43 protein-coding genes and 5 pseudogenes (1 of these 48 only partly in view) are annotated in these 50,702 nt (G+C 60.9%); 30 read left to right on the plus strand and 18 right to left on the minus strand.

The window, feature by feature from the left end; translation table 11 throughout:
- From GFM02_RS29325 to GFM02_RS29350, 6 genes are all read left to right on the plus strand, one after another.
- Positions 1-360, plus strand: the 3' portion of a protein-coding gene (locus GFM02_RS29325) for an ABC transporter ATP-binding protein (RefSeq protein ID WP_205930516.1). 699 nt of this gene lie to the left of the window's left edge; 360 of the gene's 1,059 nt are visible here — the last part of the coding sequence; the start codon falls outside the window, past its left edge; it ends in the stop codon at positions 358-360.
- Positions 360-1,193: a 5-deoxy-glucuronate isomerase gene (locus GFM02_RS29330; RefSeq protein ID WP_168323585.1), complete on the plus strand. Its 834-nt coding sequence runs from the start codon at positions 360-362 to the stop codon at positions 1,191-1,193. Before GFM02_RS29325 ends, GFM02_RS29330 begins: the two co-directional genes overlap by 1 nt.
- 69 nt (positions 1,194-1,262) lie before the next feature.
- Entirely contained in the window at positions 1,263-3,125 is a 1,863-nt protein-coding gene (locus GFM02_RS29335) for a GH39 family glycosyl hydrolase (protein ID WP_168323586.1), read from the plus strand.
- A 32-nt stretch (positions 3,126-3,157) separates the two neighbouring features.
- On the plus strand, positions 3,158-3,976 hold the full coding sequence (locus tag GFM02_RS29340) for a sugar phosphate isomerase/epimerase family protein (protein WP_168323587.1): 819 nt from the start codon (positions 3,158-3,160) through the stop codon (positions 3,974-3,976).
- 4 nt (positions 3,977-3,980) lie between these two features.
- On the plus strand, positions 3,981-4,997 hold the full coding sequence (locus GFM02_RS29345) for a hydroxyacid dehydrogenase (protein ID WP_168323588.1): 1,017 nt from the start codon (positions 3,981-3,983) through the stop codon (positions 4,995-4,997).
- The gene (locus GFM02_RS29350) at positions 4,994-6,415 is read left to right on the plus strand and encodes a mandelate racemase (RefSeq protein WP_168323589.1); all 1,422 of its coding nucleotides are present in this window, start codon (positions 4,994-4,996) and stop codon (positions 6,413-6,415) included. The genes GFM02_RS29345 and GFM02_RS29350 overlap by 4 nt, the downstream gene beginning before the upstream one ends.
- Positions 6,416-7,001: 586 nt before the next feature.
- Here GFM02_RS29350 and GFM02_RS29355 read toward each other — a convergent pair.
- A complete protein-coding gene (locus tag GFM02_RS29355) occupies positions 7,002-10,151 on the minus strand; it encodes an efflux RND transporter permease subunit (RefSeq protein WP_168323590.1) in 3,150 nt (1,049 codons plus the stop codon).
- Complete coding sequence (locus GFM02_RS29360) at positions 10,151-11,251, minus strand: efflux RND transporter periplasmic adaptor subunit (protein ID WP_205930517.1); 1,101 nt, start codon at positions 11,249-11,251, stop codon at positions 10,151-10,153. Before GFM02_RS29360 ends, GFM02_RS29355 begins: the two co-directional genes overlap by 1 nt.
- Before the next feature lie 208 nt (positions 11,252-11,459).
- Between GFM02_RS29360 and GFM02_RS29365 the strand changes: the two genes are divergently transcribed.
- The 5 genes from GFM02_RS29365 to GFM02_RS29385 all read left to right on the plus strand — a co-directional run bounded on the left by GFM02_RS29365 (position 11,460) and on the right by GFM02_RS29385 (position 15,904).
- Complete coding sequence (locus tag GFM02_RS29365; RefSeq protein WP_168323592.1) at positions 11,460-12,146, plus strand: response regulator; 687 nt, start codon at positions 11,460-11,462, stop codon at positions 12,144-12,146.
- Positions 12,147-12,148: 2 nt separating this feature from the next.
- Positions 12,149-13,438, plus strand: a complete 1,290-nt coding sequence (locus tag GFM02_RS29370; protein WP_168323593.1) for a HAMP domain-containing sensor histidine kinase — start codon at positions 12,149-12,151, stop codon at positions 13,436-13,438.
- Between the two features lie 102 nt (positions 13,439-13,540).
- Positions 13,541-14,995, plus strand: a complete 1,455-nt coding sequence (locus tag GFM02_RS29375) for an efflux transporter outer membrane subunit (RefSeq protein WP_168323594.1) — start codon at positions 13,541-13,543, stop codon at positions 14,993-14,995.
- Positions 14,996-15,168: 173 nt separating this feature from the next.
- Complete coding sequence (locus GFM02_RS35260; protein ID WP_246792433.1) at positions 15,169-15,345, plus strand: hypothetical protein; 177 nt, start codon at positions 15,169-15,171, stop codon at positions 15,343-15,345.
- 325 nt (positions 15,346-15,670) lie between these two features.
- Entirely contained in the window at positions 15,671-15,904 is a 234-nt protein-coding gene (locus tag GFM02_RS29385) for a BA14K family protein (protein WP_246792464.1), read from the plus strand.
- A gap of 36 nt (positions 15,905-15,940) precedes the next feature.
- Here GFM02_RS29385 and GFM02_RS29390 read toward each other — a convergent pair whose 3' ends face one another.
- From GFM02_RS29390 to GFM02_RS29410, 5 genes are read right to left on the minus strand one after another with little or no spacing between them, the layout of a single operon-like run.
- Positions 15,941-16,777, minus strand: coding sequence for an HpcH/HpaI aldolase/citrate lyase family protein (locus GFM02_RS29390; protein ID WP_168323596.1), 837 nt, complete (start codon positions 16,775-16,777; stop codon positions 15,941-15,943).
- Complete coding sequence (locus GFM02_RS29395) at positions 16,774-17,226, minus strand: MaoC family dehydratase (protein WP_168323597.1); 453 nt, start codon at positions 17,224-17,226, stop codon at positions 16,774-16,776. Before GFM02_RS29395 ends, GFM02_RS29390 begins: the two co-directional genes overlap by 4 nt.
- Positions 17,226-19,091 carry an acetyl/propionyl/methylcrotonyl-CoA carboxylase subunit alpha gene (locus GFM02_RS29400; RefSeq protein ID WP_168323598.1) on the minus strand — a complete coding sequence of 622 codons (1,866 nt, stop codon included), beginning with the start codon at positions 19,089-19,091 and terminating at the stop codon, positions 17,226-17,228. Before GFM02_RS29400 ends, GFM02_RS29395 begins: the two co-directional genes overlap by 1 nt.
- A gap of 7 nt (positions 19,092-19,098) precedes the next feature.
- Positions 19,099-20,709, minus strand: coding sequence for a carboxyl transferase domain-containing protein (locus GFM02_RS29405; protein WP_168323599.1), 1,611 nt, complete (start codon positions 20,707-20,709; stop codon positions 19,099-19,101).
- Complete coding sequence (locus tag GFM02_RS29410) at positions 20,706-21,851, minus strand: isovaleryl-CoA dehydrogenase (RefSeq protein ID WP_168323600.1); 1,146 nt, start codon at positions 21,849-21,851, stop codon at positions 20,706-20,708. The genes GFM02_RS29405 and GFM02_RS29410 overlap by 4 nt, the downstream gene beginning before the upstream one ends.
- Positions 21,852-22,018: 167 nt before the next feature.
- Between GFM02_RS29410 and GFM02_RS29415 the strand changes: the two genes are divergently transcribed.
- Positions 22,019-22,279, plus strand: a complete 261-nt coding sequence (locus tag GFM02_RS29415) for a type II toxin-antitoxin system Phd/YefM family antitoxin (RefSeq protein WP_011654326.1) — start codon at positions 22,019-22,021, stop codon at positions 22,277-22,279.
- Positions 22,269-22,689, plus strand: a pseudogene (locus GFM02_RS35265) (hypothetical protein). Before GFM02_RS29415 ends, GFM02_RS35265 begins: the two are co-directional and overlap by 11 nt.
- Here GFM02_RS35265 and GFM02_RS29425 read toward each other — a convergent pair.
- Complete coding sequence (locus GFM02_RS29425; RefSeq protein ID WP_168323602.1) at positions 22,663-23,748, minus strand: AraC family transcriptional regulator; 1,086 nt, start codon at positions 23,746-23,748, stop codon at positions 22,663-22,665. The pseudogene GFM02_RS35265 and the gene GFM02_RS29425 sit on opposite strands and share 27 nt — an antisense overlap.
- A gap of 81 nt (positions 23,749-23,829) precedes the next feature.
- On the opposite strand from GFM02_RS29425, the gene GFM02_RS29430 reads away from it, so the two are divergent.
- From GFM02_RS29430 to lpdA, 7 genes are all read left to right on the plus strand, one after another.
- Complete coding sequence (locus tag GFM02_RS29430; RefSeq protein WP_168323603.1) at positions 23,830-24,597, plus strand: 3-hydroxyacyl-CoA dehydrogenase; 768 nt, start codon at positions 23,830-23,832, stop codon at positions 24,595-24,597.
- Between the two features lie 23 nt (positions 24,598-24,620).
- A complete protein-coding gene (locus tag GFM02_RS29435; RefSeq protein ID WP_168323604.1) occupies positions 24,621-25,829 on the plus strand; it encodes an acetyl-CoA C-acyltransferase in 1,209 nt (402 codons plus the stop codon).
- Complete coding sequence (locus GFM02_RS29440) at positions 25,826-26,953, plus strand: acyl-CoA dehydrogenase family protein (protein ID WP_168323605.1); 1,128 nt, start codon at positions 25,826-25,828, stop codon at positions 26,951-26,953. The genes GFM02_RS29435 and GFM02_RS29440 overlap by 4 nt, the downstream gene beginning before the upstream one ends.
- A gap of 64 nt (positions 26,954-27,017) precedes the next feature.
- A complete protein-coding gene (locus tag GFM02_RS29445; protein ID WP_128449449.1) occupies positions 27,018-28,250 on the plus strand; it encodes a thiamine pyrophosphate-dependent enzyme in 1,233 nt (410 codons plus the stop codon).
- Between the two features lies 1 nt (position 28,251).
- On the plus strand, positions 28,252-29,265 hold the full coding sequence (locus GFM02_RS29450) for an alpha-ketoacid dehydrogenase subunit beta (RefSeq protein ID WP_020047939.1): 1,014 nt from the start codon (positions 28,252-28,254) through the stop codon (positions 29,263-29,265).
- A 3-nt stretch (positions 29,266-29,268) separates the two neighbouring features.
- A complete protein-coding gene (locus GFM02_RS29455; protein WP_168323606.1) occupies positions 29,269-30,516 on the plus strand; it encodes a dihydrolipoamide acetyltransferase family protein in 1,248 nt (415 codons plus the stop codon).
- Positions 30,517-30,521: 5 nt separating this feature from the next.
- Positions 30,522-31,919, plus strand: coding sequence for a dihydrolipoyl dehydrogenase (gene lpdA / locus GFM02_RS29460; RefSeq protein WP_168323607.1), 1,398 nt, complete (start codon positions 30,522-30,524; stop codon positions 31,917-31,919).
- A 127-nt stretch (positions 31,920-32,046) separates the two neighbouring features.
- On the opposite strand, the pseudogene GFM02_RS35775 reads toward lpdA, so the two are convergent.
- Positions 32,047-32,187 (minus strand): annotated as a pseudogene (locus tag GFM02_RS35775) (nucleotidyltransferase); the annotation flags it as partial.
- On the opposite strand from GFM02_RS35775, the pseudogene GFM02_RS29465 reads away from it, so the two are divergent.
- Positions 32,188-32,412, plus strand: a pseudogene (locus GFM02_RS29465) (hypothetical protein); the annotation flags it as partial. It abuts the pseudogene before it with no gap.
- Between the two features lie 361 nt (positions 32,413-32,773).
- Here GFM02_RS29465 and GFM02_RS29470 read toward each other — a convergent pair.
- The 3 genes from GFM02_RS29470 to GFM02_RS29480 all read right to left on the minus strand — a co-directional run bounded on the left by GFM02_RS29470 (position 32,774) and on the right by GFM02_RS29480 (position 36,010).
- Positions 32,774-33,553, minus strand: coding sequence for a sulfite exporter TauE/SafE family protein (locus tag GFM02_RS29470; RefSeq protein ID WP_168323608.1), 780 nt, complete (start codon positions 33,551-33,553; stop codon positions 32,774-32,776).
- Between the two features lie 86 nt (positions 33,554-33,639).
- Positions 33,640-34,518: an MBL fold metallo-hydrolase gene (locus tag GFM02_RS29475; protein WP_168323609.1), complete on the minus strand. Its 879-nt coding sequence runs from the start codon at positions 34,516-34,518 to the stop codon at positions 33,640-33,642.
- Entirely contained in the window at positions 34,511-36,010 is a 1,500-nt protein-coding gene (locus GFM02_RS29480) for an aminotransferase class V-fold PLP-dependent enzyme (RefSeq protein ID WP_168323610.1), read from the minus strand. Before GFM02_RS29480 ends, GFM02_RS29475 begins: the two co-directional genes overlap by 8 nt.
- 96 nt (positions 36,011-36,106) lie before the next feature.
- Between GFM02_RS29480 and GFM02_RS29485 the strand changes: the two genes are divergently transcribed.
- The 3 genes from GFM02_RS29485 (at position 36,107) to GFM02_RS29500 (ending at position 39,282) form a co-directional block, all read left to right on the plus strand.
- Positions 36,107-36,589: an Lrp/AsnC family transcriptional regulator gene (locus tag GFM02_RS29485; protein WP_168323611.1), complete on the plus strand. Its 483-nt coding sequence runs from the start codon at positions 36,107-36,109 to the stop codon at positions 36,587-36,589.
- A 927-nt stretch (positions 36,590-37,516) separates the two neighbouring features.
- On the plus strand, positions 37,517-38,185 hold the full coding sequence (locus GFM02_RS29495; RefSeq protein ID WP_246792439.1) for a N5-glutamine methyltransferase family protein: 669 nt from the start codon (positions 37,517-37,519) through the stop codon (positions 38,183-38,185).
- Positions 38,186-38,238: 53 nt separating this feature from the next.
- A complete protein-coding gene (locus GFM02_RS29500; RefSeq protein WP_246792449.1) occupies positions 38,239-39,282 on the plus strand; it encodes a hypothetical protein in 1,044 nt (347 codons plus the stop codon).
- A gap of 10 nt (positions 39,283-39,292) precedes the next feature.
- Here GFM02_RS29500 and nadE read toward each other — a convergent pair whose 3' ends face one another.
- The 4 genes from nadE to asnB are packed head-to-tail and all read right to left on the minus strand — an operon-like array spanning position 39,293 to position 44,061.
- On the minus strand, positions 39,293-40,258 hold the full coding sequence (nadE, locus tag GFM02_RS29505; protein WP_168323614.1) for an NAD(+) synthase: 966 nt from the start codon (positions 40,256-40,258) through the stop codon (positions 39,293-39,295).
- 29 nt (positions 40,259-40,287) lie between these two features.
- Entirely contained in the window at positions 40,288-41,838 is a 1,551-nt protein-coding gene (locus GFM02_RS29510) for a class I adenylate-forming enzyme family protein (protein WP_168323615.1), read from the minus strand.
- 12 nt (positions 41,839-41,850) lie between these two features.
- Positions 41,851-42,114 (minus strand): acyl carrier protein, encoded by a 264-nt coding sequence (locus tag GFM02_RS29515; protein ID WP_168323616.1) that lies wholly within the window; start codon positions 42,112-42,114, stop codon positions 41,851-41,853.
- 24 nt (positions 42,115-42,138) lie between these two features.
- Complete coding sequence (gene asnB / locus GFM02_RS29520) at positions 42,139-44,061, minus strand: asparagine synthase (glutamine-hydrolyzing) (protein ID WP_168323617.1); 1,923 nt, start codon at positions 44,059-44,061, stop codon at positions 42,139-42,141.
- Between the two features lie 646 nt (positions 44,062-44,707).
- Here asnB and GFM02_RS29525 point away from each other — a divergent pair.
- A pseudogene (locus GFM02_RS29525) lies at positions 44,708-44,872 on the plus strand (transcriptional regulator); the annotation flags it as partial.
- A gap of 130 nt (positions 44,873-45,002) precedes the next feature.
- Here the strand turns inward: GFM02_RS29525 and GFM02_RS29530 are convergent.
- Both GFM02_RS29530 and GFM02_RS29535 read right to left on the minus strand, forming a co-directional pair.
- On the minus strand, positions 45,003-45,329 hold the full coding sequence (locus tag GFM02_RS29530; RefSeq protein WP_080830938.1) for an XRE family transcriptional regulator: 327 nt from the start codon (positions 45,327-45,329) through the stop codon (positions 45,003-45,005).
- Positions 45,326-45,799: a type II toxin-antitoxin system RelE/ParE family toxin gene (locus GFM02_RS29535; protein WP_348644000.1), complete on the minus strand. Its 474-nt coding sequence runs from the start codon at positions 45,797-45,799 to the stop codon at positions 45,326-45,328. The genes GFM02_RS29530 and GFM02_RS29535 overlap by 4 nt, the downstream gene beginning before the upstream one ends.
- Before the next feature lie 427 nt (positions 45,800-46,226).
- Between GFM02_RS29535 and GFM02_RS29540 the strand changes: the two genes are divergently transcribed.
- From GFM02_RS29540 to GFM02_RS29555, 5 genes and pseudogenes are all read left to right on the plus strand, one after another.
- Complete coding sequence (locus GFM02_RS29540; RefSeq protein ID WP_025419229.1) at positions 46,227-46,403, plus strand: hypothetical protein; 177 nt, start codon at positions 46,227-46,229, stop codon at positions 46,401-46,403.
- Between the two features lie 1,074 nt (positions 46,404-47,477).
- A complete protein-coding gene (locus tag GFM02_RS29545) occupies positions 47,478-48,461 on the plus strand; it encodes a DapH/DapD/GlmU-related protein (protein ID WP_149634170.1) in 984 nt (327 codons plus the stop codon).
- A gap of 140 nt (positions 48,462-48,601) precedes the next feature.
- Positions 48,602-49,794, plus strand: a pseudogene (locus tag GFM02_RS29550) (IS110 family transposase).
- Entirely contained in the window at positions 49,772-50,053 is a 282-nt protein-coding gene (locus GFM02_RS34850) for a hypothetical protein (RefSeq protein WP_205930519.1), read from the plus strand. The pseudogene GFM02_RS29550 and the gene GFM02_RS34850 overlap by 23 nt, the downstream one beginning before the upstream one ends.
- Positions 49,962-50,498, plus strand: a complete 537-nt coding sequence (locus GFM02_RS29555) for an HAD-IA family hydrolase (protein ID WP_205930520.1) — start codon at positions 49,962-49,964, stop codon at positions 50,496-50,498. Before GFM02_RS34850 ends, GFM02_RS29555 begins: the two co-directional genes overlap by 92 nt.
- Positions 50,499-50,702: the final 204 nt, after the last annotated feature.

Genomic DNA, 50,702 nt, shown 5'->3' on the forward strand with positions numbered 1-50,702 from the left:
TCGGACAATATCGCCGTCATGTATGTCGGTCGGGTCGTCGAAAAGGCGCCGACGGAGCAGATCTTCTCGCGCCCGCTCCATCCCTACACCGAAGCGCTCCTCTCGGCGGTGCCGATCGCCGATCCGCGGATGCGCCGCCACGGCCAGCGCATCCGGCTGGCGGGCGAGGTTGCTGACCCCGCCCATCCGCCTCCCGGCTGCGCATTTCATCCGCGTTGCCGCTACGCCACCGAGCTCTGCAAGCAGGAGGTGCCGGGCTTACGCACCGTCACGGCCGATGGGCATGCAGTGGCCTGTCATTACGCCGAATCCCTGACGCTTAATCCCTTTGCCGACCGTATCGTTCCGGAGTTCAATTGATGCCCGAATTCATTCCACGCTCCGAGCAGCGTCCCATTGTGGATACCTCCTCCACGACGCTCGATCTCATCTACTTCGATCTCGTCACGCTCGCCTCCAACGAGCAGGACATCCGGCGGCTGCCCGCGCACGAAAGCCTCTACGTCGTGCTGTCGGGTCAGGTGGATATCGAGGTCGATGACATCATGTTCGAAGCGGTGGGCCGGCGAGCCGATATCTGGGGAGGCGATGCGGACTCGGTTTACGCGCCCGTCGGCGCCAATGTCCGGATATCGGCTCGTGGCGCGGCGGCGGAAGTCGCCATCGCCGGCGGCCTTTGCGACAGGCGCTACGCCGCGTTTCGCATCACGCCGGATGAGGTCGACGCGGTCAATGTCGGCTCGTCGGACACGCATAGCGAGCGGCGGATCGTCCATCTGCTCGGCCAACGGCAGAACGGGCGCTGCGGCAACCTGCTGGTGAGCGAACTCTATGCCGGCGAGGGATGCTGGTCCGGCTACCCCCCCCACAAGCACGATACCGAAGACGGCGATGTCGAGACCCGGCACGAAGAACTCTATCATTACCGCTTCCAGCCCGAGACCGGCTTCGGCAGCCAGATCACTTATGACGAAGACGGTCCGGTCAAGATCCTCATGACCCGCAACGGCGACACTGTCCTGGTCGACCGGGGTTACCACCCGACGGTCACCTCGCCGGGGCACCGGGGCTATATCTTTACCATTCTTGTCGGCAAGCACCGCCGGGGGCTGATCCAGCGCTTCGATCCCGCCCATCAGCATCTGACCAAAACCATCCCCGGCATCGATGCGATGCGCGACAAGTTCAAATAATCCGGCTCCTGGCCTCGTGCGCCAATAGTGCGGCGCACTGCCAAACTTCCGCCCAAGGAGAGACGACCCATGCGTGAACGTACGCGAATAAACGTTGATGCCAGTGAAGCGGTACGCCCGTTCAACCGGTTCTGGCGCGGCACCGGCTTTTCGCCGGCCGAGCTGCTGCTCGAGCCCGAGATGCGGCAGATGCTCGCCTATATCGGCGGCCTGCCGAATGAGGGCATCCGGTTCCTGCGGGTGCATTACCTTTACAATCTGCTGAGCGCGAAGGGCGAGGGCAGCTATGACTGGTCCCTGCTCGATCGCGCGCTCGACGTGATGATCGAGCACCGGCTGAAGCCGTTCTTCGAGCTGATGGGTAACCCGTCGGGTCTGTTCACCGATTATGAGGACATGGATCAGGTCAGGCGCTGGCGGGACCTTGTGACGGCGACGGTCGACCGCTATGGCGCGCGCTACGGCATGGACGAATTGCGCACATGGTACTTCGAAACGACGAACGAGGCCGACTCCGGCTGGTGGACCTACGGGATCAAGGGTTACACCAACTACTACGACGCCTGCGTCGCCGGCCTCGATGCCATCGATGCCAGCCTGCCGATGGGCGGACCCGGAACCGCCCGCACGCTGTCGCCGATCTTTCGCGCCCTCATGGCCCACTGCGACAGCGGCACGAGTTGCCTGACCGGTGACGGCCCGCCGCGCCTCGATTACATCTCGATCCACGAAAAGGGCGTCAACGGCAGCAAGGAAGACCTGACCCCGAAAACCAACGGTATCGTCGACCGCACGCTTCTCGTCGTCGACTACCTCAAGGAGCATCACCCGCGCCTGGCGGGCCTGCCCATCGTCAACGATGAATGCGATCCGCAGCTCGGCTGGAGCGATCACCATAGCTGGCACGGCAAGGCTTATTACGCCGGGATCATCGCCCGCATCATCGAACAGCACGACCGGCGCATCATCGCCCCGAAAGCGGCGAATTTCAGCTTTCTCAGCAATGACCACGCCTTTATCGGCGGCTGGAGCCAGCGCACGATCTTTGCCTATTTCGGTTCGCGCAATTTCACCAAGGCGCAGTGGGAGCACAAGACCAATCTGGATATGCTGGTGACGGACGTCGACAGGGCGCCGCCCTTCGACATCATCAAGAAGCCCGGCCTGACATCGATGGAACTGCTGGCAACGCTTGGCGATACCGTTTGCAAGGTGACCGCCGAACCACCGCTTGCTCCCGACCAGGATGGCCTGGCGATCCTGCCGACGCGGCTGCCGGGCGGCGGTGTTTCCATCAGCCTCATCCATAGCGTCGATGCCATCAACCGCTCGGGCCGGACCGCCGTCCGTCTCGAGGTGAGCGGTTTGGTTCCCGGCCGCCACGCGCTTTGCCTGCTGCGCATCGACGAGGAATTCACCAATCCGATGGAGGTCTGGGAAGCCCAGCGCGACGAAAGCAACCCGCGTGGGCTTTTCGAGCCGGTCGGCGCACCGCCCGCACCGACCGAGGCGCAGTTTGCCGAAATGCGCCGGGCGCAGGAGCCCGCCCTGCTGCATCCGATCAGCGTCGTCGAGTGCGACGAAGGCCGGATCAGCGTCGACCTGGATGTGCCATTGCCGTCGCTGACGCAGGTGCTTGTCGTTCCCGATATCGGCGCCCCCCCGGCAGCACCTGCCGGCCTTGTCGTCGAACGCTACCTTGGTCTTGGTGGTCGGGAGGAGCGCATGCTGTTTTGGGCTGCCGGCGATGCCGGGCCGACCATCTTCTACGATGTGCTGATCAGCACCGATGGGGGGACTTTTGAAAAGGTCAGTCCGGCGCCGCTGATCTCGACGGCATTCCTGCACATGTCGCCGCCGCAGGGCGTGCGGTATGCGGTGCGCGCCCGCGATGCATTCGGTCGCCTCAGCGCGCTTTGTCTCTCCCGCTGATGAAAAGCGCCTTTCTGTCTGGGATCTGATCCATGGATATCGCCTATTTCACCAAGACCCTGGAGGGCCTGCCGCTCGAGAAGGCGGCCGAGATCACGGCCGGTTTGGGGTTCGACTGTGCCGATCTCCTCATTCGCGATGGCCATGCTGTTTCCCCTGACAGGCCGGAGGAGATCGTCAATGCGGTAAAGCTCTTTGCCACGGCCGGCCTGCGCACCCCGATGGCGACCATCGATTCCACCCGGCCCGACGATGCCGCATCCCGGCTTCTCGCTTGTTGCGGCGAGGCCGGCATCGGGCAGGTCCGGCTTGGCTTCTGGCGCTACGACCCGTCGCGGCGCTGGCGGGTCCAGGTCGATGAGGCGCGGCGCGATCTCGACGGCTTCGAGCGCCTGGCCGAACGCTTCGGCATCAAGCTGACGATCCAGCTTCACGGCGGCACCTTGCACAGCTCGGGCGCGCTCGCCGTGCAATTGCTGGCCGGGCGCAATCCGATCCGGATCGGCGCCTATCCCGATCCGGCCAATCAGATCATTCGGGAGGGAAGCGAAGACTGGCGTCTGACCCTCGATATCCTCGATCCGTGGTTCTGCTGCATGGGCGTCAAGAACAGCGGTTGGTCGCCCGGCGCTTACGGAGCTCAGGGCCAGCGCGCCTGGCATTCGGACTGGTACGGGCTCGACGAAGGCATGGTGCCCTGGAACGAAATCGTTCCGCATCTGGTCGCCACCGGATTTGCCGGCGTGCTGTCGATGCATTCCCAATACCGCGTCTCCCGAGAGCAGGCGCTCGACAAGGTCCGCGTCGATCTTGCCCATCTCAGGCGCTTGGTCGCCGCAGCGAAAGAGTAGAACCATGATTGAACAGGCTCCCGTTATCGCCGTATTGCTGACCGAAAAGACCCGCCGGATGATGCTTGATGATGTGGCGATTGCCCAGTTGAACGCCCTTGGCGAAGTGCGCTGGCCGACCGGCGCCACGATCGACGCTGCCGATGTCGACCAGCTGCTGCAAGGGGCTACGGCATGCCTCACCGGATGGGGCACGCCGCCCTTGGATGCCGCCGCGTGCCAGCGCCATCCACAACTCGCCCTTGTCGCCCATTCGGCTGGCAGCGTCCGCACACTGGTCCCGGCGCGTCTGTTCGACGATGGCATTCGCGTCACCCATGCCGCCTCGAAAATTGCCGCTTCGGTTGCCGAGTTCGTCGTCGCCGAAGCGCTGCTCGCCATGCGCGGCATTCACCGGCTGCATCATCAATTGCGCAACGGTGGCGAGTGGCTCGACGTCCGCGCGGCCGTGCCGCAGAGATTGCTTGGCGCCAGAACGGTCGGCATCGTCGGCGCCGGATATGTCGGTCGGGCGGTCATGCGGCTGCTCGTTCCCTTCGGCTGCCGCGTACTGGTTGTCGATCCCTTTCTCCACGATAGCGAGGCTGCGGCACTCGGCGTTTTCAGAGCCGGGCTGAACGATATGCTGGCCCAGGCAGATGTGGTCTCTCTGCATGCGCCCGTCCTGCCCGAAACGCGCCGCATGATCGGCGCCCCCGAACTGGCGCTGATGCGCCCCGGTACGCTATTCATCAACACGGCGCGCGCGCAGCTGGTCGATGAGGCGGCGCTGCTCGCCGAGATCCGCTCCGGCCGTATCGAAGCGGCTCTTGATGTCTTCGATAACGAGCCGCTGCCTCAGGACAGTCCCTTTCGCGACCCTGCACTGGCCAATGTCACCATTTCGCCGCATGCCGCCGGCCACACAAACGAGGCGCATCTCGCCCAGGGGCAGGCCATGGTGGACGAGATCGGCCGGCTGCTTCGCCGGGAACCGCTCCAGCACGAAGTGTCGCGCGCCATGCTCGACCGGATGGCATGATCGTGGACAGAAACATTGGAGGCTCCGTGACGGCGCCGCGAATCAGAGTGATCGAGATCGACGCTTTCGAGCGCGATATCAGCCTGCGCCTGCCGTTCCGCTTTGGTGCGTCAACCCTCGAAAAGGCGCCGCAAGCCTTCCTCAGGGTCCGCGTCGAGGATGAAGAGGGACGAACCGCCCTTGGTGCGGCCGCGGAGATGATGGTGCCGAAATGGTTCGACAAAAGTCCGGCCTTCACGCCGGCGCAAAATGTCGATCAGTTGCGCACCTCGATCCGCACCGCTGCGGCTGCTTCGCTCGAACCGTCTGCGCCGACGACGTTGTTTGCCGCTGCCCAACGGAACGAGGCGGAAACCGTAAGACGGCTGCCAGGAAATTCATTGGCCGCCTGTTTCGGCCCTTCGCTCATCGCCCGCGCTGCGCTCGATGCCTATTGCCGCCTTGCCGGCATTTCCTTCTTCGAGGCGGTGCGGGGCAACCTCATCGGCATCGGCGGCCCGATGCTGCCCGACGATATCGACGCGGATGCCGCGTTGGCGATGCTTTCCGATCTTCGTCCTGCCGGCTCGATCTCGGCCCGGCATACGATCGGGCTTGTCGATCCGATCAGCGAGGGCGATATCCTCCATCCCGTCGGTGACGGCCTGCCGGAAAGCCTCGAGGCGGTGATAACACGCTATGGCAACCGCTGGTTCAAGATCAAGCTTTCGGGCACGATCGATGCCGATATCGACCGCCTGACGCGGATCGCCGCCGTGCTGGACCGCCTGTCCGACTATCGGGTGACGGTCGACGGCAACGAACAGTTTGGCGCCCCCGAACAGCTTGCCGCCTTGCTGGCGCAAATCGGGGCGACGCCTCGGCTGGCGAGGTTGCGTGCGGCCATTGCCTTTGTCGAACAGCCGTTCTCGCGCGCGATCACCATGGAAACGCCGCTGGGGGATCTCGCGGCGCAATTACCCTTCCTGATCGATGAGAGCGACGACGGCGATGGCGCCTTCGCCTCCGCCAGGCGGCTCGGTTATACCGGCGTCTCCTCGAAGACCTGCAAGGGCATCTACCGTTCGCTCATGAAGGCGATCCGCATCAGAACCGGAACCGTGCCGGGACTGTTCCTCTCGGGCGAGGATCTGACCTGCCAGGCGGGGCTTGCCGTGCAGCAGGATCTGGCGCTGGTCTCGCTGATCGGCCTCTCCCATGTCGAGCGCAACGGCCATCACTATGTGGCCGGCATGCAGGGTGCGCCGCAGGCGGAGAAGGCGCGTTTTGCCGCGGCCCATCCCGATCTCTACGAGCAGGGTGGCGACGGACCGCTGCTGTCGATCCGCGACGGCCGGATCGCCATCGCTTCGCTCGGGGCGGCCGGCTACGCGAGCGGCGCCTTGCCCGATTTCGAAGCCATGACGCCAATGTCATGACATCAGGCAATGTTCAGTATGAGATGGGCGTGCTGCCCTGTTGAACTGTTCGATCTGTCCGGCAAACGCGCCCCGATCACCCGCAGCATCAATCACCCCGTTCCTCCAATTGAAATGTCTTACAGCAGAGCGTCACGCTTTATTCGAACGTTTTCTGCGCGGCTTGATTGGATCCCGGGACTTAAGCAATCAGCAATTGAGATATAATTCTTTGAATCAAGCTTCAGCAACCACCGCCAAATCTCGGGAAATATGACTTTCCGCTCCGCGAAGCGGCAATGCAGAATATTTCGATGTGCCTTGGACACACGACACTCCAGATTGAACTGAGGTCGAACTCTAATAGCTGTGTGGATGTTAAGCGCGGTTAAGGAAGTGTAAAGTTTGGTAAAGGTCTTTCTGCGACGCGGGCGAGGTACGCTGTTGGCAGAGAAGATGCAGGACGCGCAGGCGGCGCGAGGCCGCCTGCGGGGGAACACGTCCCGCGGTCTCGTTCCGGGGAGGGAATTCGACCGAAGAGGTTGCCATGAAAGCCGCCGGTGCGGCGCGTATCGGGTCCGGAACCATCTGGCCAATGGCGTAGAGGTCATCTCTGCCCCTGCCCTCTCTTCGAAAGCTCGGGCTTGAAGGCGATTGCTGCGTGATCGTTGGAGGCATGCGGTTCCTCGCCGGCTTCCTGGGCTGGCCCGCGCCGGCGCACGAGGCGCTTGAGCCCCTCGTCCAGGTCGTCGACGAAGGTGAAGATGACGGGGATGACGATGAGGCTGAGCAGCGTCGACATCATCACGCCGCCGATCACCACGATCGCCATCGGCTGCCGGAAGCTCGAATCGCCACCCGTCAGGCTGAGTGCGACGGGAAGCATGCCGGCTGCCATGGCAATGGTGGTCATGACGATCGGCCGGGCGCGCTTGTGGCAGGCGTCCACGAGGGCATCGAAGCGCGACATGCCCTGGCGGCGCGACATGATCGCATATTCGATGAGAAGAATGGAATTCTTCGTCACCACGCCCATCAGCATGAGCAGCCCGATGACGGCCGCCATCGAGAAGCTGGTTCCGGTCACCACCAGCGGAACGAGCGCGCCGCCGAGCGAGAGCGGCAGAGCCATCAGAAGGGTGAGCGGCTGCAGGAAGTCGTGGAAGAGCAGGACGAGGACGGCATAAATGCAGAACACGCCGATCGCCATGGCGAGGCCGAAGCTCTGGAACAGCTCCGAGCTGCGCTGAAGTTCGCCCTGTTCGACGAGAGTGACGCCCGACGGCAGGTGCTGGAGCGCCGGCAGAGCCTGCGCTTCGCGGTTGACGTCGCCGAGGATGCGGCCGTTGAGTTCGACGGAAAGGGTGATATTGCGCATGCGATCGATGCGGTCGATCTCCGACGGGCTGCCGCCGATCCGGATATCGGCGATCGATCCGAGGTCGACATTGCCGTTCGTTCCCGCCACCCGCATATTCTTGATGTCGTCCAGACTGGTGCGGGCCTCCGGGCTGAAGCGCACGACGATCGGAACCTGGCGCTGGGGCAGGTTGAGCTTCGGCAGATCGGCGGAATATTCTCCGTCGGTTGCCACGCGCACGGCCTCGGCGACGGAACTCGACGTCACTCCGAGCGCTGCTGCGCGGGCAAAGTCGGGCGTGATCTGGATCTCGGGCGCCTGTCTGGATGCGGTCGATGTCACCGCTCCGATGCCTTGCAGCGTGCGCAGTTGCTCCTCAAGCGCTGTGCTTGCGCTGTCGAGGACGTTCGCATCGTCGCTCGCCAGCGTAATATCGAGCTTCGTGCCATTCCCACCGCTGCCGACCTCCACGCGCATGCCCGGGAGTACGGAGAGCGCTTGGCGAATGTCGTTTTCGATTTCCGACTGCTTGCGATCGCGCTCGCCGATGGGGGACAATACGGCGACGATCGTGGCGGATCCAACATCGCTCGTCGTGCCGCTGTCGGGGCCGCCGCCCGAAGATACCGAACCGACCGAGGAAAAGACACGCGTCACGTCGGTAAGCTTGCCGACGATTTCGGCGGCTTTCCTGGTGGCGGCGTCCGTCTGCTCGATGGTGGCGCCCGGCTGCAGGGTGAGCGTGATCTGGGCTCGCGCGTCGTCGGAAGCAGGCAGGAAGCCCGACTTCAAAAAGGGGATGGTGGAAAGCGAGAGTGCCACGACGATGGCGGTAACGGCGACCGTGGTCTTCCTGCGGTTCATGGCGGCTTTCACGAAAGCCATATAGGCGCGCATGATGCGGCCGTCCTTTTGCTCTGCCGGATGGGCCTTCATGAAATAGGCGGCCATCATCGGCGTCAGCAGGCGTGCGACGACGAGCGAGACGAGGACGGCGACGGCGGCGGTGATCCCGAACTGACGGAACAGAAGTCCCGGGATGCCGCTCATGAAAGCAGTCGGCAGGAAGACGGCGACCAGCGTGAAGGTGGTTGCGATGACGGCAAGCCCGATCTCGTCGGCGGCCTCGAGAGCGGCGTCGATCGGCCGCTTGCCCATCTGCAGATGGCGGGCGATGTTCTCGACTTCGACGATGGCGTCGTCGACGAGGATGCCGACCACGAGCGACAGCGCCAGCAGCGTGATCATGTTCAGGCTGAAGCCGGCCAGATACATGACGAGGAAGGTCGGTATGACCGACAGCGGCAGCGCCACGGCCGACAGGATCGTCGCTCGCCAGTCCCGAAGGAAGAGCCAGACGACGACGATCGCCAGGATCGCGCCTTCGTACAGCATGTGCATCGAACCATCGTAGTTGTCGATGATCGGCCCGAGCGTGCTGTAGGCCTCCTCGATCTGTACGTTGGAATGCGCGGCTGCGAACTGTTTCATCGCCTTGTCGACGTCATCAGCGACACCGCTGTCCGAAAACCCGTTCGAGCGCTTGATCTCGACTGCGACCACCGGTTTGCCGTCGAGATAGGCCATCGAAGAACGCTCCGCGAAGCTGTCCGTGACGGATGCGACCTCGTCGAGGCGAACCTGCTGTCCGTTGGCCAGAGGAATTCTGAGTTCCTTCAGAGCATCGACCGACGCCACGGCGCCGAGCGTGCGCAATGTCTGACGGGTGCCGCCAATCTCTCCAAGGCCACCTGATGTATCGGCCTGAACCGATTTCAATTGCGCCGACACAGTGGTGGCCGTCACGCCGAATGCGGCCATCGTTGTCGGATCGAGGTCGACGTGAACCTCGCGGTCGACACCGCCGATGCGATTGACCTGTCCCACGCCTGATACCGACAGGAGCGCCTTGGTCAGATCGTTGTCGATGAACCAGGAGAGCTCGGTTTCATTGAGGGCGGCAGACCGGATGGCATAGGTGACCAGCGCGGAATTCTGCACGGTGACTTTGGTGACGCTTGGCGTTTGCATCTGAGCCGGCAGATCGGCCTTTGCACTGTCCACAGCGTTGCGGACCTCGTTCAGGGCCGTTTCGCTGTCTTTCTCCAGTTTGAAGGACACGCTGATCGACACCGTGCCGTCGGTGATCGTCGTGGTGACGTGGTCGAGATAGCTCAGCGAGGCAAGATTGTCCTCGATCGTGCGGGCGACCTCCGTCTCGAGCTGCGCCGGTGCGGCTCCATCGAGCGTCGCGGTAATTTTGATGGTCGGGAGGTCCATATCGGGGAAGTTCTGGACCGGCAGATGCTTGAAGGCCAGCAAACCGCCGACGGCAAGCATCGCAAAGAGCAGGATTGCCGGTACGGGATTGCGGATCGAAAATGCGGAAAAGTTCATCAACCTTCTCCCGCAGTCTTCACGAGATCGTTGTCCGACAGAAACGCTCCACCCGACGTCACCACTCTCGCCGACAGATCTATGCCGGAGACGATCTCGACTTCGCCGTCATTGCGGCGGCCGGTCTCCACCCGCACCCGCCTTACCCGCTTGTCCTCGCCGGCCGCGAAGACGTAGTTTATCCCGTCCCGGAAAACGATTGCCGTCTCCGGAACCGTCAGCGCCGGCGTGGTCCTCAGTTCGATGGTGCCGGTGACGTAAAGGCCGGTGCGCGGCTGAACGTCCTGGGGAAGTGCGACATAGACGATCGCCCGGCTTGTATTGGTGTCGACCGAAGATCCGACGAGCCTTACCTTGCCCTGAATGGGACGCCCGTCCGGCCCGTCGATGTCGACGCTCAATCCTTCCGAGATGCGTGAGAGGTAGCGGGCCGAAACTTCGGCCTGCCATTCGACCCGCTGCTGGCGGACCAGGCGAAACAATTCGGTGCCCGACGAGACGACCGCGCCGAGTTCGGCCGACCGCGAGGTTATCAGGCCGTCGTCGACGGCCGTGACGGTCGTCTGGTCGAGCTTGATCTTCTGGCTGTCGAGCGCCGCCTCTTCAGACGCAAGACTTGCCGTCGCCGTCTGTTCGTCGGCGAAATATTCGACAATCTTCTCATCCGAAAGGGCGCCCGAAGAGCGAAGCTGGCGAGCCCGATCGGCATTGGCCTTCGCCTTTGTTAGGTTTGCCTTAGCGGTCACGACGGCCGCCTCCTGCTTGCGAAGGTCGGCCTGCACGCTGTCCTGCGACATCAGGACGAGGGTCTGCCCCTTCTTAACCACGGAGCCGACGTCGGCCAGGATTTCGGTTACGCGCAGACCGCTCGTCTCGGAAGCGATGATGGCTTCCTGCCAGGGCTTCAGCCAGCCGCTTGCGGGAACGGTTTCCGGCCAGTCCCGCTCAGCCGGCGTCACCAGCGAGACGGTAAGGGCGGGTGCGGCGGATTGGTCCGCCATCCCATTGCGCAGCGGAAGCAGGAGCACTGCCGTAACAAGAGCGGCAACGAATATTCTGGGCGGTTTTCTCAACGATGCGCTCCTTGTGGTCAAAGGCATGGGTGCCTTTTCCCGATCCGTGCCAATTCGATGAAGGATTGCGGCTCATGTTGAGGCAACTCGATCCTGGCTCGCGGTGATGTCATGGAAGGATAAGTAACGGGGTGAACGTTAAGTGCGGTCAAGTTAGTGTTAAGTTAGGTAAAACTCGGTCGCGCGACTGTGTTTGTGCTGTATGGCTTACCCGGATCAATGACGGACGAAGTGAATGGAGAAGGTTCTCCTCATCGACGACGATGCCGAGCTGACGACGCTTCTGCAGGAATATCTGGTCGAAGAAGGATATGAGGTCGCCACCGATACGGACGGTCGCGCCGCGATTGCCGCTGCTGCCGGCAATACGGTCGATATTATCGTGCTCGACATCATGATGCCTCGGATGAACGGGATCGAGGTTCTGCAGAGGATCAGGAAACTCAGCCAGGTCCCGGTCCTGATGCTGACCGCAAGGGGCGATGACGTCGACAGGATATCGGGCCTCAATCTGGGCGCCGACGACTATGTGCCGAAGCCATGCTCGCCGGGCGAACTTGCGGCGAGACTGCGCGCCATCCTCCGCCGGGCAGGTCAGCCTGCGGCCGGTACTTCGACCGACACGATAAGGGCGGGAAAACTCGTGATTCATCCGGGCAGCAGGATCGCCGAATGGCGCGACGAAACCTTGGAACTGACCGGCACGGAATTCAGCCTGCTCGAGGTCCTCGCTCGCAGCGCCGGCCAGCTCGTGTCGAAGCAGGACATTTCGAAGCGGGCCTTCGGCAAGCCGCTGACCCCGTTCGATCGCCGTATCGACGTCCATATCAGCAGCGTTCGCCAGAAGCTCGGACTGAGGGAGGACGGACAATCCTGGATCCAGTCCGTTCGCGGCCAGGGCTATCAACTTCTCGTGGACTGACCATGCCCCGGCTTTTCTGGAAATTCTTCTCGACGATCTGGCTGACGATGGCGGCGACAGTCGGCGCGATATTCCTGCTCGTCAATTTTCTCCAGGGGGTTCCTTTTGCGCGCGAACTGGAGGAAGAGCGGCGAGCGATCGCCCTGAACCTGACCGCAAACGTGCTCGCCAGAGATGGCGAAGATGCCGCAACGCATTTCGTGCGCACAAGCGAAGAGACGCTACCGTCTGGTCTGACGATCTCCAAAACTACGAAAGCCGATGCCTGTGCGGTTCCAAAGACCATCGATACAAGATCCGTCCAGAAGGACGGGGTTTGCTATCAGATTTCCCTGCCGGTCCAGGCGACGTTCACCTTCGACAACATTGGTCCATTCATACCGTGGCTCGCGATCCTGATTTCGAGCACGATATCGGCAGGTGCACTCGCCCGGTACCTCATTCGTCCCGTCGTGCATCTGCGCGATGGCTTGAGCGCGCTCGCCCATGGCCGCTTCGACTTCCGCATCGGTGACAAGATGGCCGGCCGAAAGGACGAGGTTACCGCGCTTGCACATGACTTCGATTCCAGCGCCGCCCGGCTTCAAGAGCTTCAGGATGCGCAGCAGCGGTTGTTCCATGATGTCTCCCACGAACTGCGTTCGCCTTTGTCCCGCCTGCAGGCCGCTGTCGGCGTCCTCCGGCAGAGCCCGGCCAAACTCGGCGTCATGCTGGATCGCATGGACCGGGAGGTCGAACGGCTGGATGCGCTGGTCGGCGAAGTTCTGACGCTTGCCAGGTTGACTGCGGGATCCAGCCGGCCGCTGAAAACGCACACTCTCGATGTCATCGAGCTGCTGAACGAAATTCTCGGCGATGCGGCATTCGAAGCCCAGGCGCGGGAGGTCTCAATCACAACCAGTGTCGAGGGCGTCTTCGCAGCCGAGGTCGAAGGTGAGCTGATCTACAGGGCGCTCGAAAACGTCGTCCGCAACGCTGTCAAATATACGGCCGAGCATTCGCACATATCCGTGTCTTGCGAGGCGACGGCCGACCGGCTCAAAATCTGTGTCACCGATCAAGGGCCAGGTGTCAGGCGGGACGAACTCGAACGGATCTTCCAGCCATTCTCACGCGGGAACGAGGCTGTACCGAGAGGCGGATATGGCCTGGGTCTGGCAATCACCAGGCAGGCCATCGAGCGCCATGGCGGGCGTGTGCATGCGTCGTTGCCGGATACGGGTGGCCTGGCAATCACCCTGGAGCTTCCCAGAAAGCCGACGTCCTATGGTTCGGCTGACGACCAAGCCTGATCCGGCTCCTCGCGATTTTACCTAACTTTACAGTGTCTTTACCGCCATTAACGTTGGCGCCGCTAAGCCTGAACCTACGATCCCGGTTCAGAAAGCTCGCCAGTGAATCCGTCGCTCTGCACAAGAATATCATCCCTCCGCTACGCCGCATCGGCAGTCACGCTTCTGCTGGCGGGCTGCGTCAGCGGCCCGGATCACGTTCCCCCACAGATGCCGCTTCCGGCTAAATTCCAAAAGGGCGGGACCAAGAGCAACGGCGATGTCGTGACGGCGCAGTGGTGGACGGCCTATCGTGACAAGCAGCTCGACGGTCTGGTGGTTCATGGCTTCAGCGAGAACCTTGATGTCCTGCAGGCGCTCGAGAGCATTAACTCGGCTGCCGCCAATGTCACGGTTGCCGGCGCCGGCGGCCTGCCGAGCCTCGATGTCGGCGCATCGCACACAGTGTCCGGTGAGAAGGGTTCTGAGCGTACGACCGTCGGCACCACGAACACGACGGGCGGCGAGGCCAGCCTTTCCTGGCTGCTCGACTTCTTCGGCCAGTACCGTCGCTCGAAGGAGAGTGCGATTGCCTCGCTGGGGGCCGCCTATGCAACGGCCGACGATGCAAAGCTCACCTTCCTGAAAGACCTGGTCGAGAGCTATATCGACGCCCGCTATTATCAGCAGCGCATCGCGCTTTCGCAGGCGAATTTGAAGTCCCGTCAGGAGACCTACGAACTCACGCAGCTGCAGCTTAAGGCAGGTGCGGCCTCTCGCCTTGACGTCGTTCAGGCCGAAGGCCTTGTACAGTCGACAAAATCCGATATCCCCGGCCTTGAACAAAGCTTCACCGAGTCGAGCCACCACATTGCAACCCTGTTGGCGATGCCGGCGGCCACGCTGATGAATGAGCTGCAGAGGAGTGCAGGTCAGCCGGTCTTCCGCGGCGACATTCGCGCCGGCATTCCGGCCGATCTCATCCGCAACCGTCCAGATATCCGCAAGGCAGAACGCGACCTGGCGGCGGCCGTCGCCGATATCGGCGCTGCCGAAGCCCAGCTCTACCCGTCGATCTCGCTCTCCGGTTCGATCTCGCCGAGCTGGGTCAAATCATCAGGCGCTAGCGGCGGAACCCTGACCAGCTGGTCCTTCGGACCGACGCTCAACCTGCCGATCTTCGATGGCGGCAAATTGCGGGCGAATGTCGATATCGAAAAATCCGATGCCAGAACCCAATATCTCGCCTGGAAAGCGGCAGTGCTGAACGGGGTCGAAGAGGTGGAAAACGCGCTGTCGGCAGTTCGCCATGACACGCAGACACTGGAGCCGCTTCGTAGACAGGTGAAAACGGCGGAGGAATCGCTCGCGCTTTCGACGACGAGCTACAAGCAAGGTGCTTCGTCGCTACTCGATGTCCTGGACGCGCAGCGGTCGGTCTCCGATGCTCAGGAAAGCCTTGCTGCCACCGTGCAACAGGTTGCTAAGGACTATGTGGATCTCTACGTCGCCGTCGGTGCCGGTTATCTCTCCCGACAAGAGCCAATCGCCTCCGAGCGAGCGGCGAAATCGGGCTGATCGGCCGCCCGGCCACCTGTGGCGGCGCAAGTCAAACGGCGCCCGCAGGTCTTGGATTTCAATATTTTACCCAACTTTACACCGGCTTTACCGCCATTAACGCTGGCCTCTCTACAAGCTGAACCCACGATCCCCGGTTCAGAAGATTCGCCGATGAGCGAAAGGACATCGACGTGAAGAAACATCCACGGCTTGCAGGGGCGGTGATCGCAGCTCTTGCGGCGAGCCCGGCATTCTCCGGGCAGGAACAGTTCCTGCCGTCTGAGAAGGCTGCCGCAATTCTCGCCGACGGAGTTCCCTGGTCGGCACTTGCGCCGGATGGCAAGACTCTCAAATTCACCCTGAAGTAAGACGGCGCCGGAAGCATTCGCGGCCCGTTGCCATTCACGCTCTCCATCACCTGGACGGTCAAGGACGACGCGATGTGCATATCCGGCAAGATGGGCACACGATGCCTTCGATTCCGCTCGGTTCCCGGCGGACTTCAGGGGTGGGACGGTGAAAAACCGGACCTGAAGTTTAGCCGTTGATGGCAGGGCGTGCCTCTGGGGCGCGGTAACGAAGTTCAGGAAACAAGGATCACGCTTTCGAACGGCGTGGATATGAGGACGACTGATGAAATATTTACTGATGTTCACCACGGTCTCGTTGCTTCTGGCGATGCAATCGGCTGCCATGGCGCAAGTTGGGCCGCCCATTCCATTGATTCCCGGTCCTCTGGGGCCGCCACCGTTTGTCATACCTCCACCCGCTCCGCCGGCTCCTCCGCCAGCTGAGGAATATTCGATCCGATATGACGGAAGACATTATGACTGGTGCGCGCGCCGTTACCGGTCCTATTCAGCCTATGACAATAGTTTTCAGCCCTACGGGGGGCCGCGCAGACAATGCTACTCCCCCTACAATTGAGCTGGCACGGTTCTCGCTTCGTTGGTGCGGTTTGCCCTATCGTCGTGCGATTTCCAGGAGGCGGAGGGCAAGCTTGAGATGCGGCAGGTCCAGCATGCGTCCGTCGAGCTGAATGACGCCTGCGTCGGGCCTGGCGGCGAAGGCGTCGGCGACTTTCTCCGCCCAGGCGATTTCGGATGCATCCGGCGTGAAGGCGTGATTGATCACTTCGACCTGGCTTGGATGGATGGCCATCATGCCCGAAAAGCCGTCGCGCCGGGCGCGGCCGACATAGGCCCTGAGACCGCCCACATCGTTGAAATCGGGATAGACGGTGTCGATCGCCGGAACGGCGGCGGCATGGGCGCCGAATAGCACCAGCGAGCGGGCAAGCTCGTAAGGCGGCGTATAACGTCCGTCCGTCCGCCGCGCGGTCGCAGCCCCTATCGCGGCCGGCAGATCCTCAGCCCCCCAGGTCAGGCCGCAGAGGCTGGTTGAGACATCTCGGTAGCTGCCGATCTCGAAGATCGCGGATGGCGTTTCGGTCGCAATCGGCAAGATGGGGATAGCAGATGCAAGAGAGCCTGCGAGTTTCAGTACGGAAGCAGCACCCTCGGCTTTCGGCAGCACGATCGCGAAAGGATGAAGGCCGCTCAAAGCGGCAAGGTCGTCTTCGAATTCTTGCGAGGCGAGGGGATTGATGCGGATCAGGAGAGGGGTCTCGCCGGCATGATGCAAGACGAACTCGTGCACGCTCTCGCGCGCTTTTGGCTTGTTTATGGGCGCAACCGAATCTTCCAGATCGAGAATGACGGCATCGGCGCCTGAGGCGAGCGCTTTTTCGAAACGCTCCGGCCGGTCACCGGGCGCAAAGAGCAGCGAGCGCAGCCTCATGACGGTTTCACCTTCAGCATTGCCGTGCGCAGGCATTGGCAGACGATCTCGCCGCGCTGGTTCAGGGTGATATGCTGGAAGGTGACGATGCCGGCATCGGGGCGGGAGTTCGAGCGACGCAGCTCCATCACCTCCGTTTCCACCCGCAGCGTATCGCCGATGAAGACCGGCTTCGGCATCGTCACCTTGTCATAGCCGAGATTGGCGACGAGCGTGCCGAGCGTCGTGTCGCCGACCGAAAGGCCGACGGTGAGGGCAAAGGTGAAGGTGCCGTTGACGACGATCCGGCCGAATTCGGTGCCGGCCGCATAGTCGGCATCGAGATGCAGCGGCTGCGGATTGTGGGAAAGCGTCGTGAAGAGCAGGTTGTCGGTCTCGGTGACCGTGCGGCGAAGGTCGTGGGCGATGCGGTCGCCGACCGTCCACTCGTCGAAATAACGGCCGGCCATCAATCCTGCTCCTTCACAATGCTGACGACCAGCTGGTTTTCCGAGACCCTGACGCCAGAGGCAACCTGCAGCTTTTCGACGATGCCGTCGAAGGGCGCACGCAGAGAATGTTCCATTTTCATTGCTTCGACTGTCAGCAGGCGGTCTCCCTTGGCGACACGATCGCCTTCGGCGACATCCACCGAAATAACGAGGCCGGGCATGGGAGAAAGGATCGCGCCATCGCCGGCACCCTGACTTGCCTCGACTTCGCTTGCGACGGGCAGGCTGATTGGCCAGGCATTGCCGGCGTCGAAAAGCACCGTGGTTTCACCGATCGTGACGGTATTTGCCTCGAGCTCCGGACGTGATTGCCCCCAATGGAGGTGATCGCCGATACGGATGCGCACCCGCTTGTCATCCGCGCCGGCGATGCGGAACCCAGCAAGCGCGGTCCAGGGATCACTATCGGTGTTCTTTAAAAGCGCCGTGGCCGCGCTATCGATCGCGATTTCGTTCGGCTCCGTCGCCACAAGCCTGTTGTCATGACGGTCGAGAAAGCCGGTATCGATCCGAGCGGCACGAAAATCCGGGTCGACGGCGATGCCGGCGAGAAGACCGGCATTGGATTTGACCGGCCAGACCTCGATGCCGGCGCAGGCGGCTGCGAGCTTCGAAAGTGCGGTCTCGCGGTTCGGCCCATGCGCAATGATCTTGGCAATCATCGGGTCATAGAAGGCGGTGATGTCATCCCCTTGTTCGACGCCGCTATCGACGCGGACTGTTTCTGGCAGGCGCAGATGTTCGAGGCGGCCCGTCGAGGGCAGATAGCCGGCGGCAGGATTTTCGGCATAGAGCCGGGCTTCGAAGGCCCAGCCGTTCATGGCGATTTCATCTTGCATCTTCGGCAGCGGTTCGCCGCTAGCGACCTTCAACTGCCAGAGCACCAGATCCTCGCCAGTAATTGCCTCGGTGACCGGGTGTTCCACCTGCAGGCGGGTGTTCATCTCCATGAACCAGATGCGATCTTCGCGAAGGCCTTCCGAGGCATCGGCGATGAATTCGATGGTGCCGGCGCCGACATAATTCACCGCTCTTGCGGCTTTCACCGCCGCATCGCAGATTGCCGCCCGGGTTGCGGCATCGAGGCCGGGGGCAGGGGCCTCCTCGATGACCTTCTGGTGACGGCGCTGCAGCGAACAATCACGTTCGAAGAGATGAGCGCAATTTCCGAGCTTGTCGGCGAAAACCTGCACCTCGATATGGCGCGGATTGGCGATATAGCGTTCGATCAGAACGCGGTCGTCACCGAAGGCGGCAGCCGCCTCACGGCGGCAGGAGGCGAGTAGTTCGGCGAAATCTTGCGGGCGCTCGACGCGGCGCATGCCCTTGCCGCCGCCGCCGGCAACCGCCTTGATGAGCACGGGATAACCGATGGTGTCCGCCTCGGCCGCCAACCTCTCTTCGCTCTGGTCCGCGCCCATATGGCCGGGGGTCACGGGCACGCTGGCTGCCTGCATCAATTCCTTCGCGGAGTCCTTAAGGCCCATCGCGCGGATTGCAGCCGGGGGCGCGCCGACCCAGATGATCCCGGCCTTTTCCACCGCTTCGGCAAACTCGGCGTTTTCCGAAAGGAAACCGTAACCGGGATGGATCGCCGCGGCGCCGGTTTTCCGGGCGGCCTCCAGAATGCGTTCCTGCGAGAGATAGCTTTCGCGGGCCGGCGAGGAGCCGATGGCGATAGCCTCGTCAGCCTCCCTGACGAAGGGCAGGCCGGCATCGGCCTCGGAATAGACGGCGATGGTGCGGATGCCGAGCATCTTGGCCGAGCGGATGATGCGGCGGGCGATCTCGCCCCTGTTGGCAATGAGAAGACTTTCCATCATCGGCGCCTCACATCCTGAACAGGCCGAAGCGCGGCCCTTTCGGGATCGGCGCATTCAGGCAGGCGGAAAAGGCAAGACCCAGCACATCCCGCGTCTGGCGCGGATCGATGATGCCGTCGTCCCAGAGGCGAGCCGTGGCATAATAGGGATTGCCCTCGGCCTCATAGCCGGCGCGGATCGGCGCCTTGAAGGCTTCCTCCTCGTCAATAGGCCAATTCTCACCGCGCGCCTCCATGGAGTCTCGGCGGATCGTGGCGAGCACCGAGGCCGCCTGTTCGCCGCCCATCACGCTGATGCGGCTGTTCGGCCAGGTGAAGAGAAAGCGCGGGCGATAGGCGCGGCCGCACATGCCGTAATTGCCGGCGCCGAAGCTGCCGCCGATGATGACCGTGACCTTCGGCACGCTCGCGGTCGCAACCGCGGTCACCAACTTTGCCCCATCCTTGGCGATGCCGCCAGCCTCATAGCGGCCGCCGACCATGAAGCCGGAGATATTCTGCAGAAACAGTAAAGGTATGCGGCGCTGGCAGGCGAGCTCGATGAAATGCGCCCCCTTCAGCGCGCTTTCGGAGAAGAGAACGCCGTTATTGGCGATGACGGCGACGGGCATGCCCCAGATGCGGGCGAAGCCGCAGACCAGCGTGGCGCCATAGAGCGGCTTGAACTCATGCAGTTCCGAGCCATCGACGATCCGGCCGATGACCTCGCGCACATCATAGGGCGAGCGCACATCCTCCGGGATGAGGCCGCAGAGATCCTCGGCATCGAGTTTCGGCGGCCGCGGCGGCTGCAGGTCGATATCGACTGATTTAACGCTGTTGAGAGTGGCTGCGATATCACGGACGAGCAGCAATGCATGTTCGTCGTTTTCGGCCACATGATCGACGACGCCGGAGCGGCGGCCGTGGGTCTCGGCGCCGCCGAGTTCTTCGGCCGAGATGATCTCGCCGGTCGCAGCCTTAACCAGCGGCGGGCCGGCGAGGAAGATCGTGCCCTGATTACGCACGATCACCGTCTCGTCGGACATGGCGGGCACATAGGCGCCACCGGCGGTGCAGCTTCCCATCACGCAGGCGATCTGGGGGACTCCCTCGGCCGACATCTGGGCTTGGTTGTAGAATATTGCGCCGAAATGGTCGCGGTCGGGAAAGACTTCGGCCTGATGCGGAAGATTGGCGCCGCCACTATCGACCAGATAGAGGCAGGGCAGCCGGTTCTGCAGGGCGATTTCCTGCGCCCGCAGATGTTTCTTCACCGTCATCGGGAAATAGGCACCGCCCTTCACCGTCGCGTCATTGGCGACGATCATCACCTCGCGGCCGGAAACGCGGCCGATGCCGGTAATGATGCCGGCGCCGGGCGCCTCGTCATCATACATGCCGTTGGCGGCCAGCGTGCCGATCTCCAGGAACGGGCTGCCGGCATCGATGAGCAGCTGGATGCGATCGCGCGGCAGCAGCTTGCCCTTGCCGGTATGGCGCTCGCGCGCCGATTGCGATCCGCCCTCGCGGGCTTTCGCCGAACGATTGTGGAGTTCGTCGATCAGGGCTTTGTTCTTGCTGGCATTGGCCTTGAAGCTGTCGCTGTCGCGGGCGATCGCAGTCGAAATAACCGTCATGACGCAATGAGCTCCCGGCCGATCAGGTAGCGGCGGATCTCATTGGTACCGGCGCCGATATCGTAAAGCTTGGCGTCGCGCAAAAAACGCTCGACCGGCCATTCCTTGGTATAGCCGGCGCCACCGAGCGCCTGGATCGCTTCCAGCGAGACCTTCACGGCATTCTCGCTGGCAAAGAGGATCGCAGCAGCTGCATCGGTGCGCGTCGCGCGGCCGGCATCGCAGGCGCGAGCGACGGAATAGACATAGGCGCGCGCCGAATTCAGCGCCACATACATGTCGGCGATCTTGCCCTGCATCAGCTGAAAATCACCGATCGCTTTGCCGAACTGTTTGCGATCGCGCACATAGGGCAGCACGACATCGAGGCAGGCCTGCATGATGCCGAGCGGCCCGCCGGCAAGCACGGCGCGCTCATAGTCGAGGCCGGACATCAGGATCTTCACGCCTTCGCCTTCCCGGCCCATCAGCGCCTCGGCCGGCACTTCGCAATCCTCGAAAACCAGTTCGGCCGTATCGCTGCCGCGCATGCCGAGCTTGGAAAGCTTCTTGGAGACGCTGAAGCCGGGCAGGCCTTTCTCGATGATCAAGGCGGAAATGCCTTTCGGGCCGGCTGCGGGATCGGTCTTGGCATAAACAACAAGCACGTCGGCATGCGGCGCGTTGGTGATCCAGAACTTGGTGCCGTTCAGAATATAGCGATCGCCTTTTTTCTCGGCACGCAACCGCATGGAGACGACATCGGAACCGGAGCCGACCTCCGACATGGCGAGCGAACCGACATGTTCGCCGGAGATCAGCTTCGGCAGGTGGCGGCGCTTTTGTTCCGGCGAGGCCCAGCGGCGGATCTGGTTGACGCAGAGATTGGAATGGGCGCCGTAACTCAAGCCCACGGAGGCCGAGGCGCGAGAAACCTCTTCCATGGCGACGACATGATCGAGATAACCGAGACCGGCGCCACCGAATTCTTCCTCGACGGTGATACCATGCAAGCCGAGCGCACCCATCTCGGGCCAGAGCTGGCGTGGAAACGTGTTGCTTTCGTCGATCTCCGCCGCCAGCGGAGCAATATGATCGGCGGCAAACCGCGCCGTCGTTTCACGGATCGCGTCCGCGGTTTCGCCGAGCGAAAAATCAAACATGGCACTCCTCCCGCTGAAATATGTAGCGCGGGTTGCGGCGGGTTCAAAGTGCCCTTGAATGATGCGGCCGAAGAGCCTTGCGAATTCTTGTCGAGGGCGCGTGAGCGTCATTTTCTTGAAAAGATGGAAAATATGGAATATATGGAAATTAAACCGGAGAGATTTTCATGCGACAGTTCACGACAGGTGATCTCAACAAACAGATCGGCGATGTCACCGATGTCGCGAGCCGCGAGCCGGTTATTCTCACCCGCCACAACAAGCCACGTTTCGTGCTGATGAGCTATGAGCACTATCAGCGAATGCGCAGCGGCGGGGACCCGCGTCGTGCCCATCACATTTCGGAGATGCCGGACGAGCACGCCGAATTGTTCGACGAGGCGATTGAGCGGCTGGCGCGCGGTGAAAGCTACGACGATGAACCATGAGTTTCGTCCTGGCGAGGTGATTAACCTACCCCTATCTCTGGGCATGACAACAGCAGCGTGGTGAGACCGAGGGGCGCAAACAGCGCCCAGTCTGTGTCGTCATCGCGATCCGCAGTGCTGGCGATGGAAACACGCATCTCGTCCTTCTGGCAATCACCACACAGCCGCCGGAAGTGGGAAGGGTTGGCCTGGAAATTCCCGATATCGAACGCCGGCGCGCCGGCCTCGGTGATCTCAAGCAGAGTTGGATCGTCGTCGACGAATACAATTACGATATCGTCGAGCGTTCCTGGTACATCGAGTCTCACCAGGCGGTTCTTGGTCGCTTCAGCAAGTCCTTCATGATGAAGATTGCCGCCATCTTCGCGAAAGCGCGAGGCCAGTCAGGGCGGGTCAACCGATTCGACTGACATGCCCTCGATTTCCGCTCCGTCTCGGCGAAAGACCTCGGGGCTCTTGCCCATCCATTTCCGGAACGCCCGGAAGAAGGCGCTCGGCTCGGAATAGCCGAGCTGCACGGCAATCTCGCCGATGGTCTTCGGCGTGTTCAGCAGCAGTTCGACGGCGAGATCCCGGCGGATGTCGTCCTTGATGGCGGCATAGCTTTGTCCCTCGTCGTGCAGACGGTGGCGGAGCGTGGAGGGCGGCATGCGCATATCGGCGGCAAGCTCGGCAAAACTCCGCCACATGGCAGGCGTTGCCTGGTTCAAGCGCCGGCGGACGGCCGCGGCGATACCGGCATCATAGCGATAGCGCACAAGAATATTGGCGGGCGCGCCGCGGAGGAACTGTTTGAGCGCCTGTTCACTGCGTGAGATCGGCAGATCCAGCAAGGCGCTGTCGAAGCCGAGCCGGCTGATGGCTTGCGAGAAACGCACCGGGGCGCCGAAGAAGAGCCGGTAGTCGGCCCCTTGTTTGGGTTCCGCGCAGCGGAAATCGACGAGCCGGATCGGAATGCGCCGGCCGACCAGCCAGCAGATGATGCCGTGCAGGATGATCCAGTAGGTGCGGTAGGCGAAGGCCGAACGCGGGCGGCCGGCGTCGCTGAGTTCGATCTCGGCGAGACCGTCGCGGATGACGAGCCGCCCCCGGGGATCGTCGAGCACGACATCGAGGAAGCGCAGCGCCCGGCGGAGCGCATGACCGAGCGTTGGCGCATGCAGCACAGAGTGGCAGAGCAGCGTGAAGCTGCCGCTCCGCATCGGTCGGCCCCCCATGCCGAAGAATTCATCGTCGAGCTCGGCGGCGATCGCCAGCCAGAGCGCGCCGTAGGTCTCTGCCGAAACCGGCTGATCGACCGGGGATGCCAGGCCGACGCGGGCAAGGATCGGCGCCGTCGGCTTGCCGAGCCGCCGCAGGCTGTCGAGTGCCTCCTCCACGAAGCCCGGCGCGATCATGCGTCGCTCGATCTCGACCATTCCATCCTCGCTATGGCAAAACTGGCCGAAATAATGGAGCAGTTCTGTCATCGCTTGCAATAGGTGGAGCGAATAGAATCGTATCCGTCGGTTGCGCCTGGAGGGGGGCGGTCGGCAGGGAGGAAGAGATTCATGCTGATCCGTGGAGCAAGTTTCATCGTGACCGGCGGCGGCTCCGGCTTGGGTGCGGCAACAGTGCGCGCGCTGGTGGAGGCCGGCGGGCGCGTGACGATCGCCGATCTCAATAGGCAAGCGGGCGAAGAAATCGCCCAGGAATTGGGAAGCAATGCCTGCTTCGTCAAGGCCGATGTGACCGATGGCGAGGAGGGGGCGGCGGTGGTTGCCGCTGCCGTCGAAGCCTTCGGCGGCTTGCGCGGATTGGTGAATTGCGCGGGCGTGGCGCCGGCCGAAAAAGTGATCGGCCGCGACGGACCGCACCGGCTGGAGAGTTTTGCACGCACGGTGAGCATCAATCTCATCGGCACGTTCAACATGATCCGGCTGGCCGCCGCAGCGATTCAGACGACCGAGCCGGATGTCGAAGGCGAACGCGGCGTCATCGTCAATACGGCTTCGGTTGCCGCCTTCGACGGCCAGATCGGTCAGGCAGCCTATGCCGCCTCCAAGGGCGGGGTGGCGGCGATGACCTTGCCAATCGCCCGCGAGCTTGCCCGTTTCGGCATTCGCGTCGTGTCGATCGCACCCGGCATTTTCGAGACGCCGATGATGGCTGATATGCCGGCCGAGGTTCAGGCAGCGCTCGGCAAGAGCGTGCCCTTTCCGCCGCGGCTCGGCCGGCCGGTGGAATTCGCCGGGCTGGTGCGTCATATCTTTGAAAACAACATGCTGAACGGCGAGGTCATCCGCCTCGACGGCGCATTGCGGATGGGCGCGCGCTGAGCGCGTTGCCCAGAGGAGGAAACATGACATTGCAGGATCCCATCGTCATCGTTGGTGCGGCGCGCACCCCGATTGGCAGCTTTCAGGGAGAGCTGAAGGAGGCGACAGCGCCGGAACTGGGAGCAACGGCGATCCGCGCGGCGCTTGAGCGCAGCCGCGTCGAGGCCGAGGCGATCGAGGAGGTCGTCTTCGGTTGCGTGTTGCCGGCCGGCCAAGGGCAGGCACCGGCGCGCCAGGCGGCGATCTACGCCGGCCTGCCCTTCGCGACTGCGGCCAGCACCGTCAACAAGATGTGCGGCTCGGGCATGAAGGCCGTCATGATGGCGCATGACCTGATCGCCGCCGGCAGCGCTTCCGTGGCAGTTGCAGGCGGCATGGAAAGCATGACGAATGCGCCCTATCTTCTTGACAAGGCCCGTGGCGGCTACAGGCTCGGCCATGGGCGCGTCGTGGATCACATGTTCCTCGACGGGCTGGAGGATGCTTATGACAAGGGGCGCTTGATGGGCAGCTTCGCGGAGGATTGCGCCGAGGCCTATCAGTTCACGCGCGAGGCGCAGGATAGCTACGCCATCACCTCGCTGACGCGGGCGCAGAAGGCGATTGCCGAAGGCTGTTTCGAAAGCGAGATCGCGCCGGTTACGGTGAAATCGGGCAGAGTCGAGCAGGTGGCGAGCCGCGATGAACAACCCGGCAAGGCGAAGCTAGATAAGATTCCGACGCTTAAGGCCGCCTTCCGCGACGGCGGCACGGTGACCGCCGCCAATTCCAGCTCGATTTCCGATGGCGCTGCCGCCCTGGTGCTGATGCGCCGCTCCGAGGCGGAGCGCCGCGGCCTCAAGCCGCTTGCGACGATCATCGGCCATGCCACGCATTCGCAGGCGCCCAATCTTTTCGCCACGGCGCCGATCGGCGCGCTGCAGAAGCTGTCCGATCGCACCGGCTTGCCGCTGTCGGAGGTCGATCTGTTCGAAATCAACGAGGCTTTCGCCGTCGTCGCCATGGCGGCGATGCGCGATCTCGATCTGCCGCATGAAAAGGTGAACGTGCATGGCGGCGCTTGTGCGCTCGGCCATCCGATCGGCGCTTCGGGAGCCCGGATTCTGGTGACGCTGCTTGCCGCACTGGAGCGATACGACCTGAAGCGCGGCATGGCCGCGCTCTGCATCGGCGGCGGCGAGGCGACGGCTGTCGCCATCGAGCGGCACGAGCGGGGAGGGCAGAACAGATGATCCTTTCCGACCTCCAGCAGCAAATCTCAGATCTCGCCCGCGACTTTGCCCGCGACCGGTTGGCGCCGGGGGCGGCCAAACGCGACCGGGAGCATCTCTTCCCGCGCGAGGAATTGAAGGAAATGGGTGAACTCGGGCTGCTCGGCATGCTGGTGCCGGAAGCCTATGGCGGGTCGGATACCGGTGTGGTCGCCTATGCCGCGGCACTCGAGGAGATTGCCGCCGGCGACGGACCCTGTTCGACGATCATGAGCGTGCATAGCTCCGTCGGCTGCGTGCCGATCCTGAAATTCGGTACCGAGGAGCAGCGGCAGCGCTTCCTGCCGAAACTGGCCAGCGGCGAATGGATTGGCGGCTTTGCGCTGACCGAGCCGCAGGCCGGTTCCGATGCCTCCAACCTGAAGACCCGGGCGCGGCGTGACGGCGATCACTACGTGCTCGACGGCTCCAAGCAATTCATCACCTCGGGAAAGAACGGCGATATCATCATCGTCTTTGCCGTCACCGATCCCGATGTCGGCAAGAAGGGTATCACCGCCTTCATCGTGCCGACCGATACGCCGGGCTACGAGGTGATCCGCGTCGAGGAAAAACTTGGGCTGCATTCCTCCGATACCTGCCAGATCGCCTTCAACAGCATGCGCATCCCGGCAGAACTCAGGCTCGGTGCGGAAGGCGAGGGCTATCGCATCGCGCTCGCCAATCTCGAGGGTGGGCGGATCGGCATCGCGGCACAGGCCGTCGGCATGGCGCGGGAGGCCTTCGAAGCGGCGCGCGACTACGCCAAGGAGCGCACGGCCTTCGGCAAGCCGATCGTCGAGCATCAGGCCGTTGCGTTCCGCCTTGCCGATATGGCGGTGCGGATCGAGGCGGCGCGGCAGCTCGTTTTTCATGCTGCCTCCCTCAGGGAAGCCGGACTGCCCTGCCTGTCGGAAGCCTCGATGGCGAAGCTCTTTGCCTCCGAAATGGCCGAGCGCGTCTGCTCCGATGCGATCCAGATCCATGGCGGCTGTGGCTACATGGCCGATTATCCGGTCGAGCGCATCTATCGCGATGTGCGCATCTGCCAGATCTATGAAGGAACAAGTGACGTGCAGCGCATGGTGATTGCCCGCAATCTATAGAACAACATCCGGCCCTGCTTCCGGAGGAGGGGAGCAAGGCCGGCAAAGGGAGGAAAGAAAAAACATGGTGGATTCCGCTCGTTTGAGCCTGCACGTCCCCGAACCCGCCGTTCGCCCGGGCGGTCAGCCCGATTTTTCCAATGTCAAGATTGCCAAAGCCGGTTCCGTACCGCGGCCGGAGGTGGATGTTGCATCCGAAGATATCCGTGACCTCGCCTATTCCATCATCCGCGTTTTGAACCGCGAGGGGGAGGCGGTCGGTCCCTGGGCGGGGTCGCTCTCCGATGAGGCGTTGCTGACAGGGCTTCGCAACATGATGAAGCTGCGCGCCTTCGACGCCCGCATGCTGATGGCGCAGCGGCAGGGCAAGACTTCCTTCTACATGCAGCATCTCGGCGAGGAGGCCGTCAGCTGTGCCTTCCGCAAGGCGCTCGAGAAGGGAGACATGAATTTCCCGACCTATCGCCAGGCAGGCCTGCTGATTGCCGACGACTATCCGATGGTCGAGATGATGAACCAGATCTACTCGAACGAGAGCGATCCTCTGCGCGGCCGGCAACTGCCGATCATGTATTCCTCCAAGGAGCACGGCTTCTTCACCATCTCGGGCAATCTCGCCACCCAATATGTGCAAGCCGTCGGCTGGGCGATGGCTTCGGCGATCAAGAACGACAGCCGCATTGCCGCAGCCTGGATCGGCGACGGATCGACGGCGGAGTCGGATTTCCACTCGGCGCTCGTTTTCGCCTCGACCTACAAGGCGCCGGTCATCCTCAACATCGTCAACAATCAGTGGGCGATCTCCACCTTCCAGGGCATTGCCCGCGGCGGCTCCGGCACCTTCGCGGCGCGGGGCCTCGGCTTCGGCATTCCGGCGCTGCGTGTCGACGGAAACGACTATCTCGCCGTCCATGCCGTCGCCTACTGGGCGGCCGAGCGCGCGCGGCGCAATCTCGGCCCGACGCTCATCGAATATGTGACCTATCGCGTCGGCGCGCATTCGACCTCCGACGATCCGAGCGCCTATCGGCCCAAGACGGAATCGGAGGCCTGGCCGCTCGGCGATCCCGTGCTGCGGCTGAAGAAACATCTGATCGTCAAGGGCGCGTGGTCGGAGGAACGGCATGTGCAGGCCGAAGCCGAAATCATGGACGAGGTGATCGAGGCGCAGCGCCAGGCAGAGGCGCATGGCACGCTGCATGCCGGCGGCAGGCCCTCGGTGCGCGACATTTTCGAGGGCGTATATGCCGAGATGCCGCCGCATATCCGCCGCCAGCGACAGAAGGCGGGGTACTGACATGGCCAGAATGACGATGATCGAGGCCGTGCGCAGCGCCATGGACGTCTCGATGGCACGTGACGACAATGTCGTCGTTTTCGGCGAGGATGTCGGTTATTTCGGCGGCGTCTTTCGCAGCACACAGGGCCTGCAGGCAAAATACGGCAGAACGCGCTGCTTCGATACGCCGATCAGCGAATCCGGCATCGTCGGCACGGCGATCGGCATGGCGGCCTATGGGCTGAAGCCCTGTGTCGAAATCCAGTTCGCCGATTACATGTATCCGGCCTATGACCAGCTGACGCAGGAGGCGGCGCGTATCCGCTACCGTTCCAACGGCGATTTCACCTGCCCGATCGTCGTGCGTATGCCGACCGGCGGCGGTATCTTCGGCGGCCAGACACACAGCCAGAGCCCGGAGGCGCTTTTTACCCATGTCTGCGGGCTGAAAGTGATCGTGCCGTCCAATCCCTATGACGCCAAAGGTTTGCTGATCGCGGCGATCGAGGATCCAGACCCCGTGATGTTCCTGGAGCCCAAGCGCCTCTATAACGGCCCCTTCGACGGCCATCACGAGCGGCCGGTGACGCCCTGGTCGAAACACGACCTCGGAGAGGTGCCCGATGGCCATTACACCATCCCGATCGGCAAGGCCGAAGTGCGGCGCGCCGGATCGGCGGTGACGGTGGTTGCCTACGGCACCATGGTGCATGTGGCGCTTGCTGCGGCCGAGGATGACGGCATCGATGCCGAGGTGATCGATCTCAGAAGCCTGCTGCCGCTCGATCTCGATACGATCGTCAAATCGGTCTCGAAGACGGGACGTTGCGTCGTCGTGCATGAGGCAACTCTGACGTCCGGCTTCGGCGCCGAAGTCGCGGCGCTGGTACAGGAACATTGCTTCTATCATCTCGAAGCGCCGGTCGTGCGCGTTGCCGGCTGGGATACGCCCTATCCGCATGCGCAGGAGTGGGACTATTTCCCCGGTCCCGGCCGTGTTGGGCGGGCGCTTGCCGAAGTCATGGAGGCCTGAGCCATGGGCGAATTCATCATCAAGATGCCCGATGTCGGGGAAGGGGTCGCCGAGGCCGAGCTCGTGGAATGGCATGTGAAGACGGGAGATCCCGTCCGCGAGGACATGGTGATCGCCGCCGTCATGACCGACAAGGCCACCGTGGAAATTCCGTCTCCTGTCAATGGCACCGTCACCTGGCTCGCGGGCGAGGTCGGAGACCGTATCGCGGTCAAGGCCCCGCTGGTACGGATCGAGACGGCGGGAGATGTCGGCGAGGCTCAGCCCGTTGCGATTTCGCAGGCGCCGATTGTTGAGGCGATCAGGGCCGAGGTTGCAATGCCTGCTCCGCCAGCGCCAGTGCCTGCGGCAACGCCAGTGGCTGCGGCGGCGCCGGCGGAAAAGCCGCTTGCCGCTCCCTCCGTGCGGCTCTTCGCCAGGGAAAGCGGTGTCGATCTCAGGCAGGTGCAGGCGACCGGACCGGCCGGGCGCATCCTGCGCGAGGATATTGAGCAATTCCTGACCCATGGGACCGCGCCTGCAACGGCAAAGAATGGCTTTGCCAGGAGGACGGCGACCGAGGAGATCAAGCTGACCGGCCTGCGCCGCCGCATCGCCGAGAAGATGGTGCTTTCCGCCTCGCGCATCCCCCACATCACCTATGTGGAGGAAGTGGATATGTCCGCGCTCGAGGAGTTGCGCGCCACGATGAACGGCGACCGCAGGTCGGGCCATCCGAAGCTGACGGTTCTGCCCTTCCTGATGCGGGCGCTGGTCAAGGCCATTTCCGAGCAGCCCGACGTCAACGCCACTTTCGACGACGATGCCGGCATCATCACGCGCTATAGTGCCGTGCATATCGGCATCGCCACGCAGACGCCGGCCGGTCTGACCGTTCCGGTGGTGCGGCATGCCGAAGCCCGCGGCATCTGGGATTGCGCCGCCGAGATGAACCGGCTGGCGGAAGCGGCGCGATCGGGTACTGCGACACGCGATGAGCTTTCCGGCTCCACCATCACCATCAGTTCGCTCGGTGCGCTTGGCGGCATCGTCTCGACACCCATCATCAATCATCCCGAAGTGGCGATCATCGGCGTCAACAAGATCGCCACGCGACCGGTCTGGGACGGCGCGCAGTTCGTGCCGCGCAAGATGATGAACCTCTCCTCCAGCTTCGATCATCGCATCATCGACGGCTGGGATGCGGCAAACTTCGTGCAGCGCATCCGAACGCTGCTCGAAACGCCGGCGCTCATTTTTATCGAAAGCTGAGATCCATGAAAGAGATCGTCTGCAAGCTCCTCGTCATCGGCGCCGGTCCGGGCGGTTATGTCTGCGCCATTCGCGCCGGGCAGCTCGGCATCGATACCGTCATCGTCGAGGCCGGCAAGCCCGGCGGCACCTGCCTGACGGTCGGCTGCATTCCCTCCAAGGCGTTGATCCATGCGGCGGAGGAATTCGATACGACGCAAAAGATGCTTGCCGGGAAAAACCCGATGGGCATCCGCGTCGAAGGCGCCTCGATCGACCTCATGAGGACGATTGCTTGGAAAGACGGGATCGTCGGCCGCTTGACCAGCGGTGTTTCGGGGCTGCTGCAGAAGGCGCGGGTCAAGATCGTCCATGGCCGCGCCCACTTCCGCGACGGCAAGACGGTGGAGGTGGAGACGGAAATTGGCCAGCAGATCATCCGCGCCGAGACCGTGGTGATCGCCACCGGTTCGGATCCGGTGGAGCTTGCGAACCTGCCTTTCGGCGGCCGCGTGATTTCCTCGACAGAGGCGCTGTCGCTGATGGATCTGCCAAAAAAGCTCGTTGTGGTCGGTGGCGGTTATATCGGGCTGGAACTCGGGACCGCCTTTGCCAAGATGGGGTCTGATGTGACGGTCGTCGAGGCGACGCCGCAGGTGCTGCCGCAATATGATGCCGAACTGGTGCGGCCCGTCATGCGCAAGCTGACCGAAGGCGGTATCCGGGTGCTGATCGGTGCGAAGGCGATCGGTCTTGCCGACAATGGCGAGGCTCTGATCGTCGAAACGCCGGATGGCCGGCGAGAGACCCTGCCGGCGGATCGCATCCTCGTCACCGTCGGCCGCCGCCCAAGAACCGCAGGATCCGGTCTCGAAGAGCTCGATCTCGATCGTGCCGGCCCATATCTCAGGATCGACGACCGTTGCCGCACCTCGATGCGCGGCATCTATGCGATCGGCGACGTAACCGGCGAGCCGATGCTTGCCCATCGGGCCATGGCGCAAGGGGAGATGGTGGCGGAAATCATCGCCGGAAAGAAGCGCGCCTGGGACAAAAGATGCATTCCCGCCATCTGCTTCACCGATCCGGAGATCGTCAGCGCCGGCCTGTCGCCGGCAGACGCGAAGGCGCAAGGCTACGAAATTCGCACCGGCCAGTTTCCGTTCAGCGCCAACGGGCGGGCGATGACAATGCTGTCCGAAGAGGGCTTCGTGCGCGTCGTGGCCCGCGCCGATACCAACCTCGTGCTCGGCCTGCAGGCGGTGGGAGCCGGGGTCTCCGAGCTCTCGGCGGCTTTTGCGCTGGCGATCGAAATGGGGGCACGCCTCGAAGACATGGCCGGAACCATCCACGCGCATCCGACCCGCAGCGAAGCGTTGATGGAGGCGGCGCTGAAGGCTTTGGGGAGTGCTCTGCATATTTGAGTTGAAGCCCGACCGAATATCTTCGGTTCGATCCGCCCAATCACTTGCACACGGGATCGTGCGCCGGGCATGTTGCCGATCACTGATTCCGTTCAACTCTTGTTCGGTCGGGCTCTCAAGAATATCGCTATTCCGCGCTCCGCTTCAGCATTTCCAAATGTTCGCAGCAAACCGTTTCGACCAGATCGAGCAGCAGAACAGTCCGGTCTCCCAGCCAAGTGAGCGCTTCATCGGTAATCTCGAAGTGCTTGGAGTAGCGCGCCTTTTCGTGCATCTTGTCGCCCAGCAGCTGTTCGACCTGTCAGGCGACCTGGCCGGCCCTGCCGATCGCGATGAAGAGTTCAAACTGCCGGCAGGCAGGGGTGATGAGTTTGCCAGAGGCAATGGGCCTGATCCACGGGATAAGCTGAAGCCGGTTATAGCCCCGCGCGACATGTTCGTGCCTGACCTTCATATCGATACATTGAAGGTGAAGAGCAGGAATTTTCATTAATTCAATTTGAAAACGCGGATCGTTGGTTCAAACCTTTGAGGCGATGGTGTCGTGACTTCCCTCATACAGCTTCTAAATTACAGCAATATTGCTCGTCGGCCCTTTACGATTAGAATCTTGGCCATTCCGGAGATCGCAAACCTTGGCTGGGACGGCGCCGTGTTCGTCGGCGAGGTCGTGCGTGTCAAGGTCAGTCCGCCATTCCATTAATCCAGCAGCAGATGAAGGATCTGGAGGCTGCCTACTTTGAAAGGTGAGCTTCCTCCTCCTCGACGAGAAGTCGCTCCATCTCGAGCCGCTGCTCGGCAATTTGAAGAGGAACGTGGAAGCACAAGCAAGTCGACCGGGCACTAACGGCGGGCTAGCCGAGGAGGGTGCTCCACGCCATGGCGATGCCGAATATGAGAATAACGCCCGCAAAAAGACGGTTGAGCACAGATTGATAGGGCCTCAGTCGTTGCACAAGGTTGCAGCCGAGGACGGCGCCGAACGCGCCTCCGGCGATGAAGACAGCGGCCAGCGGCCAGTCGACGAGACCTGAGATGGAATAGGTGACAGCCGTCGTCGAACCGAATGCCACTATCGCGACCAAAGAGGTCGACACCGCATTGATCGTCGGCATTCCAGTCGAAAACACCAGGCCGGGGACGATCAGGAAACCACCGCCAATTCCGAAAAAGCCCGAGACGATGCCACTCCCACCACCGATCGCAAGAACCTTCGTGGTGTTCCGACTTTCGAAGACGCAGGTATTTTCGCTGGCGACGCTTATTCGACGCAGCATCAAAATGGCGATGGCGATCATCAGCCCTGAGAAATACAACAGTAGATGGTTGCCATCGAGCACCTTTCCGATTGATGCGCCGAGCAGCGCCCCAACCATCCCGGTCGCGCAGTAAAGTCCCGCATAGCCCCATATCACCGTTCCTCGGCGCGCGTGCATGACCAGACTGATCAACGCGTTCGCGGCAACGGCAACGGCGCTTGTGGCAATGGCGGTATGAGCGTCGGTCAGCCCCACGGCATGAACAAGAAGCGGGACTGCAAGAATGGAGCCGCCACCGCCCAAAAGGGCGAGGGTGAAGCCAACCAAAGCGCCGCTGAGGGTCCCCATGCCATATTGAAAAAGATCTAGCGCCATTTTTCTGGGTCCTGCTTGAGCATGGAATGTTCAGTCCTTCAACTCAGCGGACGAGGTGCCGTATCGCCAAGCGGCAATCGGATTGTTCAGGACCAGACGGAACCTTGAAAGGCGCCCATCGGGACCTTGAGATAGCGAAGGCCGTTCCCTTCGGGTTCCGGTAGCCGGCCGCCGTTGATGTTGACCTGCAGCGCGTGAAGTATGAGCTTCGGCATCGGCAGCGTCCGGTCACGTGCCTCCCGCAGAGCGACGAACTCGTCGGCGCAAGCACAAGGCGCGACGTGTATGTTTTCCGCTCTCTGACGTTCCACCGTACTTTCCCAGAGCGGCCGCCGGCCGCCGGGCTGATAGTCGTGCCCCACGAAGACGCGCGTATTGCTAGGTAATGTCAGGATGTTCTGAATGCTCGACCAGAGAGACCTGGCGCTCCCGCCGGGAAAATCCGCGCGGGCAGTGCCGCTGTCCGGCATGAAGACAGTGTCATGCGCGAATACGGCGTCGCCCGCCCTGTACGTGATTGAGGCAAGGGTGTGGCCCGGCGAATACATGACGCCGACCTCGATGTTCCCAATGGAAAAGGTGTCTCCATCGAAGAAGAGCCGATCCCACTGTTTGCCGTCGACGGGAAGATCTGGCCAGTTGTAGATCTTCGACCAGATTCTCTGAACATCCGTGACGCGGCTCCCGATGGCCGTTGGCGCGCCGGTCCGCTCCCTCAGATAGGCGGCGGCCGAAAGATGATCGGCATGAGGATGAGTGTCGAGGATCCAGTGCAGGCGCAGGTCCTGACGCTGGATGTGATCTAACAGCATCTCGGCGTTGTGCGTCGTGATCGATCCTGACTTCTCATCAAAATCGAGCACCGGATCAATGATCGCGCAGGCCTTAGTCTGTGGATCGCTGACCACGTATTGGATCGAGAAAGTACGCGGGTCGAAGAAGGCGGCGACGTCGGGCCTACGCACAGATCGCCTCCTGTCGCACGGACGCGACTGGTGAGAAGATCGCACGCGCCGGATCGAAGGTGTAGAGCGGGACATACGCCGGCGCCTCCCGCGCGAGCTGCGCGACCGCATCCAGAATGAAGGAAACTTTTTCGTCCGACGCCAGGATGCTCAGATTGAGGCGCGTGAATCCAGGCTTCTCGATCTCGTTGCCGGCCAAGATCGCCTGGCGCATGCGCTGCGACGTCTGGTTGTCGATCGAGAGCAGCCGATGCACGTAGGGACCAGCGCAGGCGCAGCCGCCACGGGCCTGAATGCCAAACCGATCGCTGAGCATGCGGGTGATCAATTGCTGGTGGATGTAGCCGCCTTTGCCATCGCGCACCCGAAACGAAAAGATTGGCAGGCGTGCGATCGAGGTTGAGCCTAGCAGTTCGATCTCCGGAACGTCCTGCCACGCGGCGAAGGCGCGCCGCGTGTACTCGTCGTTCAGGCGCTTGATTTCATCAAGCCCGATCGCATTCTTGACGAGAAAGGCGAGTGCCGCCCGGATGTCGCCGATGACGTTGGGCGTTCCCGCTTCCTCCCGAGACTCCAGGCTGTCGCTGTAATCATGACCCGTGGGTGAAACGAATTTGACCGTGCCGCCACCGGGCCAGCATGGCTTGCTCGTCACCACAGCGTCGTGCCGCACGACCAATACACCGGAAGCCCCTGGACCGCCCAGAAACTTGTGAGGAGACACTACGATGGCATCTATTTCGGAACCATCCTCGGGCGTCATAGCGATCGGCACGTATGGTCCGGCCCCCGCGTAATCCCAGACGACTTTGGCACCTGTCACCTTTGCAACCTTCGTAAGCGACGCGACGTCTGTCAGGATGCCAGTAACGTTCGATGCGGCGGAGAACGAGCAAATTGTCAAATCTGCGGGGGCGTTCCCAAGCGCCTTCTGCAACATGACGGGATCAGGACCACCATCGTTGCCCTCGGCAATTTCGATGACCTCCGCTCCGCTCTCGCGCCAGGGCAGGATATTCGAGTGGTGTTCATATGGGCCAAGGACGACGCGGGCGCTTTTGCCGGCAGCGATCGCATCAGTGACGCCCAGCAGGTTCACCAAGCGGTTGAGACCTGCTGTTGCGCCCGATCCGGCAAAGATGACGGCGTGCTGTCGATCGGCTCCGCAGAGCTCTCCAATGACTGACCGTGCTTCCTGTCGAAGGCGGGTCATCATGCCTCCGCAGTAGGACGCCTCAGTATGGCTGTTTGCGTAGTAGGGAAGAACTTCTTCCAGGATGAATTCTTCGATCTGTCTGAGCGCGCGTCCCGAAGCGACGTAGTCGGCATAGACGAGCTCCTTAGGGCCGAACGGGCCGTCGACCTTCGCCTTTGAGCCTATCAGCCCCGTCCTAAATCTGCCGATGGGGTCGTCTTGATTGAGGTCGCTCTTGAACTTGCCGAGAACGGTGAAGAGTTCTTTGGATGGATTGCGCGAAGCCCGTTCCTGCATTGTCATTCTCCACGAAGGATTTGACAATGATTCTAGTCTGCATCACGGTCGCAAACTTCACCAATTTTTCGTAAAAACTAAGGCTGCTGGGGTCATATGATCGACAACAATCTAAAAATTGACGAAATTGATCTGAGGATTCTGACATGTATGCAGCGGGATTCTTCGCTTTCTCAACGTGACTTGGCCGAGCAGGTCGGGCTGTCCCAGAACGGTTGCTGGCGCCGGCTTCAGCGCCTTTACACGACGGGTATCATCAAAGGATCACGCGCATCCATTGATTTCGAGGTGCTCGGTTTCGATCTCACGGTAATAGTCATGATCCGAACTCGTCATCATTCAAAGGAATGGGCGGAAGATTTTCGAAAGCACGTCGACCGGATGCCGGAAGTCGTCGATTTTTACCGAATAGGCGGCGACTGGGACTACTTGATCAAGGTCATCACCAAAGGAATGTCGGGCTATGACGCATTCTACCAAAAGCTGATAACGAACTTCGATCTTGCGACCGTGACCGGCTATTTTTCGATGGAAGCGATCATAAGCAATCGCGCAGTGGACCTGATGCGCATGCGGTGACGCGTGCGCGGCGTCCGCTTCGCACCCTCCGAGCGGCGTAGTATCCGGACCGTACAATACTGGGTTAGGTATGGGATGCCATCGGCCACAGTGCCTGTCGCTCATTGACTAATACGACGTCAATTCGAAGGGCAGTCGTTAAGGTGCTTCAAGCTTCAGACAGCGCTGTGCGAATTGCGATGCGAAGAATATTATTCAGGTCCGGGCGCGACGGTTCAACTCAAAACCGCGACCGTGACGCGATGTGGGCCTTCTGCCTCCCGAAGACTTAATCGTTTACTGGCTCGCCGAGCGTATGCATCAGGCGGTTCGCCTAGCCGAAGATCGCCGAGGAGAGGACGAGATCGAGAGCCTCCAACTCGTCGAGCCCGACTCTTCTTCAAGGAACCTTCCGCATTCGCCGGTCCACGCACGAAGGCGTAGCACAGCGCGTGCGAACCGTCGTTGTAGAGGCGCGCGCGTGATGGATCTCCACCCGGATGAACGAGCGCGAAGCAGTGCACGTCGACGAAGGCCGGGCCGGACCCCTCCGGCGGATCCCAGACAAGGCCGGAATGAACCAGCTCCATCGCCTTCTCTATCTGAAACGACTGCCCCTTCGAGAGGTTGAAAGTGGCCATGCCTGCCTGCTCCGTTTTCCTTAGATCGGTCTGTCGGTGACGAGGGCGCGGGCCTGTTCCAGCTTCGCGCGCGCCTCGGCGTATCGTTGTCAGTAAGACTAAGGCCGCAAAGCACGAGGCAAAGCGGCCGACGGGGTACGCCTTCGACAGGAGGGCGGACCCAGGACAATCGCGCGCCGCACGATGCCCCCAGCCAAACGCTATCTTAGTACGAACTTAAGACAATTGTTGTTTGCTCCTCGTTCGAATGATCTAACTCGATGGAATTTCAATGGCGACGGAGGAGCCTCGAGCCTCGCAGAAATTTATGGATGTCGATATCATCGCACCCGAAGGCGTCCTCAAGCCGCGGGCCGAAACCGAGATCCTCGGAAAGCGTGCCGTCGAATACCTGTTGCAGATCGGCTTGGACCGGCCCATCCGGGTGATCGATATGTGCTGCGGCAGCGGCAACCTTGCGGTGGCGATTGCGCTCCATGTCCCGGATTGCAGGGTTTGGGCCGCTGACCTGACGGAGGCCGCGGTCAGGGCCGCACAGCGCAATGTCGAACGCCATAAATTATCGGATCGCATCGAAATACGACAAGGGGATCTGTTTGCCGCGTTTGCCGCTGATAACCTCAAGGATACCGTCGACCTCGTCGTTTGCAACCCTCCCTATATCTCCGCTGCCCGCCTTGATGGCCCGAGTGCGGACCTTCTCTTGAAAGAGCCGCGAGAAGCCTTTGACGGTGGCCCCTTCGGGCTATCGATACACCAGCGCCTCATTCGCGACGCCGTCATGTTCCTCAAAGCAGACGGACTTTTGATGTGCGAGTTCGGAGAAGGCCAACATCGCCAGGTCGCAGCCCTGATCGAGCGCAGCAAGGCCTATCATCATTACGAACAGGTCGTCGATACGATTGGCATTCCACGGGTCGCGGTCGTACAGCGGCTGGATCCTACCGATGCCAAAGAGAAAGGGCCGGCCCGATGAGTCACATCCGGTCACTCCAACCTGCCGACATCGACCAGGTGGCCACACTTTACTTGGACACGTTTTTCAGGCTCGGCAAAAAGACCTCCTTGGACCTGATGGCCTGCCTTGCGGAGTTCTATCTCAGCGGACCGACTGCCGATCCGGAGATTCCGTCTCTGGTCCATATCAACGACAAGGGAGCGATTTCGGGGTTCGTCGGTGTCAATGTCGTGCCGATGACATTTTCGGACAAAAGGCTGCGCGCTGCCTTCTGCGGTGCCTTGATGGTGCGCGGCCGCGAACAGGATCCGATGGCCGGAGCAAGATTGCTCAAGGCTTTTCTTTCGGGCCGCCAGGATCTCTCTTTGAGCGAGACGGCCAACACGACCTCGCTCGAAATGTCGAGGGCCCTTAGGGGAGTGGCGTTTGCTTCCTATAGTCTCGAATGGATGCGGATCTTGAGACCGGCCGCCTTTGCCTGCGACATGGCGCTCAGAAAGTCACCGTTGCGGAAATGGGCGGTGCCCGTTGCCCGGGGGCTCGACCGGCTCCATGAGTGGAGCGGGTTTGCCGGCGGTCGCATCGGAAAGGGCGTCGCTCAAACGACGAAGGCCGTGAAATACGTCGATGCCGGAACCTTCGCGGATTCAATCGAGATCCTGACATCGCATTATCAGATGCGGCCTCACTGGCCAGATCGGCTGCTGCGGCACGTCGTTGGCGAGGCTTTTGAAAAGCCCCTCTACGGGGTGCCGATCGCGGCTCTGGTCATGGCTCCCAACGGCTCCCCCATCGGCGCCTACCTCTATCATCTGCGCGAGGGCGGGGTCGGCCGTGTCCTTCAGATTCTGGCGCTGCCGGGCCGGGAAGGGAAGGTCATCGACTGCCTGCTGGCTGATGCCGACGAGCGTGGAGCTGCGGGCCTGCGCGGGCGGACGCACCCCATCCTCATGGAGGCCATGCTTGGCAGGAGGATGTTGTTCGCAAACGCGTCGAACACCATCCTGTTCTCCCACGATGAGGCGATCATCGATTGCTTTCGCCGCGGCAAGGCCTTCGTCAACGGCCTTGCGGGAGAGAGCTGGGGCCGTCACATCGGCGGTGACTACAAATAACTGCCGAGACTTACAGCACCTCGGAAACATCGCCGGCCAATTGGGCCCTAGTATGCAGATAGGCCGTCGATTTGCGCTTCGAGACTATGTCCCGCCAGACGCGCTCGACCTGCTCCGCCGCCAAGCCGACTAAGACGCCCGTGTCGGCAGCGGAAAGCCCGTTGTTCAAGCCATAAAGACAGACGTCCATCTGGGCGTATGGCAGGGAGAAGTAAAACTCTTCCTGGGTCTGAGCTAGGCTGTAGGTGTCGGTGGTCGGTGGGCGGTTCAGGATTTCATCGGGGATGCCGAGCGCGGCTGCAAGCGCATAGACCTGGGTCTTGTAAAGATGAGCAATTGGCTTGAGATCGGCCGCACCGTCGCCGTTCTTGACGAAAAAACCCTGGTCGAACTCTAAGCGATTTGGTGTGCCGAGCACTGCAAAGTTCAGCCGGTCGGCATGAAAATATTCGATCTGCTTGCGCGTCCGCTGCTTCATGCTAGTCGCAGCGACGATGCCCAGATAGACCGAAAGTGGCAGACGATGGGTACTGCGGTTCCCATCCGGATCTTCGGCGACAAGCGACGAAAGACGGAATCCGTCGTCCGAGACGAGGTCGGCGATCACCACCTTTGATCTCCATCCAATGTCATAATCCGGCACGACCTGCCGAATGAATCCGTCTCGCCGTTCGTAGCACCCAAGGGCGCCCAAGGCAGGGGCGATGTCCTCTTCGATGCATTCAACGCCGAAAAGATCGGCGACGAGCCTGCCGAGGCGGCCGCTGTCAGTTTCCGAATCCTGCTCCGGCATCAGCAGGGCACGCACATTCTTTGCGCCCACCGCCTTGACTGCAAGCGCGGCGCAGACGCTCGAATCAATGCCACCGGACAGTCCAAGGACAAGTCCGCGCTTCTTCATCGCCCGCAGCTGCGCGCGCATGGTTACCGCGATGCGATCGGCCTCAACGGCACTATCGATGTGGAGGATCGACATGGGGGACTTAGGCTCTGTAGCTGGGACGCTCAACGGGCTTTCTCCAGCAGCTCGCCTGCGCGTTTGCGGCTGACCTTGCCCGTGTCCGTCTTTGGGAGGCTTTCGGCAAAGCTCAGGTATTTCGGCACCATAAACTCCTCCAGATTCAATTGGCAGTGACGAATGAGTTCCTTTGCCGTGATGGCCCCTTCGCGTGAAACCACCATTGCCGAAACGGCCTGTCCGAGAATGGGGTCGGGTATTCCCGTGACCACGGCTTCGATGACTGCGGGATGGGCATGCAGGACTGCTTCGACTTCCTTGGGAGCGACCTTCTCTCCCCGCGTCTTGATGATGTCGTCACGCCGGCCGACGAAATACAGAAAGCCCTCTTCGTCTCTCCGGAAGAGGTCTCCGGTGTGCAGCGCCGGCAAGGCAGGGTTCGGTCCCGGGTGCAGGGCACGTGCTGTCGCCGCCTCATCGTGCCAGTAGCCCTGCATGACATGCGGTCCCTGGATGACCAGTTCTCCCGTTACGTTCGGCGCGACGATCTCCCCGTTCCCGTCGACAACAAAGGCCTGCGTGCCGGGAATGGCAATTCCGACCGAATCCGGTCGCCGCTCCAGCTCCGACGGCGGCAGATATGTGCAGCGCTTGCATTCGGTCAATCCATACATCGAAAACAGGGCGACGCCGGGAAACAACAGGCGCAGCCTGATGATATGATCAACGGGCAAAGCTGCGGCCGTATTGGTGATATATCGAAGCGTCGGCAGGAAATCTGGAACGAGGTCGCGCATCTGCAACAAAACAGCCGCCATGGTCGGCACCAACGGCAATCCGGTGACCTTTTCCCGGCGCATAATGTCGAACATGGCAGCTGGAAATGCGAAGGACTTTTCAAGCACGATCGTCGCTCCAAGGCGCACGGACATCAGCAGTTGATAAAGCCCATAGTCGAAAGCCAGCGGCAGAACATTGAAGATCACATCGTCTGGCGTGTTTCTAAGATAGGAGATGATGGATCCCGATGCCGCCTCCACATTGCGATGGGTCATCATCACGCCTTTGGGCCGCCCGGTGGACCCGGACGTGTAGACGAGCATGGCCAGATCGTCGGCGGTCCCATCATGTCTCACACGATCGAGGGTGGCCGACCGGCACACGTCGAACGAACGGGTTTGGTCGGTGATTGCCTCCGCAGCAAGACCGGTCGAAAGCACGAACGGCACGCGGTTTGAGGTCGTCTCTGTCAGAGCATTCTGGACAATCGGAAGCAGCCGGCCGATCGTGAGAATGGCTGAAGGTCGGCAGTCCTCGACGATGTAGCTTAGCTTGGAGGCTTTGGTGGACGGATTGATCAGGGTGAAGACGGCGCCAGCCTTGAGCGTACCAAAAATGGAAAGCGCCGCTTCCGGACAATTGTCCATGAAGATGAGCACGCGATCGCCTCTGTGCACAGCGCGTTCGTGAAGCACGTTGGCAAGCTGCTGTGATAAAGTCTCCAGTTCGCCATAGGTCATCCGCATGGTGTCGGCGACGATCGCCACCTTCGAGGCGAACCGTGTAGCGCTTTCCTCAAGGAAGCGTTCAAAGCGCATTGCCGCCTCCGCTCAGGCCGATATGCGCAACGTCTTCGACATCACAAAGCCTGCGATCTTTGCGACTGAATCGAGGTTGGCAGGCACGATTTCATCATCAACCATCGTGAAGCCAAAGGTCTCTTCGACAAAGACCACCAGTTCCAGCACGCCCGTGGAATCTAGTATCTCGTTTTCTATCAGTGATCCGGTGTCATCCGGCATCGAACTGCCGTCGCCGAAGAGGAAGTTTTCGATGATAAAGGTTCTGATCGTCGGACGCGGATTGTCAAACATGTTTGTGGCCTCTCTTGGTATTCATCAGGCGACCGCACGGCTGCGCGATCCTGCGGAAAAGGTTTCCTGCCAAAGCTGCGTTGAAAGTATTCCGACAAATGCGGCATTGTCCCTGAAGCCGGACGCCGCACTCGTCGCGCATTTCCTGTGAAGTTTTTCCACCATCACGGGATCGAAGATTCCAGACCGCTTGACGCTTTCCGTTCCCAAAGCGGCATCAACGAATTCATGCTTCTTCTTACTCAAAAAGGCTTCGCTGTCCGGTGCCCGAAAGGGTTGTTTGCTGCGCTCGGCGATCTCTTTGGGCAGCAGTTCGCACGCCACGCCGCGCAGGATGTGCTTTTCGTCCAGCCCCTTAAGCTTTTGTTCAGGTCGAAGACGACCCGCAAATTCTACCAGACGGTAATCGAGGAAGGGGAAACGTCCCTCGATCCCATGCGCCATGGCCATTCTGTCTCCTTGGCTCGACAGAATATATCCGGGAAGGAGAAAACGTGTTTCAAGGTACTGTGCCTGGTTTAACGGATGCCAACGGCGGAATTCGGTCGGCAGCAGAGACGCCATTTCCTCCGCCGCGTCATAGCCGGCAAGAGCGTTGTGGATGTCTTTGGAGAGGAACATTTTCGTCGCAGATGTCGACCTGAACCGTGGCCGGTGCGAGAACAGAGGATCGCCGATGTCTGCGGGACCCGCCGAGAAAAAGGCGGAGAGGTATTCCGGCGTCTGTCGTTTGAGGTTCTGCAGATAAGGATAGAGTTTCCGAAACAGCAGCGGCCGAGACCTGGAGGCAGGCTGCCTGGCACAGAAATGGCGTACCTTGGCCTCCTTGAATAGGTCGTAACCTGCGAAAATCTCGTCGGCACCCTCGCCGGTGAGGACGGCTTTGATGCCGTTGCTCTTCACCGTCCGGGCGAGAGCGTAAAGCGGGGCCGGTGCCGAGCGGATAACGGGTCGTTCCATATGACGCACGACGTCTGGAAAATTCGCAGCGATATCTCCGCCTGCTACTAGGGTTTGAACGTGGCGGGTCTGCAGGTGATCGGCCATAACACACTGGAAATGACTTTCGTCGTGTTCTAGGCTTTCGAAGGCGACCGAAAATGTACGCAGCGGCTCGGTGCGGAGCTTGGAGGCTATCGCCGCGACGACGGAGGAATCGAGGCCACCGGAGAGGTAGCAGCCCACTTGGACGTCGGCCCTGAGCCGCAGCCGAACGGCATCGGTCAGAAGATCGCCGAGTTCCTCGCTAGTGGCAGCGCCCGGATAATCGCCGTGATCGGGGAAATCCAGCTTCCAGTAGGGCGTTGTCGTGACGCCGTTTCGGTCGACCATCGCGTAGGTCGCAGGCTCCAGTTCAAAAATGTTCTGAAAAGCAGTCCGTGAGGCAATCGGGGCCCATACCGTCAGAATCTGGTCGAGGGCCTTAATGTCCAGTGTCGCCTGCAGGCCGGGCACCGTCAGCAGCGCTTTGACTTCCGAGGCAAAATACACCGTCCCGCGGTGGCGGGTGTAAAACAGCGGCCGCACGCCCATCCTGTCGCGCGCGAGAAACATGCGTTCTCGAACGCAGTCCCAGATCGCCAGCGCGAAATCGCCGTTTAGCAGAGAAAGGCAACCCTCGCCGAGACGCTCGAACAGATGCAGGATGACTTCCGTATCCGTAGACGTTCGAAAGCGATGTCCCTGTGCTTCAAGATCGCGCCTGAGCTCGACGTGGTTGAATATCTCGCCATTGAAGGAGATCACGAACCGGCCGTTTTGACTGGACATCGGCTGCTGGCCGTTTCCGAGGTCGACGATCGCAAGCCTTCGATGTGCGAGACCCGCCTGTGCAAAGACGCAGATACCCTCGCCGTCCGGTCCGCGATGGGCAATCGCGCCGGCCATATCGGCAAGCAATTTCGCTCCGTCAGCAACATATCCGAGATAGCCGGCAACACCGCACATGAGAACCCTCCAATCATCCAAGACTATCGGCCGGAAGGTAAACGGGGATTTACCGCAGTCGGGAACCTATCATGATCGTGAAAATGAGATTAACGGCGCCTCAAATGAGAGGATGAAAGTAGTACAAACATTGACGTCGTTTTTGGCAGTGAACCCCTTCGGCTTACCTCTGGGGAACGAAAACCCTCTTCGGAGCTTAACGGTGATGATAGTTTGCACAAAACTTTGAACTTCGGCAGCGGCGACCGTCGTTTCTTGCGACGGATGACCTCCAGTTCCATAAATACCTGTTACGCCACTAACACTGATATAGCGGGGACAACGGTTCTAGCACGGCGCTTTCGAGGCCAGCGCCCGGCTTGTTGCTAGGATGTTCATGTTCTTGGCCAAAGAGATCGCATAATGGATCGTCGGGAACCTGTGAAAACGTCTCGGGACGAACTGCTGGTAGCCGTTTCCTCCTTTCAAGAGCGTTGAGCGTATAGACCGCCCTCAGCTCCCATTCGATTGGCCACAAATTCTGCTCCCGGAATGGTGCGGTGGATCTGATATGAGCATGTCTATCGACTGGCAGTCCGCTAACCGTTATTGCGGGTATACCAGCATTTCACCAAACATCCCGCGGATCCTCCAAGGCACTCTTATATTGAAAAAAGTGCAACGCAATTTTGCCGTCGAGTACAAAAGCGGCAGACGAAAGCTTGATGCCAGGTCGAACTCGATCTGGGGCAACATGGATCTAAAGTCCGTCGCTCGTGACCTGGAGGAAGAGGCATTGCCGTTTCTGCCCGATCCACGGGACAAGCCGAAGCCGGTTATAGCCGCGCGCGACATGTTCGTGTCTGACCGTCATATCGATACGCTGAAGGTGAAGAGCAGGAATTTTCACTGAGCGATCTAGGTAAACGTATAGTCGGAGGTTCTATTGGTTCAAAGCGATGTTACTTCTCAGTGGCCAATTCGCTGAAATTCTTGATGTTGACCGAGGCGTCGGGAAACCTCGCCGTAATCTCCAACGTGCCACCTAATGCTTCGATATAGCGTCGCAAATTGCTGACATAAATATCGGCGCGCTGCTCCAGCTTTGCGACAGCCGGCTGCTTCACATGGAGTGCGCGTGCCACATCCTGCTGAGTTTTTTCACGGGCCACGCGCAACTCGTGTAACGCCATGTCTTCGAGAATTGCCTTGGTCGCTTCATCGTTGCGGGCACGGCGTTCTGGCGACATTCTGTTGCGCAAGTCGTTAAAGGAGCGATGTCCAGTCATATCAACCCTTCCTTCCCGATCTCGATCAGGTAATTGTCATATAGTCGATCAGCGACCGGAATCATGATTTCGTAAAAGCGGTCGTCGCCGGTTTTATTTCCACCGACAAGCAAAATAGCAGTGCGACGCGGATCGAAAGCGTAGAATACCCGGTAGGGTTCGCCGCCGCTCTGAATCCGCAGTTCCCGCATATGTTCGTGCCTTGAACCTTCGATGCCGGATGAGTAAGGGAAGGGAAGTTGCGGTCCTTTGGCTTCTAGAAGCCCGACTACCCTTACAATATCGTCCTGAACGGCTTCGATCAGCGTCGTGTACCACTCACCAAACTCATCGGTATATTCAACGCTCCAACTTATCGGTGCTCCAAATGTATTCCATTTGTGGAATATTTCAAGCAATATTCCACAGACGGAATAACTCGCCCCCTCGAGGTTGACAAGTGGAGACGGTGCTGGGCTGTCGGCGCCCACGACGATCGTTCCATCGAACTTGTGATTTGGAACCTGCGTGCAGAACAACGTCGGACCTCGGTTGCGGCTTCCGCAACCGTCCGGAATATTCCGCTTCACGCTGCATGCGAGCCATCTCCAGCAGTTATGCCCATCGACGCCGACCCGACGTCGGATCGAGGGAACAACCGGCTAGGCGATCGTGACGCGAAAGATCCGTATCAGAACGATCATTGTGATCTAAGGCAGGTCTATGGGGCGTCCCAATCCCGCTCTTGATGGATGGCTTCCTGGTCCAGCCCCGGATCTCCGACGATCAACCCGCTGACGGGGTCCGCTAGCAAGCTGCGGCCGCTTCGGCTCACGCCTTCGCGGTGATCGCGACCGGTTCCGGACACTGACGGGAGCCATCGAGCGGGAATGGCCCGCTCCAAAGATGGAGCCTCAGATGAACACCGATCTTTCCCTTGCGCAGAACCACGCCTTCCAGCTTTCCCGCACCCTGATGGTTCCAGTCACGCTGTTCAGGTCCGGCGACGAGTTCGGCGTTCTGCCGAGCGACGAACTCGATGACGAAGACGATCTGGAGATCGTGCATGAATTCCATCCCTGGCCGGCTCATTGAGCCGGCATTTACCTCTCAGAGGTGCCGCTTGCGAGCGGCAGGCGGCAAGGGAAGCTTCGCCGCGCTTTAGCGCCGACGCTGGGCGTTAATCTGCAGATCAGCAGATTGCCACGCGCGCCCTTGCCCCCTTTGTGTCGTTTGGCATTTAACTGTAAGAATGCGCCCATTCCAGCAGCTTATGGCACTTAATCTGAGATTCGCCGGTTCGATTTTCGGCGCTTGACGCTTTCCGATTCGGAGATAACCTTCTGTAATATCTCGCATTTTCCGATGAATCTTGGCCATCGGTGGTCATCTTTCTCTAGGCGGTGAATCTCACATTAAGTGCAAAATCGAACCGGCGAATCTCAAATTAAGTGCCCGATCTCAAATTAAGTGCCGCGCTATCTTGTTGAAATTATTGGATGCGGAGTCTTACCGTTAAATGCAAAACGACAGGAAGGGGACCGTGACTGCTGATTGATGGCCTTTCTAGATCATTTTTCCGCGCCGGGTTGTGGCCCTGAAATCGGCCAGCTGCCTTGAACGTATTCCCCACTCTGGAGAGAGCCTATATGTCCGATGTTTTGCCATTCTTCCGCACCTGGGCGGCACATCCGCTCCGCATTGCCTCTGTCGTTCCCTCGGGAAAGGCATTGGGCCAATTGATAACGTCCGAGATAAGCGCAGGTGGTGGTCCAGTCCTGGAACTTGGACCTGAGAACGGGCGCTTTTACGCAGGCTCTTGTCGAGCGGGGCATTCCGAACTCAAGTTGGTGCTCGTCGAATATACGACGCGGTTTGCCCAGATTCTCCGTCAACGGTACTCATCCGGCAGCATCCATCACACCACTTCGTGAGGACACTTTCTGTAACGTCCGCGCTCGCCGGAACGAAAAGAGGAATTGGTTCGAACAGGAAGGAATGGCTATGGCCATGATGTTATCAGTAGAGAATTCCCCACTGCCAGCTTCAGCGATTTCGTTTGCTTGGGGATCCTTTGTTTCCGCTGGCAAATCCTCAAGACGGCAAACGCATCTTGACTAAGACGCTCGTTTATCTCGCAACTCGCAATCCATAGTTTGAGGCACTTGAATGCTCAAAGATAACGAAAAAAAATTCGGTAAAGGTGTAACAGCGCTAGGTCTGTCGTCAGTCGATAGCAGCGGACGGGTCATTGAGGCTCGCTACCTCAGGACATGGCGTGGTGATGACGATGATCATACAGGTACGGTTCGCATCGACGAAGCCGACCTCTCGCGACGCCTCGGACGATCTTTCTCCGGCGTCGCCCGACACGACGCCGTTCGGGACGTTTACATCGTCCCGATTCAAACCAAAATCCGCGATCTTCACGAGAAGGCGGTAGATCTCTGTGATGTTTACTTGCGCCTTTACCTCCTGAGCGCCCGCCTGGCGACACCTGATCAGGTCAGTCTCGCGGGCGCTCTGGACTTTTTTGTCAACGTTGCCTGGACTTCGGTGGGCCCCTGCCTGCCAGAACGCGTCGAGGAGGTGCAGCACACGGCACGAATTAGCGGGCAGGAAGTCACAGTCGGGAGTGTCTGGCCTTTCCCGCGTATGACGGATTACGTTGTGCCAACGGGCGTCAAGGTTATGAACACTGAGAATGTACGCTTGGGCGCTTATCTCGCGCCAGGAACGACTGTGCTCGGCGCTGGTTTCTGCAACACGGGTTCCTCGACTCGTGGGGCGACAGCGATCGAGGGACGGCTTAGCCTCGGTGTCAGCGTTGGCGAAGGAACGCACATCGGCGGTGGCGCCTCCCTTATGGGGACGACATCCGGCGGCGGCAAGCAAGTGGTGACGATCGGCAGAAACTGCCTGGTCGGAGCAAATGCCGGGGTTGGTATCGCGCTGGGCGACGATTGCGTTGTCGAAGCCGGTTGCTACGTGACCGCCGGTATGCCGGTCAGCCTTCCTGACGGCCAGATCGTCAAAGCAATTGATCTCTCCGGCAAGCCGGGGCTTCTATTCCGTCGCAATGCTGTGCAGGGAAACGTAGAAGCCTTGCCATCGCCTGGATGGAACGGGTTGAACATGAAGCTCCACCAATAGATACGTCGGAATCGAGCGTCGATCTTTTTCACGTTCCTCACGCCGTTTTAACGCGATCAGCTCGGGCAGGATTTCGTCCTATCGTAAGCGCGAATTTCTGTGAACCTTCTGAAACGCAGTGCTCTCAGGCATGAGAAGCTATGCGGGAGAGCGGCGAGTTGGCACCATCGTCGTACGATCAACCCAAGGATAGCCTCCATGTCCAAAGTCGAGATCTCAGCCGATCAGTTACTGTTTTAGATCAAGCGCGTACTGTGCTCATCGTTGTAGAGATGAGTCAGAATAGCCGGCTGGTTGCCGGAATGCTTCCCGGTATTCAGCGGCACCCCCTTAAGAAACTCGACCCTGATCCGAATGCTTTGCTCAACCTGATCGCGCGTTGGCGATCGGAAGCTGAGGCTTCTGGGATAACGATGGACCGGGTCGCGCTGGCCTTCGAGGCTGGGCGAGATGGCTTCTGGCTGGCCCGATGGCTGGAGAAGCGAGGTGTTGAGGCCCATGTCATCCATTCGACCAGCGTCGCAGTGAACCGTGAACATCGACGGGCGAAAACCGACAGGCTAGACACGGCCATGCTGATGCGCGTGTTCCTCGGCTGGCTGCGTGGCGAGCGTGGCCACTGCGGTATGGTGGCGGTACCATCACTTGCGGAAGAGGACGCCAAGCGGCCGAGCCGCGAGCGGGAGAACCTAGTCAGCGAGAAAACGCGGATAGTCAATCGCATGAAAGGGGCGCTGGCTCGGCTCGGCATCCGTGGCTTCAAACCCGAGCTTCGCCGGGCGCCGAAGAAATTGCCGGACCTGCGCACTCCGGAAGGACAGCCACTTCCGCCGAATATCCTGGAGGAGATACGGCGCGACATGGCTCGGCTTTCGATGCTGCGCGATCAAATCACGACGATTGAAAAAGCCAGAATTGCCCAGCTTGAACAAGCGCCTGCTTCGGGGCACAACGCAATGGTTGTCCTATTGGCGCGCGTGATTGGTGTCGGGATTGAGACAGCAGACATGCTGGTCCACGAGGTTCTTAGCCGCAAGCTCAGAGACCGGCGGGCGGTGGCGCGTTACGCCGGCCTGACAGGCTCCCCTGACGAAAGCGGATCGAAACGACGCGAGAAGGGGTTGGCCAAAGCGGGTAATGGCCGGTCCGACGCGGGCTGATACAACTGGCTTGGCGCTTCCTGAGATTCCAAGAAAATAGTGAATTATCGCAATGGTACCAGGCACGGGCGGCACAAGGTGCCCGCAAAACGACGATGATCGTGGCGCTCACAATTGTTGAATTCATTGGCCTAAAGAGGAGCCTGCACTGTGACCGATATTGCCGCCTTTAACGGTGCGACCATCGCTTTCGACCTTGACGGAACTCTCGTCGAATCGGCCCCTGACCTGATCGAGGCGGTGAACGCAACCCTGATCGCGGAGGGCTTCAACCCCCTGGCCTACGACCAGGGCCGGCCCTTCATCAGCCGCGGAGCGCGATGGCTACTGCAGTGGGGACTTGAGATCGCCGGAGAGCAAGAACCAGCCGCCCGCACCGCCGCCCTTTTCGATCGTTTCACTCAGCTACTACAGCGCCCATATCGCAGATAAAAGTCTGCCGTTTCCGGGTGTCATCGACGCCCTGAGAATCCTAAAGGCGGCAGGTACCAAGCTGGTAGTCTGCACGAGTAAGCCTACCGATCTATCGCGCAGTTTACTGACCAAACTAGACATGATGGGACTATTTGACGGCGTGGTAGGCATTGACGCCGTCACGGCAGCCAAGCCCAACGCCGCGCATCTGTTCGAAGCCGTAGAGGCTGTGGGCGGCGATCTGGCTCGCACTATCATGATTGGCGATACTGATACCGACGCTGGAGCCGCGAGAGCTGCTGGAACGGCGTTGATCCTGGTTAACTTCGGTTATATCGAAATCCCGGCCGCAGAACTTGCGCCCGATATTCTGCTGCATCATTTCGACGACTTAGTGGACGCCTGTGCCGGCCTGCTCAATGGCTTGCGTCCTGTCCATCTGCTTCGCGAAACTACCTCCTAAGGGCGGGCTCCGCACTCCATCCTCAGACTACCGTATATCTGTGCCCCTTTAATGTTCAGGGGCCATAATCGTGCTATCGTAAGCGGTGCCTTGACCCCACCTTCCGGATCAGCGTGTGATTGTTGATGTTGTTGCCGAACGAGGCTTCGACATATGACGATTACAGGATTTACGCATGGCACCAGTGAAGATGTGCCGTTGCAA

This window comes from Rhizobium leguminosarum bv. viciae (genome assembly GCF_012276115.1).
Taxonomy (GTDB): Bacteria; Pseudomonadota; Alphaproteobacteria; order Rhizobiales; family Rhizobiaceae; genus Rhizobium; species Rhizobium leguminosarum_T.

Coding starts and splice junctions, on each gene's coding strand:
- GFM02_RS29405 (WP_168323599.1), bottom strand. CDS start 20,709: ATGACGGTTATTTCGACTGCGATCGCCCGCGACAGCGACAGCTTCAAG.
- GFM02_RS29330 (WP_168323585.1), top strand. CDS start 360: ATGCCCGAATTCATTCCACGCTCCGAGCAGCGTCCCATTGTGGATACC.
- asnB (WP_168323617.1), bottom strand. CDS start 44,061: ATGTGCGGTGTTGCCGGCTATCTCGGATATGTTGCTGACGGAGCGAAA.
- GFM02_RS29335 (WP_168323586.1), top strand. CDS start 1,263: ATGCGTGAACGTACGCGAATAAACGTTGATGCCAGTGAAGCGGTACGC.
- GFM02_RS29415 (WP_011654326.1), top strand. CDS start 22,019: ATGCGACAGTTCACGACAGGTGATCTCAACAAACAGATCGGCGATGTC.
- GFM02_RS29455 (WP_168323606.1), top strand. CDS start 29,269: ATGGGCGAATTCATCATCAAGATGCCCGATGTCGGGGAAGGGGTCGCC.
- GFM02_RS29410 (WP_168323600.1), bottom strand. CDS start 21,851: ATGTTTGATTTTTCGCTCGGCGAAACCGCGGACGCGATCCGTGAAACG.
- GFM02_RS29390 (WP_168323596.1), bottom strand. CDS start 16,777: ATGAGGCTGCGCTCGCTGCTCTTTGCGCCCGGTGACCGGCCGGAGCGT.
- GFM02_RS29355 (WP_168323590.1), bottom strand. CDS start 10,151: ATGAACTTTTCCGCATTTTCGATCCGCAATCCCGTACCGGCAATCCTG.
- GFM02_RS29515 (WP_168323616.1), bottom strand. CDS start 42,114: ATGTTTGACAATCCGCGTCCGACGATCAGAACCTTTATCATCGAAAAC.
- GFM02_RS29340 (WP_168323587.1), top strand. CDS start 3,158: ATGGATATCGCCTATTTCACCAAGACCCTGGAGGGCCTGCCGCTCGAG.
- GFM02_RS29485 (WP_168323611.1), top strand. CDS start 36,107: ATGATCGACAACAATCTAAAAATTGACGAAATTGATCTGAGGATTCTG.
- GFM02_RS29530 (WP_080830938.1), bottom strand. CDS start 45,329: ATGACTGGACATCGCTCCTTTAACGACTTGCGCAACAGAATGTCGCCA.
- GFM02_RS29395 (WP_168323597.1), bottom strand. CDS start 17,226: ATGGCCGGCCGTTATTTCGACGAGTGGACGGTCGGCGACCGCATCGCC.
- GFM02_RS29450 (WP_020047939.1), top strand. CDS start 28,252: ATGGCCAGAATGACGATGATCGAGGCCGTGCGCAGCGCCATGGACGTC.
- GFM02_RS29360 (WP_205930517.1), bottom strand. CDS start 11,251: ATGCCTTTGACCACAAGGAGCGCATCGTTGAGAAAACCGCCCAGAATA.
- GFM02_RS29510 (WP_168323615.1), bottom strand. CDS start 41,838: ATGCGCTTTGAACGCTTCCTTGAGGAAAGCGCTACACGGTTCGCCTCG.
- GFM02_RS29345 (WP_168323588.1), top strand. CDS start 3,981: ATGATTGAACAGGCTCCCGTTATCGCCGTATTGCTGACCGAAAAGACC.
- GFM02_RS29425 (WP_168323602.1), bottom strand. CDS start 23,748: ATGACAGAACTGCTCCATTATTTCGGCCAGTTTTGCCATAGCGAGGAT.
- GFM02_RS29480 (WP_168323610.1), bottom strand. CDS start 36,010: ATGCAGGAACGGGCTTCGCGCAATCCATCCAAAGAACTCTTCACCGTT.
- GFM02_RS29495 (WP_246792439.1), top strand. CDS start 37,517: ATGGATGTCGATATCATCGCACCCGAAGGCGTCCTCAAGCCGCGGGCC.
- GFM02_RS29365 (WP_168323592.1), top strand. CDS start 11,460: ATGGAGAAGGTTCTCCTCATCGACGACGATGCCGAGCTGACGACGCTT.
- GFM02_RS29370 (WP_168323593.1), top strand. CDS start 12,149: ATGCCCCGGCTTTTCTGGAAATTCTTCTCGACGATCTGGCTGACGATG.
- GFM02_RS29470 (WP_168323608.1), bottom strand. CDS start 33,553: ATGGCGCTAGATCTTTTTCAATATGGCATGGGGACCCTCAGCGGCGCT.
- GFM02_RS29350 (WP_168323589.1), top strand. CDS start 4,994: ATGATCGTGGACAGAAACATTGGAGGCTCCGTGACGGCGCCGCGAATC.
- GFM02_RS29445 (WP_128449449.1), top strand. CDS start 27,018: ATGGTGGATTCCGCTCGTTTGAGCCTGCACGTCCCCGAACCCGCCGTT.
- lpdA (WP_168323607.1), top strand. CDS start 30,522: ATGAAAGAGATCGTCTGCAAGCTCCTCGTCATCGGCGCCGGTCCGGGC.
- nadE (WP_168323614.1), bottom strand. CDS start 40,258: ATGTCGATCCTCCACATCGATAGTGCCGTTGAGGCCGATCGCATCGCG.
- GFM02_RS29400 (WP_168323598.1), bottom strand. CDS start 19,091: ATGATGGAAAGTCTTCTCATTGCCAACAGGGGCGAGATCGCCCGCCGC.
- GFM02_RS29440 (WP_168323605.1), top strand. CDS start 25,826: ATGATCCTTTCCGACCTCCAGCAGCAAATCTCAGATCTCGCCCGCGAC.
- GFM02_RS29435 (WP_168323604.1), top strand. CDS start 24,621: ATGACATTGCAGGATCCCATCGTCATCGTTGGTGCGGCGCGCACCCCG.
- GFM02_RS29430 (WP_168323603.1), top strand. CDS start 23,830: ATGCTGATCCGTGGAGCAAGTTTCATCGTGACCGGCGGCGGCTCCGGC.
- GFM02_RS29385 (WP_246792464.1), top strand. CDS start 15,671: ATGGCGCAAGTTGGGCCGCCCATTCCATTGATTCCCGGTCCTCTGGGG.
- GFM02_RS29540 (WP_025419229.1), top strand. CDS start 46,227: ATGAACACCGATCTTTCCCTTGCGCAGAACCACGCCTTCCAGCTTTCC.
- GFM02_RS29545 (WP_149634170.1), top strand. CDS start 47,478: ATGCTCAAAGATAACGAAAAAAAATTCGGTAAAGGTGTAACAGCGCTA.